We start from the raw sequence: 57,671 nt of genomic DNA, 5'->3' as shown, positions 1-57,671 counted from the left end.
ACGCACTGCTCGTGGACATCCGGTACGCCGCCCTGCGAGAGCGGGACGGGCTGATCCCCGGCGCGCTGGTCGTCGAGCGCAACGAACTGGAGTGGCGGCTGGACCCGCGCGGCAGCCACCGTCTCCCCGAAGCCATGGGCCACGGCCTGCGCGTGGTCGTGGTCTGCAACGAGGGGTACGCCTCCAGCCTGGCCGCGGAGTCGCTGCACCGGCTGGGGCTGCGCCGGGCCACCGATCTGGTCGGCGGCTTCCAGGCCTGGCGGGCGGCGGGGCTGCCGGTGACGACGGCGGCCGCGTAACCGGGAGGGGCGCCCGGGTGTCCGGGCGCTCGCTCAGTACCCCTCGTCGCCGAGGAACTCGGTGTCCTCGCCTTCCTCCTCCAGCGCCTGGCGGACCACGCGCAGGGCGAGGCCCTCCGGGTAACCCTTGCGGGCGAGCATGCCGGCGAGGCGGCGTATCCGCTTGTCGCGGTCGAGCCCACGGGTGGCGCGCAGCTTACGGGCGACCAGTTCACGGGCGGTCTCCTCCTCCTGCTCGGAGTCGAGCCGGGAGACGGCCTCGTCGATCAGGGCGGAGTCGACGCCCTTGGTGCGCAGCTCCCGCGCGAGGGCGCGCCGGGCCAGCCCCCGGCCGTGGTGCCGGGACTCCACCCAGGCGTCCGCGAAGGCGCTGTCGTTGATCAGTCCGACCTCCTCGAACCGGGACAGCACCTCCTCGGCGGCCTCGTCGGGGATCTCCTTCTTGCGGAGGGCGTCGGCAAGCTGCTTCCGGGTGCGCGGGGTCCCGGTGAGCAGCCGCAGGCAGATCGCCCGCGCCCGCTCCACCGGGTCCCCCGGAGGTTCCTCCCTCTCCGCCCTCACCGAGTCGGAGGCGCCTCCGTCCGCCGCGGAGGCCTCGCCGAAGGAGCGGCGTCGGCGCCCGCGTCCACCGTGCGGCCCGCCGTCACGCGAGCCACCCGTCCGTGCCGTACGACCGCCGCGTCGCCGGCCTCCGCCTCCGCCCGCTTCCGGGAGGCCGGGGTCCGCGTCGTCGTACGCCGTGTCACCGCCGGCGGCCTGGTCCTCGCCGCCCACGGCGTCCCTCCCCCGTGGGACACCGGGGGCGTCGTACTCGTACTCGGCCCAGTCGGTTCGTCGGGCCACGGGTCAGCTCTTGGCCGCCGCGGCCTTGGACTTGGAACCCTTGGCCGCCGGGGCCGGCACGGCCGCGGGGTCGGCCGGTGCGGCGGCGTCCGCGCCTGCCTCGGCAGCAGCGGCCTCCTCGGGCCGTACGCCGACGCCCAGCTTCGTGAGGATCTTCTTCTCGATCTCGTTGGCGAGGTCGGGGTTGTCCTTCAGGAAGTTGCGGGCGTTCTCCTTGCCCTGGCCGAGCTGGTCGCCCTCGTACGTGTACCAGGCGCCGGCCTTGCGGACGAAGCCGTGCTCCACGCCCATGTCGATCAGGCCGCCCTCGCGGCTGATGCCCTGGCCGTAGAGGATGTCGAACTCGGCCTGCTTGAAGGGCGGCGCGACCTTGTTCTTGACGACCTTGCAGCGGGTGCGGTTGCCGACCGCCTCGGTGCCGTCCTTGAGGGTCTCGATACGGCGGATGTCGATACGCACGGAGGCGTAGAACTTCAGCGCGCGGCCACCGGTCGTGGTCTCCGGCGAGCCGAACATCACGCCGATCTTCTCGCGGAGCTGGTTGATGAAGATCGCGGTGGTCTTGGACTGGTTGAGCGCGCTGGTGATCTTCCGCAGGGCCTGGCTCATCAGACGGGCCTGCAGACCCACGTGGCTGTCGCCCATCTCGCCCTCGATCTCCGCGCGGGGCACGAGCGCCGCGACGGAGTCGATGACGATGAGGTCGAGGGCGCCGGAGCGGACCAGCATGTCCACGATCTCCAGGGCCTGCTCGCCGTTGTCCGGCTGGGACAGGATGAGGTTGTCGATGTCGACGCCGAGCTTCTTCGCGTACTCGGGGTCGAGAGCGTGCTCCGCGTCCACGAACGCGACCTGGCCGCCGGCCCGCTGGGCGTTCGCCACCGCGTGCAGGGTCAGGGTCGTCTTACCGGAGGACTCCGGTCCGTAGATCTCCACCACACGGCCGCGCGGCAGGCCGCCGACGCCGAGAGCCACGTCGAGCGCGGTCGACCCGGTCGGGATGACCTCGATGGGCTCCTTCGACCGCTCGCCCATGCGCATGACCGCGCCCTTGCCGAATTGCCGTTCAATCTGTGCGAGCGCGGCGTCGAGCGCCTTCTCGCGGTCGGTTCCTGCCATGGGTTCCACCCGGTTTGCTTGAGTCGATCGCTTCACGTCAAAGACGCTAACGCCTGCCACTGACAACGCGCCCCGACGCACGTCCGGCCTGTGGATAACCCGGGCCCATACCCGCCCCTACTGGGGCAGAACGCCCGGCGTTGAGCCTCACCGGCTCCCCCATAAGAATGGATGTTCGATTTTTGTGTCAAGCTGCACCGCCGGGGATCCGCGCCCCGCTATGTCAGAGGCTTCGGGCCCTCACGACGCTCCGGGCGTCCCGCCGTCGCCGGTTCCGGCCGGGCCTGTCGCGCCGGCCGAACCAGCCGCACCGGAGGCGGCCCCTCCCCCTCCGGCCACTCCGGCACCGGCCGTCGGCCCGGCGCCGCCGCTCACCGGACCCCGCTGGGCCCACAGCCCCCGGACCCGCCGTCCGAAGGCGCTCGCCCCGCCCGACCCTCGATGCCCGTGCACCCGCGGGTCGTCCGTGACGTCGTACCGCTTCACGTACGCGCCGAGGAACGCCTGGAGCGTGGCCACCGCGGGGATGGCGATCAGGGCGCCGACCGCGCCGAGCAGGGCCGTGCCCGCGATGACCGAGCCGAAGGCGACCGCCGGGTGGATGTCGACGGTCCGGGCGGTCAGCTTGGGCTGCAGCACGTAGTTCTCGAACTGCTGGTAGACCACCACGAACACCAGCACCCACACCGCGTACCAGGGCGCGACGGTGAAGGCGATCAGCATGGGCAGCGCGCCCGCCAGATACGTGCCGATGGTGGGGATGAACTGCGAGACCAGACCGACCCACACGGCCAGCACGGGCGCGTAGGGCACGTCGAGGAACTCGAGCAGGACGTAGTGCGCGAGGCCCGAGATGAGGGCCATCAGACCGCGCGAGTAGAGGTAGCCGCCGGTCTTGTTCACGGCGATCTCCCAGGCGCGCAGCACCTCGCTCTGCCGGGCCGGCGGCAGGACGGAGCAGATGGTGCGGCGCAGCCGGGGACCGTCGGCGGCGAAGTAGAACGAGAACAGGGCGATGGTCAGCAGCCGGAAGAGCCCGCCGAGCACCTGGGCGGACACGTCCAGCACGCCGGTGGCGCTGTTCTGCACGTAGTTGCGCAGCCAGTCGGACCGGAGCAGGTTCTCCTGGATGTCGACGCGCCGCAGCTCGGTGTGGAAGTGGGTGTTGATCCAGTTGATCACCGAGTCGAGGTACTGCGGGAAGTCCTCGACGATCTTGATGATCTGTTCCGCGAGCATCGAGCCGAGCAGCGTGACGAAGCCCGCGCCCACGACCAGGGTTCCGATGAAGACGAGGAAGGTGCCGAAGCCCCGGCGCACCCCGCGCGCGGCCATCCAGCTCACCGCGGGTTCCACGGCGAGCGCCAGGAAGAACGCGATCAGGACGTTGATCAGCAGCCCGGTGAGCTGGTGGAAGGCCCAGCTGCCGAGCTGGAAGACGGCGATCAGCGCGAGCGCGAGCACCATGGCGCGCGGCAGCCATCGCGGCATCCGGGCGTTCGTCCGGGGCGCGGGGTCCGCCGGCGGGCCGGCGGGCGGGGGCGTGCCGGGCGCGGTCGTGTTCTGGCCCGCGGGCCCGGTCTCGTCGGTGGCTGCCACGGCCCAAGTCTCACCCACGGCCACGACAACTGTCCGCTCCCGTGGGGGTTATGTGACGATCAGCGCAGTTCCCGGGGGACGTTCATGACGGCGCACACCACCTGCCAGACGTCCTTGGCGTCCCAGCCGGCCGCCAGGGCCTCGTGGACGGTCCGTCCGCCGAGTTCGGACATGACATGGTCGCGCGCGAAGGTGTCGGCGTAGCCCGCGCCGAAGTACTCCGTCATGCGCTCCCAGAAAACCGTCAACCGCATGCCCCCCAGTATCCCGCCTGCGGGGGTGGCACCCCGCCATGGGCCCCACGGGGTTCCGCCGCGCCCCTACGGTCGGTGCCATGGCCGACATCGCAGCCGTACCGCTCACCCCGGCGTCCCCGCCGCACGGCACGCTCGCGCGCGCGGAGCGCTTCGTGTGGCTCACCGCGCGCGTACTGGAACAGCGCCTGTTCGCCCATCACTTCCGCGACGGCGCACCGGGCCCGGTGGAGACCGCCCTGGAGGCATACCGGAATGACGACGGCGGCTACGGCCACGGCCTGGAACCCGCCCTGCGCGGGCCTGTCAGCCTGCCCGCGCACACGGCACGCGCGCTGGATGTGCTGGACGCCGTGGGGCGCTGCGACGCGCGCCGCGCGGAGGACGTGTGCCGTTTCCTGACGTCCGTCTCGACGGCGGAGGGCGCGCTTCCGGCCGTGGACGCGTACGCGAACGGCGGTGGGGCGGCAGCCCGCCTGCCCGGGTCGCTGTCGGCGACCGCGCCGGTGGTGGGGCTGCTGCACCGCAACGAGGTGTGGCACCCGTGGCTGTTCCGCGCGACCGACTTCTGTTGGCAGGCCGTCGAGTCCCTGGAGGCGGCGCGCCCCGGTGACGTGGCGGCCTCGGTGCTCTTCCTGGACCACGCCCCGGACCGCGCCCGTGCGGAGACCGCCGCGGAGCGGCTGGGGCGCCTGGTACGCCGGGAACGGCTGGTGGTGCTCAACCTGAAGGACCCGGACGACCGGCCTTCCGCCCCGGCCCCCTCCGGTCACGCCCACGGCGACCGCCACTTCCCTCACGACTACGCGCGCACCCCGGACTCACCGGCGCGCGCGTGGTTCGCCGACGCGGAGATGGACCGTTCCCTGGATGCCCTCGCGGCCGGGCAGCAGGACGACGGAGGCTGGCCCGCCCGCCGGCTCCCGGGTGCCCAGCCCACCCCGGCCGCGCTTCTGGAGGCACGTCCCATCGCGACGATCGAGGCGCTGCGCACGCTGGGTGCGTACGGCCGCCTGGTCTGAGGCGGCTTCCCACCGCCACAGGAGGCCGGACGAAGCGCCCGTCCTCCCGCCGTCCGACGACCGAGTCGTCGCGACCACCGAGGCGCCGCACACCTCGGCCGCATGCGTCTGCCCCCCTCGGGCACTACGCACCTCGGCCGCGCACGGCCCCGCCTGAGGTGGGCCCCAGAAGACCGGGCGAGGCACCCCGCCTCACGCGCCCAGTGCCCGCACCCCCGCCGTCACCAGCACCGCCGCCGCCACGACGAACAGGAACGGCGCGCGCAGCAGGAGCGCCACGGCGGCTGCCGCCAGACCGGCCGCGCGTGCGTCCAGCACCAGGGCGCGGCCGTCCGCGAAGGTCTGCTGGGCCGTGAGGGCGGCGAGCAGGGCGACGGGAAGCAGCGCGGCGAGGCGCCGGACGAGGGGCCGTTCGAGGACGCCCGCGGGCACCAGCAGCCCGGCGAGCTTCACGGCGTAGCAACCGACGACGGTCAGGACGATCGCGAGCCAGATGTTCACCGCTGCCCCTCCTTCGTGTGAGCCTCCGTGCGGGCGCGCGCGGCGGTCCTGCGGCCGTGCGCCCACAGGACGGCCGGAGCCGCCAAGGCGGCCACCAGGACCGGGACGCCGGCGGGCAGCACGGGCAGCAGGCCGAGCCCCAGCAGCACGGCGAGCGCGGCGACGGCCCGCTCGGCGCCGGTGCGCAGCATGGGGGCGAGCAGCGCGAGGAACACCGCGGGACCGGCCGCGTCCAGGCCCCACGCCTTGGTGTCGCCGATGGCGTCCGCGCCCAGCGCGCCCAGCAGGGTGGTGAGGTTCCACAGGACGTAGAGGCTGAGCCCGGTGACCAGGAAGCCTAGGCGGGCGGCGCGGCGGGTGGGCTGGGCGAGCGAGACGGCGGTGGTCTCGTCGATCACCCAGTGCGCGGCGAACGGCCGCACCGCGCGCGGCAGCGCCAGCAGCTGCGACAGCCGCAGCCCGTAGAAGGCGTTGCGCACGCCGAGGAAGAACGCGCCCGCGGCGGCCGTGACGGCGCCGCCGCCCGCCGCCAGCGCCCCGACCAGGGCGAACTGGGAGGCGCCGGTGAACACCAGCAGGCTGAGCGCGCAGGTCTGGAGCAGGCTGAGCCCGCTGCCCGCCGAGGTCACGCCGAAGGCGAACCCGGAGAGTCCGACGGCGACCCCGACGCCGAGGGCGTCCCGTACGACGGCGCCGTCCGGCTTCCCTCCGGCCCCGGGCGGGGCATGCCCTCCGCGATCGGACCGTATGTCCGCGTACTCGTGCTCTGCTGTCCGTTCCACTGCCACACCCCCGACGTTACGGAAAGCCCGCCGCGCGCGTCTTGTACGTTCTTGCGCTCGCGCTGGTAGGCGCCGGGCGGGACGCCGACGATGCGGGTGAAGTGCCGGTTGAGGTGCGGCTGGTCGGTGAAGCCCACGGTGACGGCCGCCTCGGACGGTGTCGTCCCCGCGTCCAGCAGCCGCCGGGCGCGCCGTACGCGCGCGTCGGTGAGCCAGGCGTGCGGGGGCATGCCGTAGGTGTCGCGGAAGGCGCGCAGCAGGGCGAACGGGCTGGTGCCCAGGTCGGCGGCGAGCTGCTCCAGGGTGGGCGGGGCGGCCATGCGCTCCTCGAGCACGGCACGCGCGCGTGCCGCGTTCCTGGCGCCGGCCGTGCGGACCTCGCGGCGCGGCAGTGTGCCGCCGTTGAGCCGCAGCAGCCGGGTCACCGCGACCCGCAGCAGGGTGTCGGCGGCGAGCGCGTTGCCCTCGTCGGTGGCCCGCAGCACCTGGTGGACGAGTCGCACGGTGTACGGGTCGTCGAGGACCGGCGTGACGAAGCCCGGGGTGCCGCGCAGGGTGGTGGTCTCGGCCGCGATCGCGGCCATGACGTCCGGCGACGGGTAGACGGCCCCGTACTGCCAGCCCTCGGGGACGCCCGCCCGGCCGGTGTGGGGCGTGTCCGGGTTCACCAGGGCGAGGGCGCCCGCGCCCGCGTACTGGTCGCCGCTCCCGTGGTGGAAGACCTCGACGCCGTCGGCGATGGCGGCGATCACGAAGTGCTCGTGGGTGTGCCGGACGAACGACTTCCGTATGTAGCGGGCGCGCAGCAGGTCGACACCGGGCAGTTCCTCGTACCGCCAGTGCCGCGCCCGTTCCTCTCGCGTTTGCGCCATACCGTCATTGTCACGCGGCCCGCGCGACGCCCGGACCGGTGTCCGAAGGCCCCGCCGGCGCCCCGGACCGGCCCGGTTGTCAGTGGCCGGGTGCACGATGGACAACATGGTCAGCGATCCGCGCCGCGCCCTGGACGGCTTCTCCCCCGCGACCCGTGGCTGGTTCACGGGGGCCTTCTCCGCGCCCACGGCCGCCCAGGCCGGGGCCTGGCAGGCCATCGGGGCGGGCTCGGACGTGCTGGTGGTGGCGCCGACCGGTTCCGGCAAGACGCTGGCCGCGTTCCTCGCCGCCCTGGACCAGCTGGCCTCGACGCCCCCGCCGGCCGACCCCAAGAAGCGCTGCCGTGTGCTGTACGTCTCACCGCTGAAGGCCCTCGCCGTCGACGTCGAGCGGAATCTGCGCAGCCCGCTGACCGGTATCCGGCAGGAGGCCGTGCGCCTGGGGATGCCCGAGCCGGAGGTGAAGGTCGGCATCCGCTCCGGCGACACCCCGTCGGCCGAGCGCCGCGCCCTGGCCACGCGTCCGCCGGACATCCTGATCACCACGCCCGAGTCGTTGTTCCTGATGCTGACGTCCGCCACGCGCGACGCGCTGGCGGGCGTGGAGACGGTGATCCTCGACGAGGTGCACGCGGTCGCGGGCACCAAGCGCGGCGCGCACCTGGCGCTGTCCCTGGAGCGGCTGGACGAGCTGCTGCCGAAGCCGGCCCGGCGCATCGGCCTGTCGGCGACGGTGCGCCCCGTGGACGAGGTGGCCCGCTTCCTGTCCCCGCAGCGCAAGACGGAGATCGTGCAGCCGGAGTCGGGCAAGGAGTTCGACCTCTCCGTGGTGGTGCCGGTCGAGGACCTCGGCGAACTGGGCGGCTCGCCCGTCTCCGAGAGCTCGGAGGGCGCGGAGAAGCCCTCCATCTGGCCGCACGTCGAGGAGCGGATCGCCGACCTGGTGCAGAGCCACCGCTCGACCATCGTGTTCGCCAACTCCCGCCGCCTCGCCGAGCGGCTGTGCAACCGGCTCAACGAGATCGCCTACGAGCGCGCCACCGGCGAGTCGCTGGACGAGCACCACTCCCCCGCCGAGCTGATGGGCAGCTCCGGGGCCGCCCATGGCGCGCCGGCGGTCATCGCGCGGGCGCACCACGGCTCGGTGTCCAAGGAGCAGCGCGCCCAGGTGGAGGAGGACCTGAAGGCGGGCCGGCTGCCCGCGGTGGTCGCCACGTCCAGCCTGGAGCTGGGCATCGACATGGGCGCCGTCGACCTGGTGGTGCAGGTCGAGTCGCCGCCGTCGGTGGCCTCCGGCCTCCAGCGCGTGGGCCGCGCGGGCCACCAGGTGGGCGCGGTGTCCACGGGCGTGGTCTTCCCGAAGTACCGGGGCGACCTGGTGCAGGCCGCCGTCGTCACGGAGCGGATGCGCACGGGCGAGATCGAGGCCCTGCGCGTCCCGTCGAACCCGCTGGATGTCCTCGCGCAGCAGATCGTGGCGATGACGGCGATGGACACCTGGCAGTTCGACGACCTGCTGGCGGTGGTGCGCCGGGCGGCCCCCTTCGCCTCGCTGCCCGAGTCCGCGTTCACGTCGGTGCTGGACATGCTCGCCGGGCGTTATCCGTCGGACGCCTTCGCGGAGCTGCGCCCCCGCGTGGTGTGGGACCGGGTCACGGGCGAGATCACCGGCCGCCCGGGAGCCCAGCGCCTGGCCGTCACCTCGGGCGGCACGATTCCGGACCGCGGTCTGTTCGGCGTGTTCCTGGCGGGCGCCGACCCCAAGAAGGGCGGGGGCCGGGTCGGCGAGCTGGACGAGGAGATGGTCTACGAGTCGCGCGTGGGCGACGTCTTCACGCTCGGCACCAGCTCCTGGCGTATCGAGGACATCACGCGCGACCGGGTCCTGGTCTCCCCCGCGCCGGGCGTGCCGGGCCGGCTGCCGTTCTGGAAGGGCGACCAGCTGGGCCGCCCCCTGGAGCTGGGCCGCGCGCTGGGCGCGTTCCTGCGCGAGGTGGGCTCGCTGCCCGACGAGGACGCCCGGCTGCGGATGCTGGCCGCGGGCCTGGACGCCTGGGCCGCGGACAACGTGCTGTCGTACCTGAGGGAGCAGCGCGAGGCGTGCGGGCACGTCCCGGACGACCGCACGATCGTGGTGGAGCGGTTCCGCGACGAGCTGGGCGACTGGCGGGTGGTCGTGCACTCCCCGTTCGGCGCCCAGGTGCACGCCCCCTGGGCGCTCGCGCTCGGCGCCCGCCTGTCCGAGCGGTACGGCATGGACGCCCAGGTGATGCACGCCGACGACGGCATCGTGCTGCGCCTGCCGGACGCCGATCTGATGGGCCTGGACCTGCTCGACCAGGAGCCGTCGAAGGCCGGCGCCGAGTACGACGCGGACCGAGCCCCCGTGGGCGCCGCCGACGTCGTCTTCGACAAGGGCGAGGTCGACCAGGTCGTCACCGACCAGGTCGGCGGCTCGGCGCTGTTCGCCTCCCGGTTCCGTGAGTGCGCCGCCCGCGCGCTGCTGCTGCCGCGCCGCAACCCCGGTCGGCGCACGCCGCTGTGGCAGCAGCGTCAGCGCGCCTCCCAGCTGCTCCAGGTGGCCGGCGAGTTCGGGTCGTTCCCGATCGTCCTCGAGGCGGTCCGCGAGTGCCTGCAGGACGTGTTCGACGTCCCCGGCCTGGTCGAGCTGATGGGCGACCTGGAGTCCCGGAAGGTGCGACTGGTCGAGGTCACCACCCCGGAACCGTCCCCGTTCGCCCGCTCCCTGCTCTTCGGGTACGTCGCCCAGTTCCTGTACGAGGGCGACTCCCCGCTCGCCGAGCGCCGTGCGGCCGCCCTGTCGCTGGACTCGCGGCTGCTCGCGGAGCTGCTCGGCCAGGCGGAGCTGCGCGAACTGCTGGACGCCGAGGTGCTCACGGAGCTGGAGCGCGAGCTGCAGTGGCTCACCGAGGACCGACGCGCGAAGGACGCGGAGAGCGTCGCCGACCTGCTGCGGATGCTCGGTCCGCTCACCGATGCCGAGCTGGCCGAGCGGGGCGCCGAACCGCAGTGGGTGCAGGAGCTGGCCTCCGCGCGGCGCGCCATCCGGGTGCGTATCGCGGGCAAGGACCACTGGGCTGCCGTCGAGGACGCGGGCCGGCTGCGGGACGCGCTGGGCACGGCGTTGCCGGTCGGCGTGCCCGAGGCGTTCACGGAGCCCGTGAAGGACCCCCTGGGCGACCTCCTCGCGCGGTACGCGCGCACGCACGGCCCGTTCACGTCGGCGACGGCGGCCGCCCGCTTCGGGCTGGGCGTGGCCGTCACCGAGGGCGCCCTGCAGCGCCTCGCGGCGGCAGGCAGGGTCGTGCAGGGCGAGTTCCACCCGGCCGGGATCGGCCAGGAGTGGTGCGACGCGGCGGTGCTGCGCCGGCTGCGCCGCCGTTCCCTGGCGGCGCTGCGGCACGAGCTGGAGCCGGTGCCGCCCGCCGCGCTGGCCCAGTTCCTCCCCCAGTGGCAGCACATGGGCAGGGGCCACTCCCTGCGCGGCATCGACGGACTGCTGCGGGCCGTCGAGCAGCTCCAGGGCGCGTCCGTGCCCGCCTCCGCCCTGGAGAAGCTGGTGCTGCCGTCCCGGGTGGCGAACTACGCCCCGGCCATGCTCGACGAGCTGACCGCGTCCGGCGAGGTGATCTGGGCGGGCGCGGGTTCCCTGCCGGGGAAGGACGGCTGGGTGTCGCTGTACCTGGCGGACGCGGCCCCCCTGCTGCTGCCTCCCCCGCATCCGCTGGAGACGACCGCGCTGCACGAGTCGGTGCTGGCCGCCCTGTCCGGCGGCTACGGCCTGTTCTTCCGTCAGATCGCCGACCAGGTGCGCGCCACCACGCACCCCGAGGCGAGCGACGTGCAACTGGCCGACGCCCTGTGGGACCTCGCCTGGTCCGGGCGTCTCACCAACGACACGCTCAATCCCCTGCGCGCCCTGCTCGGCTCCGGCCGCACCGCCGGGTCCACGGCCCACCGCGCCAAGCGCGCGGTGCCGCGCGGACGCTACGGCTCCCTCACGGCGGCGGCCCGCAGCGCCTCGCGCACGGGGCCGCCGACCGTCGCCGGCCGCTGGTCGCTGCTGCCGGACCGGGAGGGCGACACCACGGTCCGCGCCCACGCCCTGGCCCGCACCCTGCTGGACCGGCACGGCGTGGTGACCCGGGGCGCCGTCGCGGCGGAGGGCGTCGAGGGCGGCTTCTCGGCCGTGTACCGGGTGCTGTCCGCCTTCGAGGAGACCGGTCAGGCCCGTCGCGGCTACGTGGTGGAGGGCCTCGGCGCCGCCCAGTTCGCGATGGACGGCGCCGTGGACCGCCTGCGCGCGGTGGCCAACGCCCGGGAGCGCGGGGAGGGGCACACGGCCCCGGACGTGCCCGCTCCGTCCGGCGGGCAGTCGGACCCGTACGGGCTCGGGCAGGGCCGGGACGACACGTCGTACCTGCCCTCGAAGCCCGGTGAGTACGTGTCTCCGCGGGACCTCGCCGCCCAGGGCTCGCAGCCCTGGCAGAACGGCGGAGGCCCGTCGTACGACCCGTTCGCCGGACGCCGTACGGGGCCGGACCGCGGCTCGCGGGCCGTCGTGCTGGCCGCCGCCGACCCGGCCAACGCCTACGGGGCGGCCCTGGGCTGGCCGGAGCCGCCGGAGGGCGCGAGCCACAAGCCGGGCCGCAAGGCCGGCTCCCTGGTGGTGCTGGTGGACGGCGAGCTGACGCTCTACATGGAGCGCGGCGGCAAGACCGTGCTCGCCTGGCCCGCCGACCCCGGCGCCGACCCGGCCGACGACCCGAGGCTGCCGGCGGCCGCCGAGGCGCTCGCGAACGCGGCCCGCGCGGGCTCCCTCGGCACGGTCACCGTGGAGCGCGTCAACGGCACCCCGGCGCTGACGTCCCCGCTGGGCGCCCTTCTGGAGGCCGCGGGCTTCGTCGCCACGCCGCGGGGGCTGCGGCTGCGCGCCTGACCGGGTACGGCCCGGCCGTGTCACCCTTGACGCATGCCCGAAGGAGACACGGTCTGGCAGGCCGCGCGACGACTGCACGACGCCCTCGCGGGCAGAGTCCTGGTCCGCAGCGATCTGCGCGTGCCCCGCTTCGCCACGTCCGACCTCACCGGACGCTCGGTGCTGGACGTCACCGCGCGCGGCAAGCACCTGCTGACCCGGATCGAGGGCGGGCTGACCCTGCATTCGCATCTGCGGATGGACGGCTCCTGGCGTATCTTCGGGCCCGGGCAGCGCTGGAACGGCGGCCCGGCGCACCAGATCCGCGCCGTCCTCGCCAACGCCGAACGCACGGCCGTCGGCTACCGGCTCCCCGTGCTGGAGCTGATCCGCACCGAGGACGAGGAGGACCGCGCGGTCGGCCACCTCGGCCCCGACCTGCTGGGCCCCGACTGGGACGCCGACGTCGCGCTCGCCAACCTGGGCAAGGACCCCGACCGCGAACTCGGCGAGGCCCTGCTCGACCAGCGGAACCTCGCGGGCATCGGCAACGTGTTCAAGAGCGAGCTGTGCTTCCTGCTCAACGTCACGCCCTGGCTCCCCGTCGGCGAACTCCCCGCCGACCGCATGGCGAGCCTCCCCGAGCTGGCCAGGAAGCTCCTGGAGTTCAACCGCGACCGCCCCGTCCGCAACACCACGGGCCGCCGCGGCCAGGACCTCTACGTGTACGGCCGCGCCCGCCGCCCCTGTCTGCGCTGCGGCACGCCGGTCCGGGTGGCCGAGCAGGGCGACGGCTCACGCGAACGCCCGACCTACTGGTGCCCCGTCTGCCAGCCGGGACCGGCCCCCGGCCCCGCACCGCGAAACCGCCGGGGCCCCGCCCTCTAGCTGTGTTGTCCGGGGACGTTGGTGACACGCGTGCTGGGTTCTTGAACGGGTGAGGGCCTCCGGGTTCGGTGTGGATTGCGACATCTGCACCGATCCGAGGAGGCCCTCGTGCCCCACCGTAATGCCCCGCTGACCGAGACCGGGCGTCTTCGCCTGGCCCGCTGTGTCGTCGACGACGGCTGGCCGCTGCGCCGGGCTGCCGAGCGTTTCCAGGTCAGCCACACCACCGCCGCCCGCTGGGCCACCCGCTACCGGCAGCTCGGCGTCGCCGGAATGAACGACCGCTCCAGCCGGCCCCACCACCAGCCCCGCAGGACGCCGGCCGAGATCGAGATGGAAGTCCTCCGGCTCCGGCGCGAACACCGCATCGGCCCGCTGCGGCTGGCCGTCCGGTGCCACATCGCGGCCTCCACCGCCCACCGCATCCTCCAGCGGCACGGCCAGCCGCCTCTGAGGGCCCTGGACCGGGCCACCGGCGAACCCGTCCGCCGCTACGAACGCGCCCGACCCGGCGAACTGGTCCACATCGACGTCAAGAAGCTCGGCAGGATCCCCGACGGCGGCGGCCACAAGACCCTCGGCCGGGCCGACGGCCACCGCAGCCGGACCAACGGCGCCGGCTGGGCCTACCTGCATACCGCCCTCGACGACCACAGCCGGATCGCCTACACCGAGGACCTGCCCGACGAGACCGCCCCGACCTGCGCAGCTTTCCTCGTCCGGGCCACGGCCTACTTCGCATCGCTGGGCATCCGCATCGAGCGGGTCCTGACCGACAACGCCTGGGCCTACAGCAAGAACACCTGGCGTGACACCTGCCGCGACCTGGGCATCAGCCCCCGCTGGACCAGGCCTTGGCGGCCCCAGACCAACGGCAAGGTCGAACGCTTCCACCGCACCCTGCTCGACGAATGGGCCTACCAGCGGCCCTACACCTCAGACCACGAGCGCAGGGAAGCGTTCACCGACTGGCTGCACTGGTACAACTACCACCGCCCCCACACCGGCATCGGCGGCCACCCACCAGCCAGCCGCGTCACCAACCTGCCCGGTCAGCACATCTAGCGGGCGCCTCCACCCCGAGGGCGTCGCTCCGCCCCGCGCGAGCGCCCCGCGCTCCAGGCCCGCCGCCACCGCCCGGCGGCGAGCGCCCCGTCCGCCCGCGCCTTGGGCAGACAGTGCACCGGAAGCACGCTCAGTCCCCATCCGCCGGCCGCGACCGCGCCCTCCAGGGCGCCGGCGTCGGGCGCGAGCAGCAGCCGCGCCGCCGCCCACCACCACAGGGCCGTGAACGCCACGGCGGCGGCCCACCGGCCCACCCCGGGCCGGGTCCTGCGCGCGGGGGCCGCGCCCCGCGGCCGGGTCACCCGTTCGCGGCCTGGAACATCCAGTGATGCTTCTCCAGGTCGGCGGTGATGGTGATGATGATGTCCTGGGTCACCGGGTCGGGTTCCTCGGTCGCCGCGATCCGCTCACGCATACGCGTGATGACCGCGCCCAGCGCGTCCACCAGCGCGCTCACCGCCGTCGCGTCGTCCACCCAGCCCTCGGGCGTGACACCGATGCCGCTGCCGACGGCCACGGTCGCGGCCCGCCCGTCGGGCGGGACGCCCAGCGCCGCGGCGCGCTCGGCCACGGTGTCGGAGTGGGTGCGCGCGGTGGACACGACCTCGTCGAGCTGGAGATGGACGGAGCGGAAGCGCGGTCCGACCACGTTCCAGTGGATCTGCTTGGCCACCAGGGAAAGGTCGATCAGATCGACCAGGGCGCCCTGCAGCGCCTCAGAAACGGTCTTCAGGTTCTCGTCGGACAACGGGCTCTTCACGACGTACATCCGCACCTCCGTGGCTGTTCCCCCGCCTCCGCTTCCACGATGACGGCCCGTCGCCGCACCGGCAAACGCAGCCACGCCCCGCTCCCCACGCCTGTCCGGGCATGCGAAAACCCCGGCGCCACCCCTCCGGGATCTTCCGGAGGAGCCCTCACCGGGGCATCTCACACCTTCAACACCGCGCGGGCGCCGGACACCGGGCTCAGGCGGCGACGACGTCCACCGCCTCGGCGGGCGCCTTGATGGTCACCCGTTCCGGTGGCACACCGGTCACCGACACGGAACCCAGCATCGGTCGAACCGGCGTGGGTACGGGCTCGCTGGGGGTCGCTGCAGCAGACTGGGCCAGCTCGGCGAGAGCGAGTTCGTCGCTCACCTCGCGCATGAGCTCGGACATCCGTACGTCCAGCGCGTCGCAGATCGCGGAGAGCAGCTCGGAGGAAGCCTCCTTCTGCCCCCGCTCCACCTCGGAGAGATAGCCGAGCGAAACTCGGGCGGACGAGGAGACTTCGCGCAGAGTACGGCCCTGGCGCTGGCGCTGCCGACGCAGCACGTCACCCAGCAGGCGACGGAGCAGAATCATCGGTGGCTCCCTCCTCGGACCGCGTAGCCGCATCCTTCTCGCCCCACCGTACCGCCTCGCGCCGCGGCCGTGCGGGGAGCGATGTCGTGTTCACTCTGGGCTGCAAACATCAAAACCCCCCGTTCCGTTCCGTATCCTGTGCCCGCTCATTCCCGGTCTGTTCGCCCGCAAGCTCCGCGAGGAGCAGTGCGAGTACGCTCCGTACACTCTCCATACGAATTTCCGCGCGGTCGCCGTTCAACCGCAGATGGCGCACTTTTCCGCCAGAGGCGGAACCGTCGCCGTCCGCGGAAGGGCCGTCCACGGCCACGTACACCGTGCCGACGGCCTGCCCGTCCTGGGCGTCGGGGCCGGCCACCCCGGTGGTGGCGATGCCCCAGTCGGCGCCGAGCGCCTTGCGCACCCCGGCCGCCATCTGGGCCGCCACCTGCGGATCCACCGCTCCACGCTGGGCCAGCAGAGTGGCGTCCACGCCCAGCAGCCGGTGCTTGAGCTCGGTGGCGTAGGCCGTCACCGAGCCTCTGAAGACCTTGGACGCCCCGGGGACGGAGGTGATCTCCGCCGCCACCAGGCCACCGGTCAGCGACTCGGCGACCGCGAGCGTCCCGCCGTTCACGGTGAGTAGTCGCACCACCTCGGTGGCCGTTGAACTCACTCTTCCGTCTCCTCCAACGCCGCCTTGCGCTCGGCGATTCCCTGCCTGCGGAGCACAATGGCCTGTTTCACATAGTCGAGTCCGGTCGCCACGGTCAGCACCACCGCCGCGGCCATCACCCACCAGCGCAGCGTCGCCAGCCACCCGGTCAGCGCCAGCACGTACATGCCGACGGCCACGCCCTGGGTGAGGGTCTTGAGCTTGCCACCCCGGCTGGCCGGGATCACCCCGTACCGGATGACGAGGAAACGCAGCAGGGTGATCCCCAGTTCCCGGCCGAGGATGACGCCGGTGACCCACCACGGCAGGTCGCCCAGCGCGGACAGACAGATCAGCGCCGCGCCCATGATGGCCTTGTCGGCGATGGGGTCGGCGATCTTCCCGAAGTCGGTGACCAGGTTGTAGGTGCGCGCCAGATGACCGTCGAACAGGTCGGTGATCATGGCGATGGCGAAGGCCGCCCAGGCGAGCGAGCGCCAGGCCGGGTCGTAGCCGCCGTCGGCCAGCATCAGCATGACGAACGCCGGCACGAGCAGCAGCCGGAGCATGGTCAGCAGGTTGGCGATGTTCCAGACGCTGGCCTGGTCGACGGCGGCCGCCGCGATCTTGCCGCCGCGCGGGGCCCGCGTGGAGCCCTGCGCCTCCGCCGCGTCGGCGCTTCCCTGAGAGTGCTGCGGGCGGACCTCCTCGGGGCTCGGCGCCTCACGCCGTGCCCGCCCGTCCCCGGAGCCGCCCGGAGCCGTGTCCCTGGCCTCCCGCGCGAGCGCGCGGCCGGACGCCGGTGTCAGGCTCCCGGACGCGGGGCCTTTCGCCCTCCTCGCGCCGGAGGGGCCACCTGCCGCCGATGCCGGGACACCCGTCATCTGCCCGCCTCCTCGATGCGCGCGGGCGAGCCCTCGAAGAGCGGCTCGGCCACCAGGTCGACACCTTCCGTGCCGACCACCTTCGCCTCGACCATACGGCCGACACTCAGTCCCTCGCCGCTCGTGAGCAGCACCTGGCCGTCCGTCTCGGGAGCCTGGTGCGCGGCACGGCCGTACACACCCTCCTCCTCGTCGACGGACTCCACCAGGACGTGCACGGTCTCGCCGACGCGTTCCTCGGCGCGCTGCGAGACGAGTTCCTCGGCCAGCCGGGAGACGCGGGCCAGCCGCTCGGCGACCACGTCCTCCTCCAGCTTCCCGTCGTAGCCGGCGGCCTCGGTGCCCTCCTCGTCGGAGTAGCCGAACACGCCGATGGCGTCGAGCCGGGCGTGGTTCAGGAACCGCTCCAGCTCGGCGAGGTCGGCCGCGGTCTCGCCGGGGAAGCCGACGATGAAGTTGGAGCGCACGCCGGCCTGGGGCGCCTTGCTCCGGATGGTGTCGAGCAGCTCCAGGAAGCGGTCGGTGTCGCCGAAGCGGCGCATGGCGCGCAGCACGTCGGGCGCGGAGTGCTGGAAGGAGAGGTCGAAGTAGGGGGCGACCTTGGGGGTGGAGGTCAGCACGTCGATCAGGCCGGGGCGCATCTCGGCCGGCTGGAGGTAGCTGACGCGCACCCGCTCCAGGCCGTCGACCTCGGCGAGTTCGGGCAGCAGGGACTCCAGCAGACGGATGTCGCCGAGGTCCTTGCCGTAGGAGGTGTTGTTCTCGGAGACCAGCATGATCTCCTTGACGCCCTGCTCGGCCAGCCACCGCGTCTCGTTGAGGACGTCGCTGGGGCGGCGGGAGATGAAGGAGCCGCGGAAGGAGGGGATGGCGCAGAAGGAGCAGCGCCGGTCGCAGCCGGAGGCCAGCTTCACCGAGGCGACCGGGGAGCCGTCCAGGCGGCGGCGCAGGGGCGCGCGGGGGCCCGAGGCGGGGGCGAGGCCGTCGGGCAGGTCGACCGGGCCGTGCCCGGGCAGCGCGACGGCGGCGGCGGACTCCTGCCGCTCGGCCGGGCTGATGGGCAGCAGCTTGCGCCGGTCGCGCGGGGTGTGTGCGGCGTGGATGCCGCCGTCCAGGATGGTCTGCAGACGGTCGGAGATGTCCGCGTAGTCGTCGAAGCCGAGCACGCCGTCGGCCTCGGGAAGGGCTTCGGCGAGCTCCTTGCCGTACCGCTCGGCCATGCAGCCCACGGCCACGACGGCCTGGGTTCTCCCGTGTCCCTTGAGGTCGTTGGCCTCCAGGAGGGCGTCGACGGAGTCCTTCTTGGCAGCCTCGACGAAGCCACAGGTGTTGACGACGGCGACGTCCGCGTCCTCGGCGTCCTCGACGAGCTGCCAGCCGTCCGCCTCCAAACGGCCTGCGAGCTCCTCCGAGTCCACCTCGTTACGGGCGCAGCCAAGGGTGACCAGTGCGACGGTACGGCGTTCAGGCATGGGCTCAAGACTACTTCGTCCCGGCGACGCCCCACGTCGACGGGGTTGGCCGGACCCGGCCAACCCCGTGGTGATCGCGTGCGGAGGAGCCGGTCACCCGGCCTGGGGGTCGCCCTTGGTGTAGGTGAGGCGCTCCACGGTGCCCGGCCCCCACTCCTCCTCGATCTGCTTGCCGTTCACGAACAGATCGAGGGCTCCGGCGTCGCCGAGGACCAGGTCGATCTTGGAGTTGTCCTGGAAGGTCTTGTCCTCGCCCTTCTTGAGCAGCTCGGCGAAGAGCGTCTTGCCGTTGTGGTCCTTGGCGGAGATCCAGCTGGGTCCGTCGGCGGCGACGACCTTGACGGTCACCTTGTCCTGCGGGGCCGCGGCGATGGCGCTGTCCGACGGATCCGGCGCGGGGACGACGGGCTTGGCGGTCTTGGTGTTGGGGCTGGGCGTGGGCGACGCGGTCGGCTCGGTGTCGCCGGCGACGTTCGCCTCGCCGTCGTCACCGCCGTTGACCATGGTGAAGCCGACGAAGCCGATCACGACCACGATCGCGGCGACCATGGCGGCGGTCCAGTTCGGTCCGCGCCGCTCGGGGCGGATCCGCTCCGCCTCGAAGAGGGGCGCGGCCGGGGTGGGCGCCGGGCGTCCGCCGCCGTTCTGGGCCTCGTACTGGGCGAGCAGCGGGGCCGGGTCGAGCTTCACGTGCTTGGCCAGCGTACGGATGTGCCCGCGCGCGTACACGTCGCCGCCGCAGGGCGCGAAGTCGTCGCGCTCGATGGCGTGGACGATGCCGATACGGACGCGGGTGGCGCTACTGACGTCGTCGACGGTGAGCCCGGCGGCGATGCGCGCCTGCTGCAGCGCACGGCCGACCGAGACGGAAGGGCGGTCTTCCTCGGAAACGTCTTCGAACGGACGCTCGTCTTCAGGGGAGTTGCCGATGGACACGGGGGCGCCTTTCGAGCGTGTAGCCGCCTGTGCTGGAGGTTCAGTCTAGGTGGGGTACGAAGGGGTGGGGCAACCGGGCGTTCGTACTTTGTACGCCATCGGAATGGCCCGACATTCCGATGGTCGTCCTGCTGTCCGACACTTCGTTCAACTTGACGTATGCCGACGGGAAACGGTTGCTCGTTGATCGCTTACGGAAGGGTCACGATCACCCGGCCGGACGTCCCGGCGCGACGACCGTGTCCCCGCCGTCTACCCTTCAGACTCCCCGCGGATCAGCGCGAGCACGCCGTCCAGCTCATCAGGCTTCACAAGAACGTCACGAGCCTTCGAACCTTCACTCGGTCCGACGATGTTACGGGACTCCATGAGGTCCATCAGCCGGCCCGCCTTGGCGAAGCCGACGCGCAGCTTGCGCTGGAGCATCGACGTGGACCCGAACTGGGTGGAGACGACCAGTTCGGCCGCCTGGCACAGCAGGTCGAGGTCGTCGCCGATGTCCTCGTCGATCTCCTTCTTCTGCTTGGTGCCGACGACGACGTCGTCCCGGAAGACGGGCGCCATCTGGTCCTTGCAGTGCTGGACGACCGCCGCGACCTCCTCCTCGGTCACGAACGCGCCCTGCATACGCGTGGGTTTGTTCGCGCCCATCGGCAGGAACAGCCCGTCGCCCTTGCCGATCAGCTTCTCGGCGCCGGGCTGGTCGAGGATGACCCGCGAGTCGGCGAGCGAGGACGTGGCGAACGCCAGCCGGGACGGCACGTTCGCCTTGATCAGACCGGTGACGACGTCGACCGAGGGCCGCTGGGTGGCCAGCACCAGGTGGATGCCGGCCGCGCGGGCGAGCTGCGTGATGCGCACGATGGCGTCCTCGACGTCCCGCGGGGCGACCATCATCAGGTCGGCCAGCTCGTCCACGATCACCAGCAGGTACGGGTACGGCTGGAGCTCGCGCTCGCTGCCCTCGGGCGGCTTGACCTTGCCCTCGCGCACCGCGCGGTTGAAGTCGTCGATGTGCCGGTAGCCGTAGGCGGCCAGGTCGTCGTAGCGCAGGTCCATCTCGCGCACGACCCACTGGAGCGCCTCGGCGGCCCGCTTGGGGTTGGTGATGATCGGCGTGATCAGGTGCGGGATGCCCTCGTACGCGGTCAGTTCGACGCGCTTGGGGTCGACCAGGATCATCCGGACGTCCTCCGGGGTCGCCCGCATCATGATCGACGTGATCAGGCAGTTGATGCACGACGACTTGCCGGAGCCGGTGGCGCCGGCGACCAGCATGTGCGGCATCTTCGCCAGCGAGCTCATGACGTAGCCGCCCTCGACGTCCTTGCCGAAGGCGACCAGCATCGGGTCGTCGTCCTCGGCGGACTCCGCGAGCCGCAGCACGTCGCCGAGGTTCACCATCTCCCGGTCGGTGTTGGGGATCTCGATGCCGACCGCGGACTTGCCGGGGATCGGGCTGATGATCCGCACGTCCGGGCTGGCGACGGCGTACGCGATGTTCTTGGTGAGCGCGGTGACCCGCTCGACCTTCACGGCCGGGCCGAGTTCGACGACGTACCGGGTGACCGTCGGGCCGCGGGTGAAGCCCGTGACGTCGGCGTCCACCTTGAACTCGGTGAAGACCTTCCGCAGCGCCTCCACTATGGCGTCGTTGGCGGCGCTGCGCGCCTTGCCCGGACCGCCGCGGTGCAGCAGCTCGAGCGAGGGCAGGGAGTACGTGATGTCGCCGGAGAGCTGCAACTGCTCGGCGCGCGGCGGCAGGTCGCGGGGTTCGCGCGGCGGCGCCTTGGTCATGTCGAGCACGCCCGCGGGCGGCCGCTCCCGCTGCTCGGTCCCCTCCTCCGGCGCGGACGCGTCCCGCTTGGACCTGCCCTTCTTCGACGACGCGTCCTGCTGCGGGCGGGCGGACGGGACGGGCGTCGGGGTGGTCGGCTCGTAGTCTCCCGTGCTGACGCCCTGGGTGAGGTCGGCGACGACCGGGGAGGGCGGCATGCCGTGCAGCACGGCACCGTCGAGCGCGGCGGCCGCGGCGGCGGCCACGTCCACGGCGTCCATCGGCCGGTTGGCGTCGGGCTGCGGCACGGCGGACCGGCGCGGGCGGCGCTGCCGCCGGGACAGCGCCTCCTCCTCCGCGGCTGCCGGGTCGTACTCCTGGGGCGCGGGGCGGCGCCTGCGGCGGCTCTGGGGCAGCGCCTCGCGCCACTGCTCCTCGTAGCGCTCGTCGTCCTCGCCGAACTCCGCCGGCTCCGGTTCGTGCACCAGCCCGAGGCGCCGGCCGAGATGGCGCAGCCGCTGCGGGACGGCGTTCACCGGGGTGGCCGTGACGACCAGCAGGCCGAAGACCGTGAGCAGCACCAGCAGGGGCACGGCCAGGACGTCGGTCATGGTGGATGACAGCGGGGCGGCCGCGCCCCAGCCGATGAGGCCGCCGGCGTCCCTTATGGCCTGCATGCCGTCGGCGCGGGCGGGCGAGCCGCACGCGATGTGGATCTGGCCCAGGACGCCGATGACCAGCGCGGACAGGCCGATCACGATGCGCCCGTTGGCCTCGGGCTTCTCCGGGTGCCGGATGAACCGTACGGCGACGACGGCGACGAGGACCGGCACCAGCAGGTCGAGCCGGCCGAACGCGCCGGTGACCAGGATCTCCACCAGGTCGCCGACGGGCCCCTCGAGGTCGGCCCAGGTGCCGGCGGCGACGATCAGCGCGATGCCGAGCAGCAGCAGCGCGAGACCGTCCTTGCGGTGGGCCGGGTCGAGGTTCTTGGCGCCCTGCCCTATGCCGCGGAACACCGCGCCGACGGCGTGCGCCAGCCCCAGCCACAGGGCGCGGACGAGCCGGTAGACGGCGCCGGTCGGGTTCGGGGCCGGTGCGGGGGCGGGCTTCTTCGCCGGAGCCTTCCGGGCGGGTGCCTTCTTCGCCGGGGCTTTCTTGGCGGCGGCCTTCTTCGCCGGAGCCTTCGCGGAAGCGGCCGCCTTCTTCGCGGGCGGCTTCTTGGCTGCGGAGGGACGTGAGGCCATGCTGTGAGGTTACCGGGGGAGACGGCGAGTGACACGCGTGGCGGATGCTTCACCCGTTCGTGTCGCCCACTTCGCAGCGCGAAACTGACGCGTGGTGCCCTTGGAGGCACGGAGTTGACGGCCCCTCAAGGTGAGGGCCGCCTCCGGACGCGGACAAGGCCCGCGCGTGCGGGGTCAGTTCTGCGAGGACACCGACGGAGCGCTTCCCGTCCCGGGGTCCAGGGCGTCCAGCGCTCGGCGCAATCCCGTGAGCTTGCGCTCCAGATGGGCCGCCGTGGCGACCGCGGCCGCGTCCGTCGACTCGTCGTTCAGCTGCTTGGTGAGCGCCTCGGCCTGCTCCTCGACGGCGGCGAGCCGCGCCGACAGCTCGGCGAGCAGCCCCGCGGACTCCTTGGACTCCCCCGAGTCCTTCTCGCTGCCCTCGAGCTGGAGCCGCAGCAGCGACGCCTGCTCCCGCAGCTGGCAGTTCTTCATGTACAGCTCGACGAAGACCGAGACCTTCGCGCGCAGCACCCACGGGTCGAACGGCTTGGAGATGTAGTCCACCGCGCCCGCCGCGTACCCCCGGAAGGTGTGGTGCGGGCCGTGGTTGATCGCGGTGAGGAAGATGATCGGGATGTCCCGGGTCCGCTCCCGCCGCTTGATGTGGGCGGCGGTCTCGAAACCGTCCATGCCCGGCATCTGGACGTCCAGCAGAATGACCGCGAAATCGTCCGTGAGCAGTGCTTTGAGCGCTTCCTCCCCGGACGATGCCCGCACCAGCGTCTGATCGAGCGCCGAGAGGATCGCCTCGAGCGCCAGCAGATTCTCCGGCCGGTCATCGACCAGGAGGATCTTGGCCTTCTGCACCATGGCCCGCCCTCCTCGCCCCGGCTTGGGGCCCTCCCTGTCCGCAGGACCTGGCGCAGCACCCGCGGGTACCGCCCCAGGGGACGACTCCCTTGCGCCGCCCGTCCTTGTGCCGGTCATCGTAGCCGCACCCCGCTCGTCGCCACACCCTGTCACCGCGATGTCACTGTGTACGTAGCGGAAACGCAGCGGGAGACCAGAAGGTTCCCCGTCCACCGCACTTCTACACGACTTCGCGCGCGACGCGTGGACAACTCCTCGAGTCCGCCGAAGCTTCCCGTCACCTTCGCATGCTCTGCCTCCGCCGGTCTCACTCCCCCCTCATCCACTGCTCCATCACCGTCAGCAGGTGATCGGGGTCGACCGGCTTCGTGACGTAGTCCGAGGCACCCGACTCGATCGCCTTCTCCCGGTCGCCCTTCATCGCCTTCGCGGTGAGCGCGATGATCGGGAGCCCGGCGAACTGCGGCATCCGCCGGATCGCCGTGGTCGTCGCGTACCCGTCCATCTCGGGCATCATGATGTCCATCAGCACGACCGCCACGTCGTCGTGCTGCTCCAGGACCTCGATGCCCTCGCGGCCGTTCTCCGCGTACAGCACGGACAGGCCGTGCTGCTCGAGCACGCTGGTCAGCGCGAAGACATTGCGGATGTCGTCGTCGACGATCAGCACCTTCTGCCCGCCGAAGCGGATGCCCTTGCGGGGCGTGCGCGCCGTCTGCGGCTCCTGCTCCACGGCCGGCCACTCCTCCAGCTCCGCGGAGGGCCGCTGGTCCTGCTGGAGCGAGACCCGGCGCCGGCGCCGGAACAGCGCCGCCGGACCGTTCCGCGCCTCCCGGTACGAGGTCACCTCCGCCGGGGTCTCGGCCTCCGGGGCGGGGGGCAGCTCGGCCGACGCCACCAGGTCCCCGGCCTCCAGCGCCGGCATGGGCGGCTGCTGGTAGCCGTTGGGCGGCAGCTCGCTCGGGTGCAGCGGCAGGTACAGCGTGAACGTCGAGCCGCGGCCCGGCTCGCTCTGCGCGTGGATCTCACCGCCGAGCAGCTGCGCGATCTCCCGCGAGATGGACAGCCCCAGGCCCGTGCCGCCGTACTTGCGGCTGGTGGTGCCGTCGGCCTGCTTGAACGCCTCGAAGATCACCCGCATCTTGCTGGCGGCGATGCCGATGCCCGTGTCGCTCACCGAGAACGCGATCAGGTCCGCGTCCGGGTCGGTTAGCGAACCGGCCTCCAGCAGCTGCTCCCGGATGGCCTGCGGGACATCGTCCCGGGCGGGCCGGATCACCAGCTCGACCGATCCGGAGTCGGTGAACTTCACCGCGTTGGACAGCAGGTTCCGCAGCACCTGGAGCAGCCGCTGCTCGTCGGTGTGCAGGGTGGCCGGCAGCTCCGGCGAGATCCGCACCGACAGGTCCAGGCCCTTCTCCGCCGTCAGCGGCCGGAACGTGGCCTCCACGTAGTCCACGAGCTGCACCAGCGCGATGCGCGTCGGGGAGACGTCCATCTTGCCCGCCTCGACCTTCGACAGGTCGAGGATGTCGTTGATGAGCTGCAGCAGGTCCGACCCGGCGCCGTGGATCGTCTCGGCGAACTCCACCTGCTTCGGGGAGAGGTTCCCCTCCGCGTTGTCCGCGAGCAACTTGGCCAGAATCAGCAGCGAGTTGAGCGGCGTGCGCAGCTCGTGCGACATGTTCGCCAGGAACTCGCTCTTGTAGCGCATCGACACCGCGAGCTGCTCGGCGCGCTCCTCCAGGACCTGCCGCGCCTCCTCGATCTCGGTGTTCTTCACCTCGATGTCGCGGTTCTGACGGGCCAGCAGCTCGGCCTTCTCCTCCAGCTCGGCGTTCGACGCCTGAAGGGCCTTCTGCCGCTGCTCCAACTCCGCCGAACGCTCTCGGAGTTGCTCGGTCAGCTCCTGCGACTGCGCCAGCAGCCGCTCGGTCTTGGTGTTGACCGAGATGGTGTTGACGCTGGTCGCGATCATCTCCGCGATCTGGTTGAGGAAGTCCTTCTGGATCGCCGTGAACGGCGTGAACGACGCCAGCTCGATGACGCCGAGCACCTTCCCCTCGAACACCACCGGCAGCACGATCACCTGTGCCGGCGGCGCCTCCCCGAGTCCCGAGGAGATCTTCAGGTAGCCGCTGGGCGCCTGGTCCACCAGGATCGTGCGCTTCTCCATCGCGGCCGTCCCGATCAGCCCCTCACCGGGCTGGAACGACGTCGGCATCGACCCCATCGAGTAGCCGTACGAGCCGAGCATCCGCAGCTCGAACTGCTCCTCGTCGGCCGCGTTCAGGTCTTCGCCGTCCACCAGCGGCATCGCGAGGAAGAACGCGCCGTGCTGCGCGGACACCACCGGCGTCAGCTCGCTCATGATCAGTGAGGCGACGTCCTCCAGGTCCCGGCGGCCCTGCATCAGCGCGGAGATGCGGGCCAGGTTGCCCTTCAGCCAGTCCTGCTCCTTGTTGGCGATCGTGGTGTCGCGCAGGTTGGCGATCATCTTGTTGATGTAGTCCTGCAGCTCCTGGATCTCCCCGGACGCGTCCACGTCGATCTTCAGGTTCAGGTCGCCGCGGGTCACCGCGGTCGCCACGCGCGCGATGGCGCGCACCTGCCGGGTCAGGTTCCCGGCCATCTCGTTCACCGACTCGGTCAGGTCCCGCCAGGTGCCGTCCACGTCCCGTACCCGCGCCTGACCGCCCAGCTGGCCCTCGGTGCCCACCTCGCGGGCCACGCGCGTGACCTCCTCGGCGAACGACGACAGCTGGTCGACCATCGTGTTGATGGTCGTCTTCAGCTCGAGGATCTCCCCGCGCGCGTCGATGTCGATCTTCTTCGTCAGGTCACCCTTGGCGATGGCCGTGGTGACCATGGCGATGTTCCGCACCTGACCGGTCAGGTTGGACGCCATCTGGTTCACCGACTCGGTGAGGTCCTTCCACGTGCCCGCCACACCCGGCACGTGCGCCTGACCGCCCAGGATGCCGTCCGTGCCCACCTCACGGGCCACCTTGGTGACCTGTTCGGCGAACGCGCTCAGCGTCTTCACCATCGTGTTGATGGTGTCCGCGAGCTGCGCCACCTCGCCGCGCGCCTCGATGCTGACCTGCCGCGTCAGGTCGCCGTTGGCCACCGCGGCGGACACCTGGGAGATGTTCCGCACCTGGGTGGTGAGGTTCTTCGCCATCAGGTTGACGTTGTCGCTCAGGTCCTTCCAGATGCCCGTGACACCCGGCACGTGCGCCTGGCCGCCCAGGATGCCCTCGGTGCCCACCTCACGGGCCACCCGGGTCACCTGCTCCGCGAACGACGACAGCTGGTCCACCATCGTGTTGACGGTGGTCACCAGCTCCAGGATCTCGCCCTTGGCGTCGACGGTGATCTTCTTCGACAGGTCGCCCTTGGCGACCGCCGTGGTGACCTCGGCGATGTTGCGCACCTGGAGGGTCAGGTTGTTCGCCATGCCGTTCACGGACTGTGTGAGGTCCTTCCAGGTACCGGAGACGCCCTGCACCTCCGCCTGGCCGCCCAGGATGCCCTCGGTGCCCACCTCACGGGCGACCCGGGTGACCTCCTCCGCGAACGACGACAGCTGGTCCACCATCGTGTTCAGCGTGTTCTTCAGCTCGAGGATCTCCCCGCGCGCGTCCACGGTGATCTTCTGCGACAGGTCACCGCGCGCCACCGCCGTCGCCACCTGCGCGATGTTGCGCACCTGGCCGGTCAGGTTGGACGCCATGCCGTTCACGGAGTCCGTCAGGTCCCGCCACACGCCGGCCACACCGGGCACCTGCGCCTGACCGCCGAGGCGGCCCTCCGTGCCCACCTCACGGGCCACCCGGGTCACCTGGTCGGCGAACGACGACAGCTGGTCCACCATCGTGTTGATGGTGTTCTTCAGCTCGAGGATCTCTCCGCGCGCGTCCACGTCGATCTTCTGCGACAGGTCGCCGCGCGCCACGGCCGTGGTCACCTGGGCGATGTTCCGCACCTGGGAGGTCAGGTTGCCGGCCATCGAGTTCACGGAGTCCGTGAGCTCCTTCCAGGTCCCGGACACCCCGGGCACCTGCGCCTGACCGCCGAGGCGGCCCTCCGTGCCCACGTCCCGGGCCATCCGCGTGACCTGGTCGGCGAAGCTCGACAGCTGGTCCACCATCGTGTTCACGGTGTTCTTCAGCTGGAGCATCTCGCCGGAGACGTCCACGGTGACCTTCTGCGACAGGTCGCCGTTGGCCACCGCCGTCGTCACCTGGGCGATGTTGCGCACCTGACCGGTGAGGTTGCGGAACGCGGTGTTGACGGAGTCCGTCAGGTCCTTCCACGTGCCGGCCGCGCCCGGCACCTGCGCCTGGCCGCCCAGCTCGCCCTCGACGCCGATCTCCCGCGCCACCCGCGTCACCTCGGCGCCGAACGCGGACAGCTGGTCGACCATCGTGTTGACGGTGTTCTTCAGCTCCAGCATCTCGCCGGCCACGTCCACGGTGACCTTCTGCGACAGGTCACCGTTGGCCACCGCCGTGGTGACCGCCGCGATGTCCCTCACCTGGGTGGTGAGGTTCCGGAACACCGTGTTGACGGAGTCCGTCAGGTCCTTCCACGTGCCCGCGGCACCCGGCACGTTCGCCTGGCCGCCCAGACGCCCCTCGGCGCCGACCTCGTTCGCCACCCGTGTGACCTCGTCCGCGAAGATCCGCAGCGTCTCGGTCATCTGGTTGATCGTCTCGGCCAGCTGCGCCACCTCGCCGCGCGCCGGCACCGTCACCTTCCGCGACAGGTCACCGTTGGCGACCGCCGTCGTCACCTCGGCGATCCCGCGCACCTGCGCGGTGAGGTTCCCGGCCATGGTGTTGACGGAATCGGTGAGTTCCTTCCACACACCGTCCACACCCGGCACCTGCGCCTGACCGCCCAGGGCGCCCTCGGTGCCGACCTCGCGCGCGACACGGGTCACCTCGGAGGAGAAAGCGGAGAGCTGGTCCACCATCGTGTTGACGGTGTTCTTCAGCTCCAGCATCTCCCCCTCGACGTGCACCGTGACCTTGCGGGACAGGTCACCGCGCGCCACGGCCGTCGTCACCAGCGCGATGTCGCGCACCTGCGCCGTCAGCCGCTCCGCCATCGTGTTCACGGAGTCCGTCAGGTCCTTCCAGGACCCGGACATGCCCCGCACCTGCGCCTGACCGCCCAGCTTGCCCTCGGTGCCCACCTCGCTGGCCACGCGCGTGACCTCGTCGGTGAACGTCGACAGCTGGTCGACCAGGTTGTTCACGGTCCGCGCGACCTTAAGGAACTCGCCCCGCAGCGGATGCCCGGTCCCGTCCGGCGCCTGCGTCCGCAGCTCCATCCGCGGCGACAGATCACCCTCCGCCACCGCCGACAGCACCCGGCTCACCTCGGAGACCGGCCGTACGAGGTCGTCCACCAGGGCGTTGGAATGGTCGATCGCGGCCGCCCAGGAGCCCTCCGAGGGACCCGTCTCCAGCCGTTCCGTGAGCTTTCCCTCACGTCCCACCATGCGGCGCACGCGCGCCAGCTCGCCCGTGAGGTGCAGGTTCCGGTCGGCGACCTCGTTGAAGACGGCGGCGATCTCCGCCATCACACCGTCGCCGGTCACCGTGAGGCGTTTGCGGAAGTTTCCGTCCCGCATCGCCACCAGGGCGCCCAGCAGGCGGTTCAACGACGCCGCCTCCACCGTCACGGTGCCGCCCCGGGCCTTCCCCGCCTTGCTCAGGGACTGTCCGCCTTTCGCGCGCGTCGTCTTCGTGCTCCGCGTCGCTGCGCCAGACTCCACTGTGTCCCTCCCGCAGGGGTCGACCGTTACCGCTGTGCCCGGTCACACCGTCCAGGGTGCTCCCGTTGCTCCTGACTGCTTTTCCTGTTGGACCGAGACGCCCTGCCCGACGTTCCGAGGCGCCGCCAGGGGGCTGCTGCCCACCCGGCCCCGGCGCCACACTGCCTGCCCGGACCTTCCCTACAAGCCTGCCCAGTGTTTCACCCCCGCGGAACCAGGCCATAACAGTTCGGCAGCTTCGCACATCGTCCGCACACCCGCCGGACGGCGAACACCTCGGACGGAAACACTGCAGACCGGCATCCGCTCGGACCGCGAAGGTAAGTAACCTTGCATGCGGCTGTCCAGCCACGCCGGCGCGTCCGGCCTGGGCGGTGGCACGAGAACGAGCGGGCATCGGAGGGGCGGCCGCACAACATGACCACCGGACTGATCCCGGGGGAACAGCCCCCGGACGACCCACGGCCGACGGACGGCCTGCCGCACCAGCGGCACGAGCCGGCCGGCCAGGGAGCCATGCCCGTCGAGAACCGGTCGAGGAGTTCTGTGATCACCGCGCGCGCGGCCGCCAGCTTCGAGCCCGTCGGACGATCCGTCGCGAGCGCCCGTTCCTTCGTCCGTGACACCCTCCAGGGCTGGGGCTTCGGCGACATCGTCGACGACGCCGTGGTGCTGACCAGCGAGCTGGTGACGAACGCCGTCGTGCACGCGGGCACCTCCGCCGACCTGCTCTGTCTGCGCAGCGAGGACGGCGTCCGCATCGAGGTGGCCGACCGGTATCCCGAGCGTGAAATCCCCCTCCAGGGCTCCCCCGTCGACATGGGCAGCCCCGACCGCGAGGGCGGACGCGGCCTCCAGCTCTGCGCCGCCCTGGCCGGCCACTGGGGCGTCGACTACACGCCCACCCACAAGACCGTCTGGTTCCAGCTCGACCTCCCCGAGCGCCCCGTCGGCACCCGCACCGCGGGCCCCGCCCTCCCCGCCCACCTGCTGCCGCTCGCCGACACCCGGGTCCGTGTCGCCGTCGTACAGATCGACCGCTCCGGCTCCATCACCGCCTGGAACGAGGACGCGGAGGAGCTGTTCGGCTACAGCGCGGAGCAGGTCACCGGCAAGCCCCTCACCGACCTCGCCGCCTGGCCGCACACCCCCGGCACCGGCACCGGCATCGCCGACGCCCTCCAGCTCTCCCGCTGGGAGGGCTCCTACGGCATCCGCGGCGCCCACGGCCGCGTCATCCCGGTGTACGCCTCCCATCTGCGCGTCCGCGACACCGACGGCGAGCCGTCAACCGTGTGTCTCCTGGTACGCGACCACGAACGGGCGGTTCTGCAGACCCCGCTCCGGGCCCCCGCCACCGACGCCCCGGGCGGCTCCGAGGGCCCGAGCGCCGACCCGTTCGAGGTCTTCATCGGCTCCCCCGCCCCCGACGACCTCGACGGCCTGCTGCAGCGCACCGTGGAGCGCGCCCGCGACATGCTCGACGGCGACTCCGCCTTCCTGCTGCTCGCCACCGACGACGAGACGGAGCTGGAGGTCCGCGCCTCCACCGGCCTGCCCTCGGCCCGCCAGCGCTTCGCACGCGTCCCCGTGGAGGGCGGCCCCGGCCGCTACGGCTCCGCCCGCATGCCGGCCGTCCACGAGGATCTCACGGCCGTCCCCGGCGCCGTCCCGCTCCTCAACGGCACCGGGATGCGCTCGGTCGTCACCGTGCCCCTCAAGGTCGAGGGCCGCCTCACCGGCTCCCTCGGCGTCGCCGCGGAGGCGCCCGGCCGCTACTCCAACGAGGAGGCGCTGCGCCTCCAGTTCGCCGCTGACCGCATCGCCCTGGCCGTCGAGTCCGCCCGCCTGGGCGAGCTTGAGCGGCTGCGCCGCGGCTCCCTCAGCTTCCTCGTCGAGGCGTCCGACCTGCTCGCGGGCACCCTCGACCGGGACCAGACGCTGGCGCTGATGGCGCAGATGACGGTCCCGACGCTCGCCACCTGGTGCGCGGTCTACACGATCGCCGACCAGTCCTCCGAGCCGGACCTGTCCTACGTGCTGCACGAGGACGAGGAGCTCATCGACGGCATCAAGTCCCTGCTGTCCAAGATCCCCCCGCCGGACCCGGTACCCACCCCTGGGGCCCGCGTCTGGTCGGCGCCCGCGGAGGTCGCCCACCAGGCCGCCCTGCGCACGTCCATGCGCAGCCTCGGCCTGAGCGGCGGCCCCACCCGGCACGTCACCACCGGCATCGGCCCGACCCTCGCCACGGCCTCCGCGGTCGGCGGGGAAACGGTCGTCCTGCCCCTGGTGGCCCGCAACCGCGTCATCGGCATGCTGACGCTCGGCAAGCCCACCGACGAGCACTTCCGCCAGGAGATCCTGGAGCTGGCCGAGGACCTGTCCCGCCGGGCCGCCCTGGCCCTGGACAACGCCCGCCTGTACTCGGAGCGCACGGCCATCAGCCAGTCCCTCCAGCGCAGCCTGCTGCCGCCGGAGCTGCCGCAGATCGACGGGGTCGAGGTCGAGGTCATCTACCGCGCGGCCGGCGAGGGCAACGAGGTCGGCGGCGACTTCTACGACCTCTTCCCGATCAGCGACGGCGCCTACGGCTTCGCCATCGGCGACGTCTGCGGCACGGGCCCGAACGCGGCGGCCGTCACCGGCCTCGCCCGGCACGCGCTGCGTCTGCTCGCCAGGGAGGGCCTGAGCGGCCCGTCCGTCCTGGAACGCCTCAACTCCGCGATCCTCGACGAGGGTGAGCGCAGCCGCTTCCTCACGCTCCTGTACGGCGAGATGCGCCCGCAGGAGGACGGCAGCGCGGAACTGAAGGTGGTCTGCGCGGGTCACCCGCTGCCGCTGCGCCTGCGCCAGGACGGCACGGTCGAACCGGCCGCCGAACCGCAGCCGCTGCTCGGCGTCCTGGAGGATCTGGAGCTCTACGAGCAGACGGTGACCCTCGACCCGGGCGACGTCCTGCTGTGCGTCACGGACGGCGTCACGGAGCGCCGTGAGGGCTCCAGGATGCTGGGCGACGACGGTCTCGCCGAGGTCCTGACGACGTGCACGGGGCTGACGGCCGGCGCGGTCGCGGCCCGCATCATGCGCGCGGTGGAACGCTTCGCCTCGGACGCTCCGTCGGACGACATGGCGATTCTCGCGATGCGCGTGCCGGGCCTCCAGCAGGACTGACGCCCGGCCCGCGCCCGGGCATGCGAAAGGCCCCGCCCGAATGGGCGGGGCCTTCTGGCTGAGCCCCCAAACGGAATCGAACCGTTGACCTTCTCCTTACCATGGAGACGCTCTGCCGACTGAGCTATAGGGGCCTGTTGTCGCTCGGTTTTCCCTCGCGGCAACGGAATAGATCATACCCCGAACGAAGCCGTGCTCATAACCGCACTCAGAGGGCCGGCGCCAGCAGTCCTCCTAGCGCATTGCACACGGACGCTGTCCGCTGCATGTCCCGCTTCGTCAGCGAGCCGTCGACGGGCAGGGCGAGCGTCTCGTCGGCGGCCCGCTCGGTCTCCGGAAGCGACACGTCACGCCGGAACTCGGGCAGCCGGTGCACCGGAGTCGGTACGGGTATCCGGCAGGCAACTCCCTTGGCCCGTACGGCACGTGCGAAGGCGTCCCGGTCGGGCCGCCCGTTGCCGGGCACGCGCACGACGTACTGCTGATAACGGTGGCCGGCGCTTCCCTCGGGCGTTCGCACGCCACGCAGCCGGGCGTCGAGATACGCGGCCCGCTCGCGCCGCCGCGCGGTCTCGTCGCGGGAGACCTCCAACTCGGCGTGCTCCAGCACCAGAAGACCGCGCCGCTGTCCGAGCGTGCGCAACTGCCCCAGGTCGGCGGGGTGTCCGAAGCGGTGGACGACAACGACCGCCGCGGTGCGGGAAGTCAGCGCCGCGTCGACCGCGGCGGGTTCGAGGCAGTACGTCGCCGGGTCTATGTCGGCGAACACGGGCAGCGCGCCCGCGAGCGTCACGGCCCGCGCGACCTCCACGTTGCCGAAGGCCGGTACGACGACCTCGTCACCGGCTCTTACGCCGGCCGCCCTGAGCAGTGCAGCGATTCCCATACTCGGGATGCTCGGCAGGCAACGTGAACGTCAAGTGACGGACAACAAAAAAGGGTTGGTCCCTGAACCGAAGTTCAGGGACCAACCCATGCAAGTATTGTTCGGCGGCGTCCTACTCTCCCACAGGGTCCCCCCTGCAGTACCATCGGCGCTGTAAGGCTTAGCTTCCGGGTTCGGAATGTAACCGGGCGTTTCCCCTACGCTATGACCACCGAAACACTATGAAACTGACAACCGGCACCACACCATGACCTGGCATGGGGTTGTTCATGGTTTCAGAACCAACACAGTGGACGCGAGCAACTGAGGACAAGCCCTCGGCCTATTAGTACCGGTCAACTCCACACGTTACCGTGCTTCCATATCCGGCCTATCAACCCAGTCGTCTACTGGGAGCCTTACCCTCTCATGGAGGTGGGAGCCCTCATCTCGAAGCAGGCTTCCCGCTTAGATGCTTTCAGCGGTTATCCCTCCCGAACGTAGCCAACCAGCCATGCCCTTGGCAGAACAACTGGCACACCAGAGGTTCGTCCGTCCCGGTCCTCTCGTACTAGGGACAGCCCTTCTCAAGACTCCTACGCGCACAGCGGATAGGGACCGAACTGTCTCACGACGTTCTAAACCCAGCTCGCGTACCGCTTTAATGGGCGAACAGCCCAACCCTTGGGACCGACTCCAGCCCCAGGATGCGACGAGCCGACATCGAGGTGCCAAACCATCCCGTCGATATGGACTCTTGGGGAAGATCAGCCTGTTATCCCCGGGGTACCTTTTATCCGTTGAGCGACGGCGCTTCCACAAGCCACCGCCGGATCACTAGTCCCGACTTTCGTCCCTGCTCGACCCGTCGGTCTCACAGTCAAGCTCCCTTGTGCACTTACACTCAACACCTGATTGCCAACCAGGCTGAGGGAACCTTTGGGCGCCTCCGTTACTCTTTAGGAGGCAACCGCCCCAGTTAAACTACCCATCAGACACTGTCCCTGATCCGGATCACGGACCCAGGTTAGACATCCAGCACGACCAGACTGGTATTTCAACGACGACTCCACCCGAACTGGCGTCCGAGCTTCACAGTCTCCCAGCTATCCTACACAAGCCGAACCGAACACCAATATCAAACTGTAGTAAAGGTCCCGGGGTCTTTCCGTCCTGCTGCGCGAAACGAGCATCTTTACTCGTAGTGCAATTTCACCGGGCCTATGGTTGAGACAGTCGAGAAGTCGTTACGCCATTCGTGCAGGTCGGAACTTACCCGACAAGGAATTTCGCTACCTTAGGATGGTTATAGTTACCACCGCCGTTTACTGGCGCTTAAGTTCTCAGCTTCGCCCACCCAAAGGTGAGCTAACCGGTCCCCTTAACGTTCCAGCACCGGGCAGGCGTCAGTCCGTATACATCGCCTTACGGCTTCGCACGGACCTGTGTTTTTAGTAAACAGTCGCTTCTCGCTGGTCTCTGCGGCCACCCCCAGCTCGAGCAGCACGTGCTCTCACCAGGAATGGCCCCCCTTCTCCCGAAGTTACGGGGGCATTTTGCCGAGTTCCTTAACCATAGTTCACCCGAACGCCTCGGTATTCTCTACCTGACCACCTGAGTCGGTTTAGGGTACGGGCCGCCATGAAACTCGCTAGAGGCTTTTCTCGACAGCATAGGATCATCCACTTCACCACAATCGGCTCGGCATCAGGTCTCACCCTTATACGAGTGGCGGATTTACCTACCACTCGGGCTACACCCTTACCCCGGGACAACCACCGCCCGGGATGGACTACCTTCCTGCGTCACCCCATCACTCACCTACTACCAGCTCGGGTCACCGGCTCCACCACTCCGACCTCGTCCGAAGACTCAGCCGGCGGCTTCACGGGCTTAGCATCACTGGATTCGATGTTTGACGCTTCACAGCGGGTACCGGAATATCAACCGGTTATCCATCGACTACGCCTGTCGGCCTCGCCTTAGGTCCCGACTTACCCTGGGCAGATCAGCTTGACCCAGGAACCCTTAGTCAATCGGCGCAAACGTTTCTCACGTTTGTATCGCTACTCATGCCTGCATTCTCACTCGTGAACCGTCCACAACTACCTTCCGGTGCTGCTTCACCCGGCACACGACGCTCCCCTACCCATCCACACAGGCGTTGGCCCTATTGTGTGAATGACACGACTTCGGCGGTACGCTTGAGCCCCGCTACATTGTCGGCGCGGAATCACTAGACCAGTGAGCTATTACGCACTCTTTCAAGGGTGGCTGCTTCTAAGCCAACCTCCTGGTTGTCTGTGCGACTCCACATCCTTTCCCACTTAGCGTACGCTTAGGGGCCTTAGTCGATGCTCTGGGCTGTTTCCCTCTCGACCATGGAGCTTATCCCCCACAGTCTCACTGCCGCGCTCTCACTTACCGGCATTCGGAGTTTGGCTAAGGTCAGTAACCCGGTAGGGCCCATCGCCTATCCAGTGCTCTACCTCCGGCAAGAAACACACGACGCTGCACCTAAATGCATTTCGGGGAGAACCAGCTATCACGGAGTTTGATTGGCCTTTCACCCCTAACCACAGGTCATCCCCCAGGTTTTCAACCCTGGTGGGTTCGGTCCTCCACGAAGTCTTACCTCCGCTTCAACCTGCCCATGGCTAGATCACTCCGCTTCGGGTCTTGAGCGTGCTACTGAAACGCCCTGTTCGGACTCGCTTTCGCTACGGCTTCCCCACCCGGGTTAACCTCGCAACACACCGCAAACTCGCAGGCTCATTCTTCAAAAGGCACGCAGTCACGACGCAAGGACAAGTCCTTGCGCGACGCTCCCACGGCTTGTAGGCACACGGTTTCAGGTACTATTTCACTCCGCTCCCGCGGTACTTTTCACCATTCCCTCACGGTACTATCCGCTATCGGTCACCAGGGAATATTTAGGCTTAGCGGGTGGTCCCGCCAGATTCACACGGGATTTCTCGGGCCCCGTGCTACTTGGGTGTCTCTCAAACGAGCCGCTGACGTTTCGACTACGGGGGTCTTACCCTCTACGCCGGACCTTTCGCATGTCCTTCGCCTACATCAACGGTTTCTGACTCGTCTCATGGCCGGCAGACCATGAAAGAGAGATCCCACAACCCCCACGACGCAACCCCTGCCGGGTCTCACACGTCGTAGGTTTGGCCTCATCCGGTTTCGCTCGCCACTACTCCCGGAATCACGGTTGTTTTCTCTTCCTGCGGGTACTGAGATGTTTCACTTCCCCGCGTTCCCTCCACACTGCCTATGTGTTCAGCAGCGGGTGACAGCCCATGACGACTGCCGGGTTTCCCCATTCGGACACCCCCGGATCAAAGCCTGGTTGACGACTCCCCGGGGCCTATCGTGGCCTCCCACGTCCTTCATCGGTTCCTGGTGCCAAGGCATCCACCGTGCGCCCTTAAAAACTTGGCCACAGATGCTCGCGTCCACTGTGCAGTTCTCAAACAACGACCAACCACCCATCACCCCAAGCCATACGGCTCGAGTGCACTGGGGCCGGCACTGAAGGCGACCACACGGCCGTACCCTCAGACACCCAACAGCGTGCCCGACACAGTCAGTTGACCAGATCAGCGTTCCACGCCCCGAAGAGCAGTACTAGCGCCTGGTCCATCCTGGACCGTGCCGAGTAGTCAACGTTCCACCCATGAGCAACCAGCATCAGACGTTCGCTGATGAACTGGCCTCTGGACTGCCGAGGCAGCCTAGAAGTGCTCCTTAGAAAGGAGGTGATCCAGCCGCACCTTCCGGTACGGCTACCTTGTTACGACTTCGTCCCAATCGCCAGTCCCACCTTCGACAGCTCCCTCCCCACAAGGGGGTTGGGCCACCGGCTTCGGGTGTTACCGACTTTCGTGACGTGACGGGCGGTGTGTACAAGGCCCGGGAACGTATTCACCGCAGCAATGCTGATCTGCGATTACTAGCGACTCCGACTTCATGGGGTCGAGTTGCAGACCCCAATCCGAACTGAGACCGGCTTTTTGAGATTCGCTCCACCTCGCGGTATCGCAGCTCATTGTACCGGCCATTGTAGCACGTGTGCAGCCCAAGACATAAGGGGCATGATGACTTGACGTCGTCCCCACCTTCCTCCGAGTTGACCCCGGCGGTCTCCCGTGAGTCCCCAGCACCACAAGGGCCTGCTGGCAACACGGGACAAGGGTTGCGCTCGTTGCGGGACTTAACCCAACATCTCACGACACGAGCTGACGACAGCCATGCACCACCTGTACACCGACCACAAGGGGGACCCTGTCTCCAGGGTTTTCCGGTGTATGTCAAGCCTTGGTAAGGTTCTTCGCGTTGCGTCGAATTAAGCCACATGCTCCGCCGCTTGTGCGGGCCCCCGTCAATTCCTTTGAGTTTTAGCCTTGCGGCCGTACTCCCCAGGCGGGGCACTTAATGCGTTAGCTGCGGCACGGACGACGTGGAATGTCGCCCACACCTAGTGCCCACCGTTTACGGCGTGGACTACCAGGGTATCTAATCCTGTTCGCTCCCCACGCTTTCGCTCCTCAGCGTCAGTATCGGCCCAGAGATCCGCCTTCGCCACCGGTGTTCCTCCTGATATCTGCGCATTTCACCGCTACACCAGGAATTCCGATCTCCCCTACCGAACTCTAGCCTGCCCGTATCGACTGCAGACCCGGGGTTAAGCCCCGGGCTTTCACAACCGACGCGACAAGCCGCCTACGAGCTCTTTACGCCCAATAATTCCGGACAACGCTCGCGCCCTACGTATTACCGCGGCTGCTGGCACGTAGTTAGCCGGCGCTTCTTCTGCAGGTACCGTCACTTTCGCTTCTTCCCTGCTGAAAGAGGTTTACAACCCGAAGGCCGTCATCCCTCACGCGGCGTCGCTGCATCAGGCTTTCGCCCATTGTGCAATATTCCCCACTGCTGCCTCCCGTAGGAGTCTGGGCCGTGTCTCAGTCCCAGTGTGGCCGGTCGCCCTCTCAGGCCGGCTACCCGTCGTCGCCTTGGTGAGCCATTACCTCACCAACAAGCTGATAGGCCGCGGGCTCATCCTGCACCGCCGGAGCTTTCGATCACCAAGGATGCCCAAGGCGATCAGTATCCGGTATTAGACCCCGTTTCCAGGGCTTGTCCCAGAGTGCAGGGCAGATTGCCCACGTGTTACTCACCCGTTCGCCACTAATCCACCCCGAAGGGCTTCATCGTTCGACTTGCATGTGTTAAGCACGCCGCCAGCGTTCGTCCTGAGCCAGGATCAAACTCTCCGTGAATGTTTACCCGTGATCGGGTGCACACATCACGAGAGCGGAACATCGGGAGGAATAATCCCGACGTTCACAGCGTCCTCGCTGTGTATTTCTTCAAAGGAACCTCGCCTCAGAGAGACGGGGTATCAACATATCTGGCGTTGACTTTTGGCACGCTGTTGAGTTCTCAAGGAACGGACGCTTCCTTTGTACTCACCCTCTCGGGCTTTCCTCCGGGCGCTTCCCTTCGGTCTTGCGTTTCCGACTCTATCAGATCTTTCCGATCCGATTTCCTCGGTGCTTTCCAGTCCGGCGTTTTCGCGCTTTCCTTTCCGGCGGACCCGACTTTATCAGAGATTCTGAGCCGGTTTTCCCACCCTCACCGGGCACTGGTGTCCGACCGCATGAAGTGGCCGGGTGCCCGCTCGGGAGGAGTTGTAAACGTACTGGAGCGGGGCGCCCCGATGCAAATCGAGGCGCCCCGCTGCCGGTTGACGCGTGTGCGGCGTCCGACGGTCCGTCAGACCTCGACCACCACGGGCAGGATCATCGGCCGGCGGCGGTAGGTGTCGGAGACCCACTTGCCCAGCGTGCGGCGGATGAGCTGCTGCAGCTGGTGGGGGTCGACGATCCCGTCCTGCGCCGTGCGCTCGAGCGTCTCGGTGATCCGCGGGATCACATCGCCGAACGCCGAGTCCTCGATGCCGGAGCCGCGGGCCTGGATGTGCGGTCCGCCGGTGATCTTGCCGGTGGAGGCGTCCAGGACCACGAACACCGAGATGATGCCCTCGTCGCCGAGGATCTTGCGGTCCTTGAGCGCCGGTTCACCGACGTCACCGACGGAGAGGCCGTCGACGTAGACGTAGCCCGCCTGGACCTTGCCGACGATCTTGGCCTTGCCCTGGACGAGGTCGACGACCACGCCGTCCTCGGCGATGACGATGCGGTCGTGCGGGACGCCGGTGAGGGCGCCCAGTTCGGCGTTGGAGCGCAGATGGCGCCACTCGCCATGGACCGGCATCAGGTTCTTCGGGCGGCAGATGTTGTAGAAGTACAGCAGCTCGCCGGCCGAGGCGTGTCCGGAGACGTGCACCTTGGCATTGCCCTTGTGGACGACGTTGGCTCCCCAGCGGGTCAGGCCGTTGATCACGCGGTAGACCGCGTTCTCGTTGCCGGGGATCAGCGACGACGCCAGGATCACCGTGTCGCCCTCGACGATGCGGATCTGGTGGTCGCGGTTGGCCATGCGGGACAGCGCGGCCATCGGCTCGCCCTGGGAGCCCGTGCAGACCAGGACCACCTCGCTGTCGGGGAGGTCGTCGAGCGTCTTGACGTCCACGACCAGACCCGGAGGCACCTTGAGATAGCCCAGGTCACGGGCGATGCCCATGTTCCGCACCATCGAGCGGCCGACGAAGGCGACCCGGCGGCCGTACTCGTAGGCGGCGTCCAGGATCTGCTGGATGCGGTGGACGTGGCTGGCGAAGCTCGCCACGATGATCCGCTTGCGGGCGCCGGCGAAGACCTGGCGCAGCACGTTGGAGATGTCGCGCTCGGGCGGGACGAAGCCCGGGACCTCGGCGTTCGTGGAGTCGGAGAGGAGGAGGTCGATGCCCTCCTCGCTGAGCCGGGCGAACGCGTGCAGGTCCGTGAGGCGGTTGTCCAGCGGGAGCTGGTCCATCTTGAAGTCGCCCGTGTGCACCGCCATGCCGGCGGGCGTGCGGATGGCGACGGCCAGCGCGTCCGGGATGGAGTGGTTGACCGCCACGAACTCGCAGTCGAAGGGGCCGATGCGCTCGCGCTGCCCCTCCGCGACCTGGAGGGTGTACGGGCGGATGCGGTGCTCCTGGAGCTTGGCCTCGATCAGGGCGAGGGTGAGCTTGGAGCCGATCAGCGGGATGTCCGGCTTCTCGCGCAGCAGGAAGGGGACGCCGCCGATGTGGTCCTCGTGACCATGGGTGAGGACGATGCCCTCGATGTCGTCGAGACGGTCCCGGATGGACGAGAAGTCGGGCAGGATCAGGTCGATTCCGGGCTGTTCCTCCTCGGGGAAGAGCACTCCGCAGTCGACGATCAGCAGGCGGCCGCCGTACTCGAAGACCGTCATGTTGCGGCCGATCTCGCCGAGGCCGCCGAGCGGGGTGACCCGCAGGCCGCCTTCGGGGAGCGGCGGGGGCGGGCCGAGTTCAGGATGCGGATGACTCAAAAGACTCTCCTCACCACACGCGCCACGTACCGGTTGGGCACGTGGCGCGCATGACGTTCGTGCAGAAGCAGTTGTCGTTGGATGTGCGGGCACCGGTGGCCCGCGTATTCAGTTGTGGAGTCGATCTGCGCGCCCGGGGCGCGCGAAGTCTGATTACTGGAGTTGTACCCCGCCCGCGGCAAGATCGATCTTGAGCTGCTCGATCTCTTCGGGCGTGCACTCGACCATGGGGGCGCGCAGGGGTCCCGCGGGGAGGCCCTTGAGCGCGAGCGCCGCCTTGGTGGTCATGACGCCCTGGGTGCGGAACATTCCCGTGTAGACGGGGAGCAGCTTCTGGTGGATCTCGGTGGCCTTCTGGACGTCGCCGGAGGTGTACGCCTCGACCAGGGCGCGCAGCTCGGGGGTGACGACGTGGCCGACGACGGAGACGAAGCCGACCGCGCCGATGGAGAGCAGCGGCAGGTTGAGCATGTCGTCGCCGGAGTACCAGGCGAGACCGGTGCGGGCGATGGCCCAGCCGGCGCGGCCGAGGTCGCCCTTGGCGTCCTTGTTGGCGACGATCCGCGGGTGCTCGGCGAGGCGGACGATCGTCTCGGTGCTGATCGGGACGCCGCTGCGGCCGGGGATGTCGTAGAGCATCACGGGCAGCTCGGCGGCGTCGGCGACGGCCGTGAAGTGCCGGTAGAGGCCCTCCTGCGGGGGCTTGTTGTAGTACGGCGTGACGACCAGCAGGCCGTGTGCGCCGGCGCGCTCCGCGGCGCGGGCCAGCTCCATGCTGTGGTGGGTGTCGTTGGTGCCGACACCGGCCACGACGTGGGCGCGGTCGCCGACCGCCTCCACGATCGCCCGTACGAGATCCGATTTCTCCGCGTCACTGGTGGTGGGGGACTCGCCGGTGGTGCCGTTGACGATCAGGCCGTCGTTGCCTGCGTCCACCAGGTGGGTGGCGAGCCGCTGTGCGCCGTCGAGGTCGAGTGCGCCGTCCGCCGTGAAGGGCGTGACCATGGCGGTGAGGACCCGCCCGAAGGGGGTCTGCGGAGTCGAGGTCGGAGCCATGGGTTACACGCTACTCGTTGCTCAGGTCGGGGTCTTCCCTCGGGGGAGGCGACGGAGGGGTGCGAAGGGGGGACCCGGCACTGCCTGCTCGGGGGTTCAGGCAGTGCCGGGCCCGTTTGATCAGGCTAGATGAACTTCGCGAAATGCCGCAATACGGACACTTCGCGTGGCTGATGCGCACACCAGTGCTCGCCTGCCGCGCCGGGGCGCGGGAGGGCGCCCGTTACGGGGCGACGCGCCCGTTGGCGTTGAAGGCGGCGTAGGTCAGCGGCATCAGGCGGGCCCACTCGGCCTCCATCTTCTCGCCGACCATCTCGATCTCCCGCTGCGGGAAGGACGGCACCTTGGCCAGCTCGTGCTGGGTGCGCAGGCCGAGGAAGTGCATCAGCGAGCGGGCGTTGCAGGTCGCGTACATCGACGAGTACAGGCCGACGGGGAGGACCGAGCGGGCGACCTCGCGGGCCACGCCGGCGGCCAGCATCTCCTGGTAGGCCTCGTAGGACTGCCGGTAGGAGTCCTCCATGGCGCGTCCGACGAGCTTCTGCTGGTCGGCGGTGCCCTCGACGAAGCGGTACTTGCCGGGGCGGCCCTCCTGGACCAGCTTGCGGTCGGCGTCGGGGACGTAGAAGACCGGCTGGAGCTCCCGGTAGCGGCCCGACTCCTCGTTGTACGACCAGCCGACCCGGTGCCGCATGAACTCGCGGAAGACGAAGATCGGGGCGCTGACGAAGAAGGTCATCGAGTTGTGCTCGAAGGGGCTGCCGTGCCGGTCCCGCATCAGGTAGTTGATCAGGCCCTTGGACCGCTCGGGGTCCTTCTGCAGCTCGTCCAGCGACTGCTCGCCGAGCGTCGAGACACGGGCAGCGAACAGCACGTCGGCGTCGGACGCGGTGTGCTTCACCAGCTCGACGGTCACATCGCTGCGGAAACTCGGCTTGAGGTCGTCGGCAGGGGTGTCGGTCACGGCGCGGAGGGTCCTTCCATCACTTCTGGGGCGCCGCCCACTCTACGGCGCGGACGCGGGGCCGTCCGGACCCCCGAGGGTGGTGACGGGTGACACAGATCGATAGCCTCACCGGGCACAGCCCCTGCATGGATCGAGTGAGGACCACCGTGCCCCTGCCCTTCCTGACGGCCGACCGCGCCTTCGACACGACGGACGACGTCGCGCTGCCGTACGACGACCGGGACCGCTGGCGGCGTCCCTACCGGCCCGGCCCCTGGCGGGTCGGCGCGGCCGCGGTCCTGCTGCTGCTCGCCTCGTTCGTGCTCTTCTCGTCCGTGATCATCGCGGCGACGGCCACGCCCGCGTCGGCGGCGACCGTGTTCGGGTTCGCGCTGGTCATCGTGGTGGCAGCGCTGCGGCTGCTGCGCATGGGGGTGTGGGTGAGCGCCCGGGGGCTGCGTCACGTGGCCTTCGTCAGCACCCGTACGACGGCCTGGGACCAGGTCACGGCGGTGCGTACGGTGCAGCAGCCGGTGCGCTGGCTGGGGCTGCCCAGGACCGTGCAGGGGCAGGCGCTCGTGATGAACCGGCGGGGCCGCTCGGCGCAGGGGCCGGCGCCGCTGCTGACCTCGCACAACGCGGACTTCCTGGGACGCGACCCGCTCGCCTTCGACCGCGCGGCCGACACGGTCGAGGCGTGGGCGGACGAGTACGGGCGGCCGTGAGGGCGGGACGCCTTACGAGGCGGTCTTGCGCAGCGCGATGGCCCGCTGCATCGCCTTGCGGGCGCGCGGGGTGTCCCGGGCATCGTGGTAGGCCACGGCGAGGCGGAACCAACTGCGCCAGTCGTCGGGCGCGTCCTCCGTCTCGGCCTTGCGCAGCGCGAAGATCTCGTCGGCCGACTCGCGGTCGATACGGCCGCTGGGCAGCCGCCTGAGGTTGTCCACGGGCAGGCCGCCCTCGGCGTCCAGCTCGGCGGCGAGGCGGTTGGCGTCCCGTACGAACTGGGTGTTCTTCCAGAGGAACCACACGCCGATGACCGGCAGGATCAGCACGGCCACCCCGAAGGTGACCGTGAGGAGCGTGCCGGCCTTGATGAGCAGCACGCCGCGGCTGCCGACCAGGACGAAGTAGACGACCAGGACGGCGGCCGTGAGGGCGTAGGAGATCTTCGCGCGCATAGGGGTGTGACCGGCTCAGTTCAGGTCGAGGAAGTGTTCCAGGCCGAAGGTGAGGCCGGGATTGGTCACCACGCGGCGCACGCCGAGCAGGATGCCCGGCATGAAGCTGCTGTGGTGCAGGGAGTCGTGGCGGACGGTGAGGGTCTCGCCCTCGGCGCCGAGCAGGACCTCCTGGTGGGCGAGGAGGCCGCGCAGCCGGACCGCGTGCACCGGGACCCCGTCGACGTCCGCGCCGCGGGCGCCGTCGAGGGCGGTGGTGGTGGCGTCCGGGGCGGGCGCGCTGCCGGCCTGGCGGCGGGCCTCGGCGATGAGCTGGGCGGTGCGCGTGGCGGTGCCGCTGGGGGCGTCCACCTTGTTGGGGTGGTGCAGCTCCACGACCTCGACGGACTCGAAGTAGGGGGCGGCGATCTGGGCGAACTTCATGGTCAGCACGGCGCCGATGGAGAAGTTCGGGGCGATGAGCACGCCCGTCTCCGGGGACTGGTCGAGCCACCCCCTGAGCTGCGCGAGGCGGTCGTCGGTCCAGCCGGTGGTGCCGACCACCGCGTGGATGCCGTGGCGCACGCAGAAGTCGAGGTTGCCCATGACCGAGGCGGGGGTGGTCAGCTCGACGGCGACCTGGGCGCCGGTCTCGGCGAGGGTCTCCAGCTTGTCGCCCCGGCCGAGGGCGGCGACCAGTTCCATGTCCTCGGCGGCCTCGACCGCCCGTACCGCCTCGGAGCCGATCCGGCCCTTGGCGCCGAGGACCGCCACGCGCAGCTTGCTCATGTCTGTTGCTTCCTTACCGGGTGTGGTGCCGGGGTGGGTCAGGCGACGGCCTCGTGCAGCCGGGCCGCCTGCTTGTCCTTCAGCGGGCCGATGACCGACAGGGAGGGCCGCCGTCCCAGGATGTCCCGGGCGACCGAGCGCACGTCGTCCGGGGTGACCGAGGCTATCCGGGACAGCATGTCGTCGACCGACATCTGCTCGCCCCAGCACAGCTCGCTCTTGCCGATACGGTTCATCAGCGCGCCGGTGTCCTCCAGGCCGAGGACGGTGGAGCCCCTGAGCTGGCCGATGGCACGCTCGATCTCGTCGTCGGGCAGTCCGTGCTCGGCGACCTGGTCCAGCTCGTCGCGGCAGATCTTCAGCACGTCGTGCACCTGGGAGGGCCGGCAGCCCGCGTACACCCCGAACAGGCCGCAGTCGGCGAAGCCCGACGTGTACGAGTACACGCTGTAGGCCAGGCCGCGTTTCTCGCGGACCTCCTGGAAGAGGCGGGAGGACATGCCGCCGCCGAGGGCGGTGTTCAGCACGCCGAGAGCCCAGCGCCGCTCGTCCGTCCGGGCGAGGCCCGGCATGCCGAGCACGATGTGCGCCTGCTCCGTCTTGCGGCCGAGCAGCTCCACGCGCCCGGCGGTGCGCAGGGCGCGCCGGCCGCCGCGCGGGGCGATCGGCTGCGCCTCGGGGTCCTTGAGCGCGCCGGCCTTCTCGAAGGCGGCGCGGACCTGGCGGACGACCTTGTTGTGGTCGACGTTGCCCGCGCAGGAGACCACCAGGTGCGTGGGGTCGTAGTGCTTCTTGTAGAAGCGGCGGATGCGGTCGGCGGTGAGGGCGTTGACCGTGTCGACCGTGCCGAGGACGGGGCGGCCGAGCGGGTTGTCGCCGAACATCGTGTGCGCGAACAGGTCGTGCACGCAGTCGCCCGGGTCGTCCTCGGTCATCGCGATCTCTTCGAGGATGGCGCCGCGCTCGACGTCGACGTCCTCCTCGCGGATCACCGAGCCGGTCAGCATGTCGCACACCACGTCGATGGCGAGCGGCAGGTCGGTGTCGAGCACGCGCGCGTAGTAGCACGTGTACTCCTTGGCCGTGAACGCGTTCATCTCGCCGCCGACGGCGTCGATGGCGGCGGAGATGTCCAGCGCTGAGCGGGTGGCCGTCCCCTTGAAGAGCAGGTGCTCCAGGTAGTGGGTGGCGCCGTTGAGGGCCGGGGTCTCGTCGCGGGAGCCGACGTGCGCCCAGATGCCGAAGGTCGCGGAGCGGACCGAGGGCAGGGTCTCGGTGACGATGCGCAGTCCGCCCGGGAGGGTGGTCCTGCGCACCGTGCCGATGCCGTTCTCGCCCTTGATGAGGGTTTGGGTACGGGCGACGGCCCGCGCCTCCGAGGAGGTGCGGGCCGTCGCCTTGGAGCCACGGGACGTCACTTGTCGGCGTCGTCCTTCTTGTCGTCGTCCTCGCCCTCGATCACGGGGATCAGGGAGAGCTTGCCGCGGGAGTCGATCTCGGCGATCTCCACCTGGACCTTGTGGCCCACGCCGAGGACGTCCTCGACGTTCTCCACGCGCTTGCCGCCGGCCAGCTTGCGGATCTGCGAGATGTGCAGCAGACCGTCCTTGCCGGGGAGCAGCGAGACGAACGCGCCGAAGGTCGTGGTCTTGACGACCGTGCCCAGGTAGCGCTCGCCGACCTCGGGCATCGTCGGGTTGGCGATGCCGTTGATCGTGGCGCGGGCGGCCTCGGCGGCCGGGCCGTCGGAGGCACCGATGTAGATCGTGCCGTCGTCCTCGATCGTGATCTCGGCGCCGGTGTCCTCCTGGATCTGGTTGATCATCTTGCCCTTGGGGCCGATGACCTCGCCGATCTTGTCGACCGGGATCTTCACGGTGATGATCCGCGGCGCGTTGGGGGACATCTCGTCCGGCGTGTCGATCGCTTCCATCATCACGTCGAGGATGTGGAGGCGGGCGTCACGGGCCTGCTTGAGAGCGGCGGCCAGGACGGAGGCGGGGATGCCGTCCAGCTTGGTGTCGAGCTGGAGGGCGGTCACGAACTCCTTGGTGCCGGCGACCTTGAAGTCCATGTCGCCGAAGGCGTCCTCCGCACCGAGGATGTCGGTGAGGGTGACGTAGTGCGTCTCGCCCTCGATCTCCTGGGAGATCAGGCCCATGGCGATACCGGCGACGGGGGCCTTCAGCGGCACACCGGCGTTCAGCAGCGACATGGTGGAGGCGCAGACGGAGCCCATGGACGTCGAGCCGTTGGAGCCGAGGGCCTCGGACACCTGACGGATCGCGTAGGGGAACTCCTCGCGGGTCGGCAGGACCGGGATCAGGGCGCGCTCGGCGAGGGCGCCGTGACCGATCTCGCGGCGCTTCGGGGAGCCGACGCGGCCGGTCTCGCCGGTGGAGTACGGCGGGAAGTTGTAGTTGTGCATGTAGCGCTTGCGGGTCACCGGGGAGAGGGTGTCCAGCTGCTGCTCCATGCGCAGCATGTTCAGCGTGGTGACGCCCAGGATCTGGGTCTCACCGCGCTCGAACAGCGCCGAGCCGTGCACGCGCGGGATGGCCTCGACCTCGGCGGCCAGGGTGCGGATGTCGGTGACACCGCGGCCGTCGATGCGCTTCTTCTCCTTGATGACGCGCTCGCGCACCAGGGACTTGGTCAGCGCGCGGTACGCGGCGGAGATCTCCTTCTCGCGGCCCTCGAACTCCGGCAGGAGCTTCTCGGCGGCGAGCTGCTTGACGCGGTCCAGCTCGGCCTCGCGCTCCTGCTTGCCGGCGATGGTGAGCGCCTGGGCGAGCTCGGGCTTGACGGCCGCGGTGAGCGCCTCCAGGACGTCGTCCTGGAAGTCGAGGAAGATCGGGAACTCGGCGGTCGGCTTGGCGGCCTTCGCGGCGAGGTCGGCCTGGGCCTTGCAGAGCACCTTGATGAAGGGCTTCGCGGCGTCCAGACCGGCGGCGACGACCTCCTCGGTCGGCGCCTCGGCGCCGCCCTCGACGAGCTTGATCGTCTTCTCGGTGGCCTCGGCCTCGACCATCATGATCGCGACGTCGCCGTCCTCCAGGGTGCGGCCCGCGACGACCATGTCGAAGACGGCGTCCTCGAGCTCGGTGTGCGTCGGGAACGCGACCCACTGGCCGCGGATCAGCGCGACGCGGACGCCGCCGATCGGGCCGGAGAAGGGCAGGCCGGCCAGCTGCGTGGACGCGGAGGCGGCGTTGATCGCCACGACGTCGTACAGGTGGTCGGGGTTGAGCGCCATGATCGTGGCGACGACCTGGATCTCGTTGCGCAGGCCCTTCTTGAAGGACGGGCGCAGCGGGCGGTCGATCAGACGGCAGGTGAGGATGGCGTCCTCGGAGGGACGGCCCTCGCGGCGGAAGAACGAGCCGGGGATCTTCCCGGCCGCGTACATCCGCTCCTCGACGTCCACCGTGAGGGGGAAGAAGTCGAGCTGGTCCTTGGGGTTCTTGGAAGCGGTGGTGGCCGACAGCACCATGGTGTCGTCGTCCAGGTAGGCCACGGCGGAGCCGGCGGCCTGACGGGCCAGGCGGCCCGTCTCGAAGCGGATGGTGCGGGTGCCGAAGGAGCCGTTGTCGATGACGGCCTCGGCGTAGTGGGTCTCGTTCTCCACCAGCGTTTTCTCCGTTACTTGTCGTCTTTCGTCCCTCCCGCCCGTGTGGCGGGGGGACGGGGCGGAGAAGCGCTCCACTGGTGCGGGCCGGTCTTCGATCGAAGCACCCGGGGTTGACTCTCCCGGGGGCCACTACCGAGGACCGGCGGCGGCGAGGTGCGCTTCCCCTCGTACGGGGGACGTCGGGTGACGTCCGGGGTGGACGTCGGGTGACGCCCTGGGTGGACGTCGGGTGACGCCCTGGGTGGACGTCGGGTGACGCCCTGGGTGGACGTCGGGTGACGCCCTGGGTGGACGTCGGGTGACGCCCTGGGTGGACGTCGGGTGACGCCCTGGGTGGACGTCGGGTGACGCCCTGGGTGGACGTCGGGTGACGCCCTGGGTGGACGTCGGGTGACGCCCTGGGTGGACGTCGGGTGACGCCCTGGGTGGACGTCGGGTGACGCCCTGGGTGGACGTCGGGTGACGCCCTGGGTGGACGTCGGGTGACGCCCTGGGTGGACGTCGGGTGACGCCCTGGGTGGACGTCGGGTGACGCCCTGGGTGGACGTCGGGTGACGCCCTGGGTGGACGTCGGGTGACGCCCTGGGTGGACGTCGGGTGACGCCCTGGGTGGACGTCGGGTGACGCCCTGGGTGGACGTCGGGTGACGCCCTGGGTGGACGTCGGGTGACGCCCTGGGTGGACGTCGGGTGACGCCCTGGGTGGACGTCGGGTGACGTCCGGGCGGAAGCCGGAGGGCTTCCTGGGCGGGCGTCGGGTGACGTCCGGGCGGACGCCGAATGGCGTCCAAGGTGGACGTCGGTGATGTCCGCGAGGGACATCGGGTGACGTCCGGTGTGATGGTCCGTGGGTCGCATACCCTATGCGGCGCCGGTCATCACGCTGAGTCGTAGTTCTTGCGTTGTGCTACCACACTACAAAGGGGCAGTGACACTCCGCACGTACAGCAAAGGGAGCGGCCCCCTTGTCCCGGGAACCGCTCCCTTCACGGCGTCTTACTTGGCGCCCGCCGCACCGCGGCGGATGCCGAGGCGCTCGACCAGCGCACGGAAGCGCTGGATGTCCTTCTTGGCGAGGTACTGCAGGAGCCGGCGGCGCTGACCGACGAGGATCAGCAGGCCACGGCGGGAGTGGTGGTCGTGCTTGTGGGTCTTCAGGTGCTCCGTCAGGTCGGAGATCCGACGGGACAGCAGAGCGACCTGGACCTCGGGGGAGCCGGTGTCACCCTCCTTGGTGCCGAACTCGGAGATGATCTGCTTCTTCACTGCGGCGTCGAGCGACACGCGTACTCCTCATGATCTGTGAGTGGCCACCGAGTGCCCCCGGTCTGCTTCTCGGGGGGTCTTCCATGACTCGGAAGGCGGGGATCCGCTGGGCGCGGCCTCCAGAGCAGGTCGCTCCGGGGGTGCGTACACATACGGCCGTCGCCCAGAGTACCAGGGCTTCCGCCGCCCTCCGCCCCCGGCTGCGGGGAACGCCGGACACGCCGGCGCCTCAGCCTGTCAGCGACCGGACCGCGGTGAGGACGCCCAGAGCGGCCAGGCAGAGCGGCACGAGCGTGAGCAGGACGGCCGACTCGGTGAGGTCGAGGAAGCGGCCCCAGAAGGGTGAAAGGCCCTTGCGGGGGACGACGAGACCGATGGCGGTGATCAGCGCGACACCGACGGCGACGGCCGCGGACAGCCACAGGGTACGCAGTTCCAGCGCTCCCCCGTCGCCGTGCAGGACGAACTCCGTCAGGGCCTCGGACGGAGGGTTCAGCACCATCCCCACCAGCAGCAGCGCGACGGCGCCGATGCCGGCGACGAGGGCGCAGGTCACCTGGGAGGTGTAACGGAACAGGCGGGCGCGGATCAGCATGGACAGGCCCACGGCGAGCGCCAGCAGCTGGGCCCATACGTCGTCCGAGAATCCGAGGACCGCCGCAGAGGCGACGACGACGGCGGACGTGCCGCCCACCAGCCCCAGCAGCATTTCGTGCCCGCGCCGGGCCTGGGCGGCGATGTGCTCGGCGTCGAGGGCCTCGGCGTCCGGCGCCTGCGACGGGTCCGCCTCGAAGTCGTCGTGGAGGGCGGAACGCGGGGCGGCATAGCCGATGGGGAGGCGCGCGAAGCGCACGGACAGACCGGGGAGGAAGGCGACCAGGGCGATCGCGGAGGGGGCGCAGACGGCGGCGGCGTCGGTCGCGGAGGCTCCGGTGACGATCGTGACGAAGGTGGCCAGGGTGCCCACCCCCGCCAGGAAGGTCGCGGCCACGAAGGGGGCGTCCGAGCCGGGCGCGAACGCGAGGAGGGTCACCGACACCACCAGAACCGCCGCGCAGCCCAGCATGAACTGCAGTTTCCCCGGCCCCTGCCCGGCCGGGGCCGCGATGATCCCCGACCCGGCGACGAGCAGCAGGGGCAGGGCGCCCAGTCCCAGGGCTACGGCCGTGGCCCGGTCGTCGTAGACCCGCGCACGGACGCCCGCAAAGGCGGTGAGCAGCAAGCCGAGGCCTCCCGCGACGATGCCGGGCAGACCGTGCATGTCGTGCCAGACCGGATCGGTGAACCACAGGACGAACGCGAGCAGCAGCAGGAGCAGGGCGCCTCCGGTCAGTCCGGCGGCGCGCAACAGGTCGTCGCTCCACAGGTGCCGGTCGCGGACCACCGCCGAGGCGACCGCGTCCGACACGTCGTCGTGCACGGCGGGCGGCAGCGAGTGGGCGAACGGCCGCAGGCTGAGGACCTCTCCGTCGAGGACTTGCTCGTCGGAGAGCGTGCGGGCGCCTTCCAGGACCCTGCCGTCGCGCCGTACCAGGTGATATCCCGTCGGAGTGCCGACCTGCTGGGCCTGACCCGTCAGACGAAGGATCTCCGGGTAGACGTCAGCGACGGGGATGTCCACCGGGAGCGCCACGTCGATACGGCTGTCGGGGGCCACCACCGTGACTCTGCAGAAACCCGTCGCCGTGGTCGTACTCACCTTCACTGACCCCCTGCTTCGCGGATGCGTACGCTGCGGGGCGCAACCCTACCGACAAGTCCTGTCGGGGGTGACACGTAGGATCCCCGGTGTGGAGGACGACCGTCACCACGGGGGTGCCGGCGTGCAACCGATCGTCCACACAGGGGGATTGAGGCCTCGGTGAGCCAGATCGTCGTCAAGCGCCCACCGCGCACCCTGCCGCCCGAGGTGTCCTCGGACGAGCTTCAGCTGGAAGCTCCTCCCGAGTTGCCGCGCGGGCAGCAGGAGGGCGTCCTCATGCAGGTGCTGCCCACGCTCGGCATGGGCTCGTCGGTGGTGTTCTACTTCGCCTCTCCCAACGCACACCCGTTCATGCGGATCATGGGCGTGGTCATGCTGGTGTCGACGGCCGCGATGGTCGTCGCCCAGATCGTGCGGTACCGCAGGGGTACGCAGGGGCAAATGGCAGACGTGCGCCGCGACTACCTCCGGTATCTCGCACAGACCCGCCGCAAGGTGCGCGGGACGGCCCGCCGCCAGCGGGACGCGCAGCTGTACCTGCATCCCGCGCCCGAGCAGCTGTGGGCGGTGGCCGCCGAGGGCAGCCGGGTGTGGGAACGCCGCGTCGGCGACGCCGACTTCGGGCAGGTGCGGGTGGGTCTGGGACCGCAGCAGCTGGCCACCCCGCTGGTCGCCCCGCACACAGCGCCGGTGGACGAGCTGGAGCCGCTGTGCGCCGGCGCCATGCAGCGCTTCCTGTCCGTGCACGGTCAGTTGGACGGTCTGCCGGTCGCCGTCTCCCTGCGCGCCTTCTACCACGTGACGGTCTCCGGAGAACCGGACAGCGCCCACGCCGCAGCGCGCGCGCTGGTCGCGCAGGCCACCACCCTCCACTCCCCCGACGACCTGGTGGTCGCCGTGGTGACCGCTCCAGGAGCCGTGGGCCGCTGGGACTGGACCAAGTGGCTGCCGCACTGCCAGGTGGCGGGGTCGTTCGACGGCGCCGGCACGCGCCGCCTGTTCGGGGACGACCTCGGCGAGCTGGAGCACATGCTCGCGAACCGGCTGGAGGGCCGCCCCCGGTTCAGCCGTGACGGGCAGCCGCTCCTCGACCACCCGCACATCCTCGTCGTCCTCGATGGCGGCATGGTTCCGCCGACCTCCGCGTTCGCGGCCGCCGAGGGCATCCAGGGGGTGACCATCGTCGAGGTCGTGAGCGGTGAGCTGGACCATCTCCGCGGGGACCTCTCGGTGGTCGTGCGTCCGGAGCGGCTGTTCCTCGACTCCGGGGCCGGGGTCGCCTACGAGGGCGAGCCCGACAGGCTGTCGCTGCCCGCAGCCGAGGCGCTCGCGCGGCAACTCGCTCCGCTGCGGCTGGGCAGCGGCAACGACGACGAACCGCTGCTCGCCAACCTGGACTTCACCGAACTGCTCGGGCTGGGGGATGCGGCGGCGGTGGACGTCGCGCGGACCTGGAGGCCGCGGTCGACGCCGGAGCGCCTGCGGGTGCCGATCGGCGTCGGCGAGGACGGCCGACCGGTGATGCTGGACCTGAAGGAGGCCGCGCAGGACGGCATGGGTCCACACGGTCTGTGTGTGGGGGCGACCGGCTCCGGCAAGTCCGAACTGCTGCGCACGCTGGTGCTGGGCCTGGCGGTCACGCACTCCTCCGAGACGCTGAACTTCGTCCTGGCGGACTTCAAGGGCGGCGCGACGTTCGCGGGCATGTCCCGCATGCCGCATGTCGCCGCCGTGATCACCAACCTCGCCGACGACCTGACGCTCGTCGACCGCATGGGCGATGCAATCCGCGGCGAACTCCAGCGGCGCCAGGAGCTTCTGCGCGCCGCGGGCAACTACGCCAACATCCACGACTACGAGAAGGCACGCGCCGCCGGTGCTCCGCTGGAGCCGCTCGCCTCGCTCGTGCTCGTGATCGACGAGTTCAGCGAACTCCTCACCGCCAAGCCCGACTTCATCGACATGTTCATCCAGATCGGACGCATCGGCCGTTCGCTGGGCGTGCACCTGCTGCTCGCCTCGCAGCGGCTGGAGGAGGGCCGACTGCGCGGACTGGACACCTACCTGTCCTACCGCATCGGTCTGCGGACGTTCTCGGCCGCCGAGTCGCGCGCGGCCCTCGGTGTGCCGGACGCCTACCACCTCCCTTCCGTGCCCGGCTCGGGTTACCTGAAGTTCGGCACGGAGGAGATGGTGCGCTTCAAGGCGGCGTACGTCTCCGGCGTGTACCGCACGGCAGGCCCGGAAACCGGTCTCAGCCGCGCGCCCGTCGAGCGGCGGCCCGCGCTGTTCACCGCGGCCCCCGTACCAATGGTGTACGCGGCACCGGATCCGGACCGGGCACGCACCCCCGAGCCGCGGCAGGAGGACGACGCCCTGGCCGACACCGTGCTGGACGTGGTCGTGCAGCGGCTGGAGGGGCAGGGCGTCCCCGCGCACCAGGTGTGGCTGCCGCCGCTGGACCGGGCGTCGGCGCTGGACGAACTGCTGCCCGCCCTCACCGTCTCCGCAGAGCGCGGGCTCCACTCCGCGGAGTACTCCGCACCGGGCGGCCTGACGGTCCCGCTCGGCCTGGTCGACAAGCCCTTCGAGCAGAAGCGGGAGGTCCTCTACCAGGACTTCTCCGCCGCCGCGGGCCACATGTTGGTGGTCGGCGGCCCGCAGTCGGGCAAGTCGACCCTGCTGCGGACCCTGATCGCGTCCTTCGCGCTCACCCACACGCCGTACGAAGTGCAGTTCTACGGGCTCGACTTCGGCGGTGGCGGCCTGACGGCTGTGGCCGACCTGCCGCACGTGGGTGGGGTCGCGTCGCGGCTCGACCCGGAGCGCGTGCGGCGTACGGTCGCGGAGGTCGCCGGCATCCTCAACCGCCGCGAGCAGTTCTTCCGCGCGCACGGCATCGACTCGATCACCACGTACCGCCGGCGCCGCGCGGCGGGCGACCTGCCCGGAGAGGCGTGGGGGGACGTCTTCCTCGTCATCGACGGCTGGGGCAACTTCCGCAACGACTACGAGGGCCTCGAGGGCGTCGTCAACGACATCGCCGCCCGGGGCCTGGGCTACGGCATCCACGTGGTCCTCTCCGCCTCGCGTTACATGGAGGTACGTGCGGTGCTCAAGGACCAGATCCTCGGACGCCTGGAGCTGCGCCTCGGCGACGCGATGGACTCCGAATTCGACCGCAAGGTCGCCATGAACGTGCCGACCGGGGTCCCGGGCCGTGGTCAAGTTCCCGCCAAACTGCACTTCATGACGGCGTTGCCCCGGATCGACTCGTCCTCCGACGCAGACGACCTGGCCGACGCCACGGCCCACCTGGTCCGGACGGTCAAGGAGAACTGGCAAGGTCCGGCGGCCCCGACCGTGCGTCTGCTCCCCCGCAAGCTGCCCGCCGACCAGTTGCCCAAGGGCTTCGAGTTCCCTCAGTACGGCATCGCGATCGGCATCGACGAGGCCAATCTGGAGCCGGTGTTCGTCGACTTCGACACCGACCCCTTCTTTCTCGTTTTCGGCGAGAGCGAGTCCGGCAAGACCAACCTGCTGCGTCTGATCACCAAGCAGATCGCGGAACGCTACACGCCCGCCGAGGCGCGGATCGTGGTCGGCGACTACCGGCGCACGATGCTGGAAGCGGTGCCGGAGAGTCACCTGCTCGAGTACGCCCCCATGGCGTCCGCGATGCAGGTGCACATGGACGCCGTGCGCCAGTTCATGGAGAAGCGGGCCCCCAAGCCGGACATCACTCCGCAGCAGTTGCGCGACCGCAGCTGGTGGAGCGGCCCGCAACTGTTCGTCGTCGTCGACGACCACGAACTCGTCGCGACCAGCTCCGGAAACCCGCTGGGCCAGTTGGTGGAGCACCTGCCCTTCGCGCGTGACGTGGGCGTGAAGTTCATCATCGCGCGCAGCTCGGCCGGGGCGTCTCGGGCGATGTACGAGTCGTTCATGCAGCGCCTGAAGGAACTGGGCGCCCAGGGTGTGATCCTTTCGGGTGATCCGAGCGAAGGCGACATCCTCGGCAACGTGCGGGCCCGGCCCATGCCGCCGGGGCGTGGCGTGTTCGTCTCGCGCAAGCGCGGTACGCCGCTGATTCAGGTGGGCTTGCTTCCGCAACGGCATTAGGGTGATCGACCGATCGCAGAACGAGACGTTCGAGTGGAACGGGGAGGCGGGCCGAGTGAGTTCGAACGGGGGCGGCGGCACCGGCGGTGTCCCGGACACGGGGAAGGCGTTCGACACGCTGTCGAACGTCAATCCCGCGATGGCGCTGGACATCCAGCACAGCGCCATGGCGGGCTTCAAGAAGCGCGTGGACGACCTGCTGCGCGAGCTGGACGACTCGGAGGCCGCTCCGACGAAGGTCGGCAAGGACCGCATCGAGCGGTCGCAACTGGGCTCCGCGGAGTTCAAGGAAGCACAGTTCCTCTACGACTCGTACGCCATCGTCCACGACGAGCTGGAGAAACTCTCCAAGGCCCTGGGCGCGCAGATCGAAGGTATGGGGCTCGCGGTCCAGGCGTCCCGGGTGGGTTACGAGAACCTGGACGCCGATATCAAGGCGCGGATGAAGGCGGTCAACGCGGAGGTGGAGAAGTACTACGCGGCGGAGCGTGATCCGTACGCCGAGCGGTCGGCGTCCACGCCGGACAAGCGCGCGTCCGTGTCCCAGTCCGAGTCCGAGGAAAAGGTTGGCTTCTGATGGGCGAGCAGGCACGCCGTAGGACACCGCAGCCGGCCCGCACCGACTTCGAGTCCATGACCCACGAGCAGTTGGTGGCTCTCCTGGACTCGGCCAGCCCGGAGGGCGCCGCGCAACTCGCGACGAAGCTCTCGAAGGCCTCGTCGACGATCACCAAGATCGGCGACGATCTCATGACGTACGTCAAGGGACTCGAGTGGCGGGGCGAAGGTGGTGACGCCTTCCGTGACTGGGGCGGGCAGAGCGCGGCCGCGACGCTGCGCCTGGGCCAGTACGCGGAAGTCGCCTCCCGCTGGCTGTCCACGGTGGCCCAGGCGGTCGCCGAGGCCAAGGCGGCCATCCCCGCCACGTCCGAGACGACGCAGGCCAAGGCCGACCTCGCGAAGGCCCGGAAGACGCTCGCGGCGACGCAGGACCCGGGCGCCCGCAACGACCCCGACGCACGGAAGCTGGCGCGGACCGCCCAGTCCGACGCCGCGGCCGCGCAGCAGCGGATGGAGGCGGCGCGGGCGGAGGCGATCCAGCAGTTGCGGAAGCTGGCGCAGACGTACGAGTACTCGGCGTACCAGGTGAACAGCGTGGAGCCGCCTACGTTTTCGCCGCCGGCGCAGCATTTGGATGCGGCGGAGTGGCGGAGGCCGGACCAGCAGCATGTGGTCGGGTCGGGGGCCTCGATGGCGCACGCGTCCACCGGCAGTTCCGTCAAGGGTGAGGGATACGCGGGATCGACTGCCCCAACGCCGTCGGCCTCGTACGCGACCGCCTTCGGGGACAATGCGGCACCCGCCAGGGAACCGGTCCGGCCGCGTCCCGTCGCCATGGAGATCGACGGCGTGACCGCGCTGCCCGAGACTCGTACGTCCACCCCGGTGTCGACGACTCCGCCGCCCGCCGCGAGCCCGCGGCCCGATGCCGGGCCGGTTCCGCAGCCACTGGGCACACCGCCTGCGCCCCTGGGCCGTGGGGGCCTCCCTGGCCCGCTCGGACCGCAGCAGAACGCGCCGACCCCACGTCCGCCCTTGCTCCCCGGGCAGGCGGCACCGGGGGGAGGGCGGCTCCCAAGAGTGGGTGACAGCGGGATCGTCGGGGGGCGCCCGGTGCAGCCCGGTGCGGGTAAGGCGACCACAGGCCTTCCACGAGGGACCGTGATCGGCGCCGATGCGGGCTACGGGCGTGCGGCGCAGGGGCACTCTGCCATGGGTCGCGCTGTGTCCACCGGGGTTCCGTCAGTCGGCGGCGCCGCAGGCGGACCCGCGGGCACGGGCGGGGGACGACGCCTCGCCTCAGAAGCCGGCGGGGTGATCGGCAACCGTCCCGCCCAGCCGGGTGGCTCCGGTCCACGCCCGTTCACTCCGGGTGGTGTCGGCCTGGTGCGGCAGGTGAACGCAGGCGGCTCCGGACACGGTCCGACGGCCGGTCGTGCGGGAGCGGTTGCTCCCTCCGCCGCTCGGTCGGCCTCGCGGCGAAACGAGGAACAGGACGGCAGTCAGCGTCCGGATTACCTGACAGAAGAGGAAGAGACCTGGGCTCGCAATGACCGTCGTGCGGTACCTCCCGTCGTCGACTGAGCCCTTGACACAACGGCACTCAGGAAGGCAGATGCACACCAGCAGCACGCGATCACGGCGCCCCTTGTCAGCTGCGTCGGCTGCTCTCGGCCTGCTGCTGGTGGGTATCGCCGCGATACCCGCCCACGCCGAGACGGCACGTCAGATGCAATGGCACCTGGACGCCATGCACGCCGAGGAGATGTGGAAGACCAGTACGGGTGAAGGCGTCACCGTCGCCGTCA

37 protein-coding genes, 1 tRNA gene, 3 rRNA genes and 1 pseudogene (2 of these 42 running past the window's edge) are annotated in these 57,671 nt (G+C 70.3%); 11 read left to right on the top strand and 31 right to left on the bottom strand.

Annotated elements, in window-relative coordinates:
* Positions 1-299: the 3' portion of a rhodanese-like domain-containing protein gene (locus ACQY0Z_RS23030; RefSeq protein WP_439812736.1), read on the top strand. It extends 139 nt beyond the left edge of the window; the window shows 299 of its 438 coding nt (coding positions 140-438); its start codon lies off the left edge, out of view; its stop codon occupies positions 297-299.
* A 33-nt stretch (positions 300-332) separates the two neighbouring features.
* On the opposite strand, the gene recX is transcribed toward ACQY0Z_RS23030, so the two are convergent.
* The 4 genes from recX to ACQY0Z_RS23010 form a co-directional block, all read right to left on the bottom strand.
* Entirely contained in the window at positions 333-1,142 is an 810-nt protein-coding gene (gene recX, locus ACQY0Z_RS23025) for a recombination regulator RecX (protein WP_439812735.1), read from the bottom strand.
* Positions 1,143-1,145: 3 nt separating this feature from the next.
* On the bottom strand, positions 1,146-2,261 hold the full coding sequence (gene recA / locus ACQY0Z_RS23020) for a recombinase RecA (protein ID WP_189903761.1): 1,116 nt from the start codon (positions 2,259-2,261) through the stop codon (positions 1,146-1,148).
* Between the two features lie 240 nt (positions 2,262-2,501).
* Positions 2,502-3,860, bottom strand: a complete 1,359-nt coding sequence (locus tag ACQY0Z_RS23015) for an AI-2E family transporter (RefSeq protein ID WP_439812734.1) — start codon at positions 3,858-3,860, stop codon at positions 2,502-2,504.
* A gap of 59 nt (positions 3,861-3,919) precedes the next feature.
* The gene (locus ACQY0Z_RS23010) at positions 3,920-4,114 is read right to left on the bottom strand and encodes a DUF3046 domain-containing protein (protein ID WP_189903757.1); all 195 of its coding nucleotides are present in this window, start codon (positions 4,112-4,114) and stop codon (positions 3,920-3,922) included.
* Positions 4,115-4,194: 80 nt separating this feature from the next.
* On the opposite strand from ACQY0Z_RS23010, the gene ACQY0Z_RS23005 reads away from it, so the two are divergent.
* The gene (locus ACQY0Z_RS23005) at positions 4,195-5,136 is read left to right on the top strand and encodes a hypothetical protein (protein WP_347224480.1); all 942 of its coding nucleotides are present in this window, start codon (positions 4,195-4,197) and stop codon (positions 5,134-5,136) included.
* Positions 5,137-5,328: 192 nt separating this feature from the next.
* On the opposite strand, the gene ACQY0Z_RS23000 is transcribed toward ACQY0Z_RS23005, so the two are convergent.
* From ACQY0Z_RS23000 to ACQY0Z_RS22990, 3 genes and pseudogenes are all read right to left on the bottom strand, one after another.
* A complete protein-coding gene (locus ACQY0Z_RS23000) occupies positions 5,329-5,637 on the bottom strand; it encodes an AzlD domain-containing protein (protein WP_189903753.1) in 309 nt (102 codons plus the stop codon).
* Positions 5,634-6,386 carry an AzlC family ABC transporter permease gene (locus ACQY0Z_RS22995; RefSeq protein WP_189903895.1) on the bottom strand — a complete coding sequence of 251 codons (753 nt, stop codon included), beginning with the start codon at positions 6,384-6,386 and terminating at the stop codon, positions 5,634-5,636. Before ACQY0Z_RS22995 ends, ACQY0Z_RS23000 begins: the two co-directional genes overlap by 4 nt.
* A pseudogene (locus tag ACQY0Z_RS22990) lies at positions 6,269-7,291 on the bottom strand (AraC family transcriptional regulator); the annotation flags it as partial. The pseudogene ACQY0Z_RS22990 and the gene ACQY0Z_RS22995, both read right to left, overlap by 118 nt.
* Before the next feature lie 106 nt (positions 7,292-7,397).
* On the opposite strand from ACQY0Z_RS22990, the gene ACQY0Z_RS22985 reads away from it, so the two are divergent.
* The 3 genes from ACQY0Z_RS22985 (at position 7,398) to ACQY0Z_RS22975 (ending at position 14,183) form a co-directional block, all read left to right on the top strand.
* Positions 7,398-12,251, top strand: a complete 4,854-nt coding sequence (locus ACQY0Z_RS22985; RefSeq protein WP_439812733.1) for an ATP-dependent helicase — start codon at positions 7,398-7,400, stop codon at positions 12,249-12,251.
* Between the two features lie 33 nt (positions 12,252-12,284).
* Entirely contained in the window at positions 12,285-13,118 is an 834-nt protein-coding gene (locus ACQY0Z_RS22980) for an Fpg/Nei family DNA glycosylase (RefSeq protein ID WP_439812732.1), read from the top strand.
* Between the two features lie 108 nt (positions 13,119-13,226).
* Positions 13,227-14,183, top strand: a complete 957-nt coding sequence (locus tag ACQY0Z_RS22975) for an IS481 family transposase (RefSeq protein WP_439812711.1) — start codon at positions 13,227-13,229, stop codon at positions 14,181-14,183.
* On the opposite strand, the gene ACQY0Z_RS22970 is transcribed toward ACQY0Z_RS22975, so the two are convergent.
* The 10 genes from ACQY0Z_RS22970 to ACQY0Z_RS22925 all read right to left on the bottom strand — a co-directional run bounded on the left by ACQY0Z_RS22970 (position 14,180) and on the right by ACQY0Z_RS22925 (position 29,122).
* Positions 14,180-14,437 carry a hypothetical protein gene (locus ACQY0Z_RS22970; RefSeq protein ID WP_189903747.1) on the bottom strand — a complete coding sequence of 86 codons (258 nt, stop codon included), beginning with the start codon at positions 14,435-14,437 and terminating at the stop codon, positions 14,180-14,182. The genes ACQY0Z_RS22975 and ACQY0Z_RS22970 overlap by 4 nt on opposite strands.
* Positions 14,438-14,481: 44 nt before the next feature.
* Positions 14,482-14,952, bottom strand: coding sequence for a Dps family protein (locus ACQY0Z_RS22965; RefSeq protein ID WP_381731294.1), 471 nt, complete (start codon positions 14,950-14,952; stop codon positions 14,482-14,484).
* A 199-nt stretch (positions 14,953-15,151) separates the two neighbouring features.
* A complete protein-coding gene (locus ACQY0Z_RS22960) occupies positions 15,152-15,532 on the bottom strand; it encodes a helix-turn-helix domain-containing protein (RefSeq protein ID WP_003993396.1) in 381 nt (126 codons plus the stop codon).
* Positions 15,533-15,641: 109 nt separating this feature from the next.
* Positions 15,642-16,187, bottom strand: a complete 546-nt coding sequence (locus tag ACQY0Z_RS22955) for a CinA family protein (RefSeq protein ID WP_254587085.1) — start codon at positions 16,185-16,187, stop codon at positions 15,642-15,644.
* Positions 16,184-17,050: a CDP-diacylglycerol--glycerol-3-phosphate 3-phosphatidyltransferase gene (gene pgsA, locus ACQY0Z_RS22950; protein WP_189903741.1), complete on the bottom strand. Its 867-nt coding sequence runs from the start codon at positions 17,048-17,050 to the stop codon at positions 16,184-16,186. The genes ACQY0Z_RS22955 and pgsA overlap by 4 nt, the downstream gene beginning before the upstream one ends.
* Entirely contained in the window at positions 17,047-18,522 is a 1,476-nt protein-coding gene (gene rimO, locus ACQY0Z_RS22945; protein ID WP_439812731.1) for a 30S ribosomal protein S12 methylthiotransferase RimO, read from the bottom strand. Before rimO ends, pgsA begins: the two co-directional genes overlap by 4 nt.
* A gap of 93 nt (positions 18,523-18,615) precedes the next feature.
* Positions 18,616-19,458, bottom strand: a complete 843-nt coding sequence (locus tag ACQY0Z_RS22940) for a helix-turn-helix domain-containing protein (RefSeq protein WP_254587084.1) — start codon at positions 19,456-19,458, stop codon at positions 18,616-18,618.
* 252 nt (positions 19,459-19,710) lie between these two features.
* A complete protein-coding gene (locus tag ACQY0Z_RS22935) occupies positions 19,711-22,482 on the bottom strand; it encodes a DNA translocase FtsK (protein ID WP_189903735.1) in 2,772 nt (923 codons plus the stop codon).
* A gap of 174 nt (positions 22,483-22,656) precedes the next feature.
* Positions 22,657-23,334, bottom strand: coding sequence for a response regulator (locus ACQY0Z_RS22930; RefSeq protein ID WP_189903733.1), 678 nt, complete (start codon positions 23,332-23,334; stop codon positions 22,657-22,659).
* Between the two features lie 307 nt (positions 23,335-23,641).
* Positions 23,642-29,122 (bottom strand): HAMP domain-containing protein, encoded by a 5,481-nt coding sequence (locus tag ACQY0Z_RS22925; protein ID WP_254587082.1) that lies wholly within the window; start codon positions 29,120-29,122, stop codon positions 23,642-23,644.
* A 417-nt stretch (positions 29,123-29,539) separates the two neighbouring features.
* Here ACQY0Z_RS22925 and ACQY0Z_RS22920 point away from each other — a divergent pair, with 417 nt between their 5' ends.
* Complete coding sequence (locus ACQY0Z_RS22920) at positions 29,540-32,296, top strand: SpoIIE family protein phosphatase (protein ID WP_439812730.1); 2,757 nt, start codon at positions 29,540-29,542, stop codon at positions 32,294-32,296.
* 61 nt (positions 32,297-32,357) lie between these two features.
* Here ACQY0Z_RS22920 and ACQY0Z_RS22915 read toward each other — a convergent pair.
* From ACQY0Z_RS22915 to thyX, 8 genes are all read right to left on the bottom strand, one after another.
* Positions 32,358-32,430 (bottom strand) — tRNA-Thr (locus ACQY0Z_RS22915).
* Between the two features lie 74 nt (positions 32,431-32,504).
* Positions 32,505-33,167: a DegT/DnrJ/EryC1/StrS family aminotransferase gene (locus tag ACQY0Z_RS22910; protein WP_439813375.1), complete on the bottom strand. Its 663-nt coding sequence runs from the start codon at positions 33,165-33,167 to the stop codon at positions 32,505-32,507.
* 114 nt (positions 33,168-33,281) lie between these two features.
* Positions 33,282-33,398, bottom strand: a 5S ribosomal RNA gene (gene rrf / locus ACQY0Z_RS22905).
* A gap of 89 nt (positions 33,399-33,487) precedes the next feature.
* Positions 33,488-36,611, bottom strand: a 23S ribosomal RNA gene (locus ACQY0Z_RS22900).
* 310 nt (positions 36,612-36,921) lie between these two features.
* Positions 36,922-38,449 (bottom strand): 16S ribosomal RNA (locus ACQY0Z_RS22895).
* The 16S, 23S and 5S rRNA genes sit together here, the layout of an rRNA operon.
* A gap of 496 nt (positions 38,450-38,945) precedes the next feature.
* Positions 38,946-40,631: a ribonuclease J gene (locus ACQY0Z_RS22890; RefSeq protein ID WP_254586669.1), complete on the bottom strand. Its 1,686-nt coding sequence runs from the start codon at positions 40,629-40,631 to the stop codon at positions 38,946-38,948.
* 153 nt (positions 40,632-40,784) lie between these two features.
* Positions 40,785-41,687 carry a 4-hydroxy-tetrahydrodipicolinate synthase gene (dapA, locus tag ACQY0Z_RS22885; RefSeq protein WP_381728884.1) on the bottom strand — a complete coding sequence of 301 codons (903 nt, stop codon included), beginning with the start codon at positions 41,685-41,687 and terminating at the stop codon, positions 40,785-40,787.
* Positions 41,688-41,910: 223 nt separating this feature from the next.
* Positions 41,911-42,651, bottom strand: a complete 741-nt coding sequence (gene thyX / locus ACQY0Z_RS22880) for an FAD-dependent thymidylate synthase (protein ID WP_189906419.1) — start codon at positions 42,649-42,651, stop codon at positions 41,911-41,913.
* A gap of 149 nt (positions 42,652-42,800) precedes the next feature.
* On the opposite strand from thyX, the gene ACQY0Z_RS22875 reads away from it, so the two are divergent.
* On the top strand, positions 42,801-43,358 hold the full coding sequence (locus tag ACQY0Z_RS22875) for a hypothetical protein (RefSeq protein ID WP_189906427.1): 558 nt from the start codon (positions 42,801-42,803) through the stop codon (positions 43,356-43,358).
* Between the two features lie 12 nt (positions 43,359-43,370).
* Here the strand turns inward: ACQY0Z_RS22875 and ACQY0Z_RS22870 are convergent, their stop codons facing one another.
* The 6 genes from ACQY0Z_RS22870 to eccD form a co-directional block, all read right to left on the bottom strand.
* Complete coding sequence (locus ACQY0Z_RS22870; RefSeq protein ID WP_019527148.1) at positions 43,371-43,814, bottom strand: hypothetical protein; 444 nt, start codon at positions 43,812-43,814, stop codon at positions 43,371-43,373.
* Between the two features lie 15 nt (positions 43,815-43,829).
* Positions 43,830-44,582: a 4-hydroxy-tetrahydrodipicolinate reductase gene (gene dapB / locus ACQY0Z_RS22865; RefSeq protein WP_381728886.1), complete on the bottom strand. Its 753-nt coding sequence runs from the start codon at positions 44,580-44,582 to the stop codon at positions 43,830-43,832.
* Positions 44,583-44,620: 38 nt separating this feature from the next.
* Positions 44,621-46,000, bottom strand: a complete 1,380-nt coding sequence (locus ACQY0Z_RS22860) for a M16 family metallopeptidase (protein ID WP_189906415.1) — start codon at positions 45,998-46,000, stop codon at positions 44,621-44,623.
* The gene (locus tag ACQY0Z_RS22855) at positions 45,997-48,210 is read right to left on the bottom strand and encodes a polyribonucleotide nucleotidyltransferase (protein ID WP_189906413.1); all 2,214 of its coding nucleotides are present in this window, start codon (positions 48,208-48,210) and stop codon (positions 45,997-45,999) included. The genes ACQY0Z_RS22860 and ACQY0Z_RS22855 overlap by 4 nt, the downstream gene beginning before the upstream one ends.
* A 998-nt stretch (positions 48,211-49,208) precedes the next feature.
* On the bottom strand, positions 49,209-49,496 hold the full coding sequence (gene rpsO, locus ACQY0Z_RS22850; RefSeq protein ID WP_006130415.1) for a 30S ribosomal protein S15: 288 nt from the start codon (positions 49,494-49,496) through the stop codon (positions 49,209-49,211).
* Positions 49,497-49,707: 211 nt separating this feature from the next.
* On the bottom strand, positions 49,708-51,177 hold the full coding sequence (eccD, locus tag ACQY0Z_RS22845) for a type VII secretion integral membrane protein EccD (protein WP_439812729.1): 1,470 nt from the start codon (positions 51,175-51,177) through the stop codon (positions 49,708-49,710).
* Between the two features lie 162 nt (positions 51,178-51,339).
* On the opposite strand from eccD, the gene eccCa reads away from it, so the two are divergent.
* The 4 genes in view from eccCa to mycP are tightly spaced (at most 56 nt apart) and all read left to right on the top strand, a layout consistent with a single transcriptional unit that may run on beyond the window.
* Positions 51,340-55,302 (top strand): type VII secretion protein EccCa, encoded by a 3,963-nt coding sequence (gene eccCa / locus ACQY0Z_RS22840; RefSeq protein WP_439812728.1) that lies wholly within the window; start codon positions 51,340-51,342, stop codon positions 55,300-55,302.
* Positions 55,303-55,357: 55 nt separating this feature from the next.
* Positions 55,358-55,879 carry a hypothetical protein gene (locus tag ACQY0Z_RS22835; protein WP_254586664.1) on the top strand — a complete coding sequence of 174 codons (522 nt, stop codon included), beginning with the start codon at positions 55,358-55,360 and terminating at the stop codon, positions 55,877-55,879.
* A gap of 56 nt (positions 55,880-55,935) precedes the next feature.
* Positions 55,936-57,447 (top strand): hypothetical protein, encoded by a 1,512-nt coding sequence (locus ACQY0Z_RS22830; RefSeq protein ID WP_254586663.1) that lies wholly within the window; start codon positions 55,936-55,938, stop codon positions 57,445-57,447.
* Between the two features lie 31 nt (positions 57,448-57,478).
* On the top strand, positions 57,479-57,671 hold the 5' end (the start) of the coding sequence (mycP, locus tag ACQY0Z_RS22825) for a type VII secretion-associated serine protease mycosin (protein WP_254586662.1). Its footprint extends 1,211 nt past the window's final position; only the first 193 of its 1,404 coding nucleotides appear in the window; the start codon lies at positions 57,479-57,481; its stop codon lies beyond the right edge, outside the window.

The sequence above is a fragment of the Streptomyces sp. P9-2 genome, from assembly GCF_051903975.1.
GTDB classification, from domain to species: Bacteria; Actinomycetota; Actinomycetes; order Streptomycetales; family Streptomycetaceae; genus Streptomyces; species Streptomyces cellulosae.
This window is presented reverse-complemented; position numbering and strand designations above follow the sequence as displayed.

Coding starts and splice junctions, on each gene's coding strand:
- dapB (WP_381728886.1), bottom strand. CDS start 44,582: ATGAGCAAGCTGCGCGTGGCGGTCCTCGGCGCCAAGGGCCGGATCGGC.
- ACQY0Z_RS23005 (WP_347224480.1), top strand. CDS start 4,195: ATGGCCGACATCGCAGCCGTACCGCTCACCCCGGCGTCCCCGCCGCAC.
- ACQY0Z_RS23010 (WP_189903757.1), bottom strand. CDS start 4,114: ATGCGGTTGACGGTTTTCTGGGAGCGCATGACGGAGTACTTCGGCGCG.
- ACQY0Z_RS22920 (WP_439812730.1), top strand. CDS start 29,540: ATGACCACCGGACTGATCCCGGGGGAACAGCCCCCGGACGACCCACGG.
- rimO (WP_439812731.1), bottom strand. CDS start 18,522: ATGCCTGAACGCCGTACCGTCGCACTGGTCACCCTTGGCTGCGCCCGT.
- ACQY0Z_RS22935 (WP_189903735.1), bottom strand. CDS start 22,482: ATGGCCTCACGTCCCTCCGCAGCCAAGAAGCCGCCCGCGAAGAAGGCG.
- pgsA (WP_189903741.1), bottom strand. CDS start 17,050: ATGACGGGTGTCCCGGCATCGGCGGCAGGTGGCCCCTCCGGCGCGAGG.
- ACQY0Z_RS22830 (WP_254586663.1), top strand. CDS start 55,936: ATGACCCACGAGCAGTTGGTGGCTCTCCTGGACTCGGCCAGCCCGGAG.
- ACQY0Z_RS22980 (WP_439812732.1), top strand. CDS start 12,285: ATGCCCGAAGGAGACACGGTCTGGCAGGCCGCGCGACGACTGCACGAC.
- dapA (WP_381728884.1), bottom strand. CDS start 41,687: ATGGCTCCGACCTCGACTCCGCAGACCCCCTTCGGGCGGGTCCTCACC.
- ACQY0Z_RS22965 (WP_381731294.1), bottom strand. CDS start 14,952: ATGTACGTCGTGAAGAGCCCGTTGTCCGACGAGAACCTGAAGACCGTT.
- recA (WP_189903761.1), bottom strand. CDS start 2,261: ATGGCAGGAACCGACCGCGAGAAGGCGCTCGACGCCGCGCTCGCACAG.
- ACQY0Z_RS22870 (WP_019527148.1), bottom strand. CDS start 43,814: ATGCGCGCGAAGATCTCCTACGCCCTCACGGCCGCCGTCCTGGTCGTC.
- ACQY0Z_RS22930 (WP_189903733.1), bottom strand. CDS start 23,334: ATGGTGCAGAAGGCCAAGATCCTCCTGGTCGATGACCGGCCGGAGAAT.
- ACQY0Z_RS22960 (WP_003993396.1), bottom strand. CDS start 15,532: ATGATTCTGCTCCGTCGCCTGCTGGGTGACGTGCTGCGTCGGCAGCGC.
- ACQY0Z_RS22985 (WP_439812733.1), top strand. CDS start 7,398: ATGGTCAGCGATCCGCGCCGCGCCCTGGACGGCTTCTCCCCCGCGACC.